47 protein-coding genes and 1 tRNA gene (1 of these 48 running past the window's edge) are annotated in these 57,671 nt (G+C 37.5%); 31 read left to right on the forward strand and 17 right to left on the reverse strand.

All coding sequences use genetic code 11. The features are described from left to right. Window positions 1-339 precede the first annotated feature (339 nt). Window positions 340-1,512, reverse strand: a complete 1,173-nt coding sequence (locus QM524_RS16415) for an acyltransferase family protein (RefSeq protein WP_283345408.1) — start codon at window positions 1,510-1,512, stop codon at window positions 340-342. Between the two features lie 190 nt (window positions 1,513-1,702). Here QM524_RS16415 and QM524_RS16420 point away from each other — a divergent pair, with 190 nt between their 5' ends. Further along, window positions 1,703-2,239 (forward strand): hypothetical protein, encoded by a 537-nt coding sequence (locus tag QM524_RS16420; RefSeq protein WP_283345409.1) that lies wholly within the window; start codon window positions 1,703-1,705, stop codon window positions 2,237-2,239. Between the two features lie 24 nt (window positions 2,240-2,263). Beyond that, window positions 2,264-3,223, forward strand: a complete 960-nt coding sequence (locus QM524_RS16425) for a hypothetical protein (protein WP_283345410.1) — start codon at window positions 2,264-2,266, stop codon at window positions 3,221-3,223. 60 nt (window positions 3,224-3,283) lie between these two features. Here QM524_RS16425 and QM524_RS16430 read toward each other — a convergent pair whose 3' ends face one another. Continuing rightward, window positions 3,284-4,516, reverse strand: coding sequence for an RsmB/NOP family class I SAM-dependent RNA methyltransferase (locus QM524_RS16430; RefSeq protein ID WP_166549727.1), 1,233 nt, complete (start codon window positions 4,514-4,516; stop codon window positions 3,284-3,286). A 227-nt stretch (window positions 4,517-4,743) separates the two neighbouring features. Here QM524_RS16430 and QM524_RS16435 point away from each other — a divergent pair, with 227 nt between their 5' ends. Continuing rightward, window positions 4,744-5,676, forward strand: a complete 933-nt coding sequence (locus QM524_RS16435) for a methylenetetrahydrofolate reductase (protein ID WP_283345411.1) — start codon at window positions 4,744-4,746, stop codon at window positions 5,674-5,676. A gap of 202 nt (window positions 5,677-5,878) precedes the next feature. Here QM524_RS16435 and cysM read toward each other — a convergent pair whose 3' ends face one another. Further along, window positions 5,879-6,763, reverse strand: a complete 885-nt coding sequence (gene cysM, locus QM524_RS16440) for a cysteine synthase CysM (RefSeq protein ID WP_283345412.1) — start codon at window positions 6,761-6,763, stop codon at window positions 5,879-5,881. A gap of 98 nt (window positions 6,764-6,861) precedes the next feature. After that, window positions 6,862-7,662 carry a serine O-acetyltransferase gene (locus tag QM524_RS16445; RefSeq protein ID WP_095160714.1) on the reverse strand — a complete coding sequence of 267 codons (801 nt, stop codon included), beginning with the start codon at window positions 7,660-7,662 and terminating at the stop codon, window positions 6,862-6,864. A gap of 541 nt (window positions 7,663-8,203) precedes the next feature. Here QM524_RS16445 and fbaA point away from each other — a divergent pair. Both fbaA and QM524_RS16455 read left to right on the forward strand, forming a co-directional pair. Beyond that, on the forward strand, window positions 8,204-9,286 hold the full coding sequence (gene fbaA / locus QM524_RS16450; RefSeq protein WP_283345413.1) for a class II fructose-bisphosphate aldolase: 1,083 nt from the start codon (window positions 8,204-8,206) through the stop codon (window positions 9,284-9,286). Between the two features lie 126 nt (window positions 9,287-9,412). Continuing rightward, complete coding sequence (locus tag QM524_RS16455; protein ID WP_283345414.1) at window positions 9,413-10,174, forward strand: LytR/AlgR family response regulator transcription factor; 762 nt, start codon at window positions 9,413-9,415, stop codon at window positions 10,172-10,174. 2 nt (window positions 10,175-10,176) lie between these two features. Here the strand turns inward: QM524_RS16455 and QM524_RS16460 are convergent, their stop codons facing one another. Then, on the reverse strand, window positions 10,177-10,761 hold the full coding sequence (locus QM524_RS16460) for a precorrin-2 dehydrogenase/sirohydrochlorin ferrochelatase family protein (RefSeq protein WP_095160711.1): 585 nt from the start codon (window positions 10,759-10,761) through the stop codon (window positions 10,177-10,179). A gap of 142 nt (window positions 10,762-10,903) precedes the next feature. Then, window positions 10,904-12,562 (reverse strand): fatty acid--CoA ligase, encoded by a 1,659-nt coding sequence (locus QM524_RS16465; RefSeq protein WP_283345415.1) that lies wholly within the window; start codon window positions 12,560-12,562, stop codon window positions 10,904-10,906. A 667-nt stretch (window positions 12,563-13,229) separates the two neighbouring features. On the opposite strand from QM524_RS16465, the gene QM524_RS16470 reads away from it, so the two are divergent. Both QM524_RS16470 and QM524_RS16475 read left to right on the forward strand, forming a co-directional pair. Beyond that, window positions 13,230-15,626 (forward strand): T9SS type A sorting domain-containing protein, encoded by a 2,397-nt coding sequence (locus QM524_RS16470; protein WP_283345416.1) that lies wholly within the window; start codon window positions 13,230-13,232, stop codon window positions 15,624-15,626. Window positions 15,627-15,711: 85 nt separating this feature from the next. After that, window positions 15,712-16,746: a WD40/YVTN/BNR-like repeat-containing protein gene (locus QM524_RS16475; RefSeq protein WP_283345417.1), complete on the forward strand. Its 1,035-nt coding sequence runs from the start codon at window positions 15,712-15,714 to the stop codon at window positions 16,744-16,746. A 95-nt stretch (window positions 16,747-16,841) separates the two neighbouring features. Here the strand turns inward: QM524_RS16475 and QM524_RS16480 are convergent, their stop codons facing one another. From QM524_RS16480 to QM524_RS16505, 6 genes are all read right to left on the reverse strand, one after another. Beyond that, window positions 16,842-17,759 carry a DMT family transporter gene (locus QM524_RS16480; protein ID WP_283345418.1) on the reverse strand — a complete coding sequence of 306 codons (918 nt, stop codon included), beginning with the start codon at window positions 17,757-17,759 and terminating at the stop codon, window positions 16,842-16,844. Between the two features lie 238 nt (window positions 17,760-17,997). Then, window positions 17,998-19,320, reverse strand: a complete 1,323-nt coding sequence (gene der, locus QM524_RS16485; RefSeq protein WP_095160706.1) for a ribosome biogenesis GTPase Der — start codon at window positions 19,318-19,320, stop codon at window positions 17,998-18,000. Window positions 19,321-19,529: 209 nt separating this feature from the next. Next, window positions 19,530-20,435 (reverse strand): GTPase Era, encoded by a 906-nt coding sequence (gene era / locus QM524_RS16490; RefSeq protein WP_095160705.1) that lies wholly within the window; start codon window positions 20,433-20,435, stop codon window positions 19,530-19,532. A 209-nt stretch (window positions 20,436-20,644) separates the two neighbouring features. Beyond that, window positions 20,645-20,717 (reverse strand) — tRNA-Met (locus QM524_RS16495). Window positions 20,718-20,978: 261 nt separating this feature from the next. Further along, window positions 20,979-21,689, reverse strand: coding sequence for an ABC transporter ATP-binding protein (locus QM524_RS16500; protein WP_166549750.1), 711 nt, complete (start codon window positions 21,687-21,689; stop codon window positions 20,979-20,981). An 89-nt stretch (window positions 21,690-21,778) separates the two neighbouring features. After that, window positions 21,779-24,223 carry a tetratricopeptide repeat protein gene (locus QM524_RS16505; RefSeq protein WP_283345419.1) on the reverse strand — a complete coding sequence of 815 codons (2,445 nt, stop codon included), beginning with the start codon at window positions 24,221-24,223 and terminating at the stop codon, window positions 21,779-21,781. Window positions 24,224-24,737: 514 nt separating this feature from the next. Between QM524_RS16505 and atpD the strand changes: the two genes are divergently transcribed. From atpD to QM524_RS16565, 12 genes are all read left to right on the forward strand, one after another. Next, entirely contained in the window at window positions 24,738-26,255 is a 1,518-nt protein-coding gene (atpD, locus tag QM524_RS16510; RefSeq protein WP_095160702.1) for a F0F1 ATP synthase subunit beta, read from the forward strand. 102 nt (window positions 26,256-26,357) lie between these two features. Beyond that, the gene (gene atpC / locus QM524_RS16515) at window positions 26,358-26,588 is read left to right on the forward strand and encodes an ATP synthase F1 subunit epsilon (protein ID WP_095160701.1); all 231 of its coding nucleotides are present in this window, start codon (window positions 26,358-26,360) and stop codon (window positions 26,586-26,588) included. 482 nt (window positions 26,589-27,070) lie between these two features. Further along, a complete protein-coding gene (locus QM524_RS16520) occupies window positions 27,071-28,102 on the forward strand; it encodes an SAM-dependent methyltransferase (RefSeq protein ID WP_283345420.1) in 1,032 nt (343 codons plus the stop codon). Further along, window positions 28,103-29,368, forward strand: a complete 1,266-nt coding sequence (locus tag QM524_RS16525; protein ID WP_283345421.1) for an NAD(P)/FAD-dependent oxidoreductase — start codon at window positions 28,103-28,105, stop codon at window positions 29,366-29,368. It abuts the gene before it with no gap. Further along, a complete protein-coding gene (locus QM524_RS16530; protein ID WP_283345422.1) occupies window positions 29,365-30,159 on the forward strand; it encodes a DUF1365 domain-containing protein in 795 nt (264 codons plus the stop codon). Before QM524_RS16525 ends, QM524_RS16530 begins: the two co-directional genes overlap by 4 nt. 20 nt (window positions 30,160-30,179) lie before the next feature. After that, window positions 30,180-31,424, forward strand: coding sequence for an SAM-dependent methyltransferase (locus QM524_RS16535; RefSeq protein ID WP_166578213.1), 1,245 nt, complete (start codon window positions 30,180-30,182; stop codon window positions 31,422-31,424). A 185-nt stretch (window positions 31,425-31,609) separates the two neighbouring features. After that, window positions 31,610-32,638, forward strand: a complete 1,029-nt coding sequence (locus tag QM524_RS16540; RefSeq protein WP_283345423.1) for a hypothetical protein — start codon at window positions 31,610-31,612, stop codon at window positions 32,636-32,638. Continuing rightward, entirely contained in the window at window positions 32,604-34,979 is a 2,376-nt protein-coding gene (locus tag QM524_RS16545) for a hypothetical protein (RefSeq protein WP_283345424.1), read from the forward strand. The genes QM524_RS16540 and QM524_RS16545 overlap by 35 nt, the downstream gene beginning before the upstream one ends. Before the next feature lie 103 nt (window positions 34,980-35,082). Continuing rightward, window positions 35,083-35,619, forward strand: a complete 537-nt coding sequence (locus QM524_RS16550; protein WP_095160694.1) for a hypothetical protein — start codon at window positions 35,083-35,085, stop codon at window positions 35,617-35,619. Window positions 35,620-35,814: 195 nt separating this feature from the next. Then, a complete protein-coding gene (locus QM524_RS16555; RefSeq protein WP_283345425.1) occupies window positions 35,815-36,555 on the forward strand; it encodes a hypothetical protein in 741 nt (246 codons plus the stop codon). 291 nt (window positions 36,556-36,846) lie between these two features. Next, entirely contained in the window at window positions 36,847-37,308 is a 462-nt protein-coding gene (locus QM524_RS16560; RefSeq protein ID WP_095160692.1) for a MarR family winged helix-turn-helix transcriptional regulator, read from the forward strand. Window positions 37,309-37,525: 217 nt separating this feature from the next. Next, the gene (locus QM524_RS16565; RefSeq protein ID WP_283345426.1) at window positions 37,526-39,328 is read left to right on the forward strand and encodes an acyl-CoA dehydrogenase family protein; all 1,803 of its coding nucleotides are present in this window, start codon (window positions 37,526-37,528) and stop codon (window positions 39,326-39,328) included. A 456-nt stretch (window positions 39,329-39,784) separates the two neighbouring features. Here QM524_RS16565 and rplS read toward each other — a convergent pair whose 3' ends face one another. Continuing rightward, complete coding sequence (gene rplS, locus QM524_RS16570) at window positions 39,785-40,141, reverse strand: 50S ribosomal protein L19 (protein ID WP_095160690.1); 357 nt, start codon at window positions 40,139-40,141, stop codon at window positions 39,785-39,787. A gap of 376 nt (window positions 40,142-40,517) precedes the next feature. Between rplS and QM524_RS16575 the strand changes: the two genes are divergently transcribed. Further along, window positions 40,518-41,987 (forward strand): NAD(P)H-hydrate dehydratase, encoded by a 1,470-nt coding sequence (locus tag QM524_RS16575; RefSeq protein ID WP_283345427.1) that lies wholly within the window; start codon window positions 40,518-40,520, stop codon window positions 41,985-41,987. A gap of 247 nt (window positions 41,988-42,234) precedes the next feature. Here QM524_RS16575 and feoB read toward each other — a convergent pair whose 3' ends face one another. Together feoB and QM524_RS16585 are read right to left on the reverse strand one after the other, a co-directional pair. Next, entirely contained in the window at window positions 42,235-44,355 is a 2,121-nt protein-coding gene (gene feoB / locus QM524_RS16580) for a ferrous iron transport protein B (protein WP_095160688.1), read from the reverse strand. A 126-nt stretch (window positions 44,356-44,481) separates the two neighbouring features. Beyond that, window positions 44,482-44,700 (reverse strand): FeoA family protein, encoded by a 219-nt coding sequence (locus QM524_RS16585; RefSeq protein ID WP_095160687.1) that lies wholly within the window; start codon window positions 44,698-44,700, stop codon window positions 44,482-44,484. 385 nt (window positions 44,701-45,085) lie between these two features. Here QM524_RS16585 and QM524_RS16590 point away from each other — a divergent pair, with 385 nt between their 5' ends. From QM524_RS16590 to QM524_RS16620, 7 genes are all read left to right on the forward strand, one after another. Continuing rightward, window positions 45,086-45,751 (forward strand): heme exporter protein CcmB, encoded by a 666-nt coding sequence (locus QM524_RS16590; RefSeq protein ID WP_095160686.1) that lies wholly within the window; start codon window positions 45,086-45,088, stop codon window positions 45,749-45,751. Between the two features lie 84 nt (window positions 45,752-45,835). After that, window positions 45,836-46,498, forward strand: a complete 663-nt coding sequence (gene ccsA / locus QM524_RS16595; RefSeq protein WP_095160685.1) for a cytochrome c biogenesis protein — start codon at window positions 45,836-45,838, stop codon at window positions 46,496-46,498. 160 nt (window positions 46,499-46,658) lie between these two features. After that, window positions 46,659-46,883 (forward strand): CcmD family protein, encoded by a 225-nt coding sequence (locus QM524_RS16600; protein WP_095160684.1) that lies wholly within the window; start codon window positions 46,659-46,661, stop codon window positions 46,881-46,883. A 31-nt stretch (window positions 46,884-46,914) separates the two neighbouring features. Then, the gene (locus QM524_RS16605; RefSeq protein WP_095160683.1) at window positions 46,915-47,355 is read left to right on the forward strand and encodes a cytochrome c maturation protein CcmE domain-containing protein; all 441 of its coding nucleotides are present in this window, start codon (window positions 46,915-46,917) and stop codon (window positions 47,353-47,355) included. A gap of 164 nt (window positions 47,356-47,519) precedes the next feature. Continuing rightward, the gene (gene ccsA, locus QM524_RS16610; RefSeq protein WP_283345428.1) at window positions 47,520-50,093 is read left to right on the forward strand and encodes a cytochrome c biogenesis protein CcsA; all 2,574 of its coding nucleotides are present in this window, start codon (window positions 47,520-47,522) and stop codon (window positions 50,091-50,093) included. A gap of 14 nt (window positions 50,094-50,107) precedes the next feature. Beyond that, window positions 50,108-50,395, forward strand: a complete 288-nt coding sequence (locus QM524_RS16615) for a hypothetical protein (RefSeq protein WP_095160681.1) — start codon at window positions 50,108-50,110, stop codon at window positions 50,393-50,395. 285 nt (window positions 50,396-50,680) lie between these two features. Next, window positions 50,681-51,988 carry a hemolysin family protein gene (locus QM524_RS16620; RefSeq protein WP_283345429.1) on the forward strand — a complete coding sequence of 436 codons (1,308 nt, stop codon included), beginning with the start codon at window positions 50,681-50,683 and terminating at the stop codon, window positions 51,986-51,988. Window positions 51,989-52,141: 153 nt separating this feature from the next. On the opposite strand, the gene QM524_RS16625 is transcribed toward QM524_RS16620, so the two are convergent. Further along, window positions 52,142-53,386: a chorismate-binding protein gene (locus QM524_RS16625; RefSeq protein ID WP_283345430.1), complete on the reverse strand. Its 1,245-nt coding sequence runs from the start codon at window positions 53,384-53,386 to the stop codon at window positions 52,142-52,144. Between the two features lie 166 nt (window positions 53,387-53,552). Then, complete coding sequence (locus QM524_RS16630) at window positions 53,553-53,975, reverse strand: hotdog fold thioesterase (protein ID WP_095160678.1); 423 nt, start codon at window positions 53,973-53,975, stop codon at window positions 53,553-53,555. Window positions 53,976-54,232: 257 nt separating this feature from the next. On the opposite strand from QM524_RS16630, the gene QM524_RS16635 reads away from it, so the two are divergent. From QM524_RS16635 to QM524_RS16650, 4 genes are all read left to right on the forward strand, one after another. Next, window positions 54,233-54,883: a histidine phosphatase family protein gene (locus QM524_RS16635; protein ID WP_095160677.1), complete on the forward strand. Its 651-nt coding sequence runs from the start codon at window positions 54,233-54,235 to the stop codon at window positions 54,881-54,883. Window positions 54,884-55,009: 126 nt separating this feature from the next. Further along, the gene (locus tag QM524_RS16640; protein WP_283345431.1) at window positions 55,010-55,822 is read left to right on the forward strand and encodes an Rpn family recombination-promoting nuclease/putative transposase; all 813 of its coding nucleotides are present in this window, start codon (window positions 55,010-55,012) and stop codon (window positions 55,820-55,822) included. Between the two features lie 347 nt (window positions 55,823-56,169). Further along, window positions 56,170-57,261 (forward strand): sensor histidine kinase, encoded by a 1,092-nt coding sequence (locus QM524_RS16645; RefSeq protein ID WP_283345432.1) that lies wholly within the window; start codon window positions 56,170-56,172, stop codon window positions 57,259-57,261. 64 nt (window positions 57,262-57,325) lie between these two features. Then, window positions 57,326-57,671, forward strand: partial view of a LytR/AlgR family response regulator transcription factor gene (locus QM524_RS16650; RefSeq protein WP_095160675.1) — the 5' portion only. The gene runs 392 nt beyond the window's last position; only the first 346 of its 738 coding nucleotides appear in the window; its start codon is at window positions 57,326-57,328; the stop codon falls past the right edge of the window.

Consider the following 57,671-nt stretch of genomic DNA (forward strand, 5'->3'; position numbering starts at 1 on the left):
GCGTCTAATTCTGTCGAAATGCGAACGTCTGTTTTGGGGCAATCATATTTGGTTTGTTTTACGTCGCTGAGACGTAATCATTACGTCTCTACAGTATGAATTGGTAGCACTGTAGAGACGCAATATTTGCGTCTAATTCTGTCGAAATGCGAACGTCTGTTTTGGGGCAATCATATTTGGTTTGTTTTACGTCGCTGAGACGTAATCATTACGTCTCTACAGTATGAATTGGTAGCACTGTAGAGACGCAATGCTTGCGTCTAATTCTGTCGAAATGCGAACGTTTGTTTTGGGGCAATCATATTTGGTTTGTTTTACGTCTTAGCGGTTAGGAATTTTCTATATCCTGATAAATATCTTCTTTTTGTATAACCAATTTAAAATCAGCCAATAAATTAATAACATCAATCCTCCATGAATTAGGGTCTGGTACGGATCTCCTAAAATACTGGCGTAATTTTCACCTAGATGAATCTTCAGTGATTTTGAGATATAAACGCCTAATCCATCAGCAATACAATAGGCTGCAATGGAATTCATACCAATAACTTTCAGAAAATAGGCATCCGTCGATTGTTTGATATCAATCACCCAGTAAAAAAATGCCAATAGTAAAAAACACCAACCACCACTAAATATCACCCAAGTCGGCGTCCAAATACGTTTTACGTTTGGACATATTCCTAAGGCATCAAGTGCTATTCCTAATACTAATCCTGATACGCCCAAAATCAAGAAACGTTTGAGCTTTTCTTGAGCTGATATAGTCGACTGAAAGATATTGCCAGCCAATAGACCCAAAATCATTGTGCCAAGTGTTGGAATAAAGCTTAAGGTTGAATATCCCCCTCCATTAAACAGAAAGGGTTTTTCTCTTGGAAAAAGATTGAGAAACCAACGGTCAAAAGCCCAAGCTAAATTGGTGTTTTTGTTCCAATGTGCTGCAAATCCTGATAGGTTATATTCCCAGTCTTTGGTAATACCTGCATGGGTGTAATTAAAGTTGGCGTCAGGTAATGGATAAAGAGCAAAAGCTAACCAATATCCTATCAGAATAGTAATGAGAGCTATTATTTGCACTTTCTGAGAACGAAAAGCGAGTAGAAATAGGACAGTATAGCCCAAACCAATTTGGCTTAGTGTATCTTCAAAAGTAAAATACGTTTGTGTTTTATACTGGGAACGTAAAAATATACCGAGCGCAATCAATATGAAGGATCGTTTGAGTGTATGCAAAAAAGCATGATTGAAACTACCTCCTTTATTGAGTCGACTCGCAACCGAATATGGTAACACAACGCCAACAAGAAATGAAAATGAAGGCTGGATCAAATCATGTAAGGCACAACCCACCCACTCGACATGGTCTTGGTGATGTCCCAGAAAAGCCCAGAAAGAGCTATTAGGAAGTGCTTTTGAAACGTCGCCGAAATGTAGTATTTCGGCCATCATGAGTAGCATGACAAATCCACGGTAGATGTCCGCGGAGGCAAGTCGATTTTGAGATGTCATTTGTTTAGGGATTATCTCTCAATATACCTAAATGCCAAGATATTTCTGATAGGTAATATGCTGAATCGTTAGTGCAAATACGAAGAAATTTTATTGGTGCCAAATCTTTTATGGTTGTAATAATTCAGACAAAGAATTATTACCTGAGAAGAAGGAACGACATAAAAGGCTTTTGTGTTAATTTTGTATCATGAAAAACATTCTAGCTAGTTTATTTTTAATGCTTTCTGTAATGGCTTGTAATCAGCAAGTAGAGCAAAGCAATCATAAATATTTTGACTTAAAAGGTACTTTCGAAACACAAATCAAAGAGCTTTCACAACGCAAACCTGCTGTGCAAAAAACAGTAAAGGTAGGTGCTACTGCCGATACACAAACAAAGGTGATTCAGGATTGGGAAAAAGAGTTGGACTTTTTTATTCAAGCAGATTTGAATAAGCCCGCTTTTTTGAATAGCTACCAAATTTCACAAAACGACTCTTTGGTAACTTATACGCTCAAATCTACCGAAACACAATTGGTGAAGGAAATAAAGCTAGTTTTGAAAAATGGAAAGCTTCAACAGGTATATGCATTGTTGTCGGATGAAAATTATTTATACAAAACCAGAAAGGAAATCAAAGCTGATTTTGAGCATAATCGATTGAAACATTATGAAATTGATGGATTTCAACAATTAGTTTTTGGTGAGAAAAAAGCCTACCAAATCAATGCAACTATTCAGTAAAGTCCAATCTTCAATTATCATAGTATGTTACAAAAGTTTTGGCTTAAGCTAGCGTTGATTATATCGGTTCCATTGCTAGCTTTGAGTCTTATGGCTTATATGGTCGATTCGGGACTACGAAAGTCAAACCATACCGTTTTAGCCGATTGGAATGCGCTTTTCAATGCCAAAATCAATGCTGATTTGTTGGTATTGGGTTCTTCACGAGCAGCTTTTCATATTTCACCTTATATTCTGGATAGCACTTTACACCTCAATTCTTATAATTTGGGTATGTCAGCATGGCGATTCGATATGCAGTGGACACGTTTTAAGCTGTATCTAGAACATAATAAAGCTCCCAAATATGTTGTTCACAATGTAGACTTGTATGGTTTTGCAAAACGTAAAAACTTGGTAGACTATCAACAGTTTTTGCCCTACCTCAACGAGCCACTTCTCATCAAAAATCTAACAGATATAAAAGGAGAGTTTAATCATTTTCAGAAATACATGCCTATGTATAAGTATGCCAATGATTTGGATTTGGCATGGGAAGGTTTCAAGTGCTATGCTGGGTCTAAAAATGTAGCACATACCGACAAATACAAAGGCTTTAAAGGAAATGATATTCCGTGGGATAATCAGTTTGAAAAGTTTAAGAAAAAATATCCTAAAGGCATCAATTATACCATCGAGAGCGATGTAAAGGCGAGTTTTGAAGAATATCTCCGTTTTTGTCAAAAGAAAGGAATAAAAGTTATTTTGGTATATGCCCCGGAATATTACGAAGTACAACCTTTTTATAAAAACAAAAAGGCGTTTAATACACTGTGTCAAAATGCTGTCAATAAATACGGATGTATTTTCTTAGATTACACCAACGATTCATTATGTTTTGAGAAGAAATGGTTTTATAATTCTCAACATCTCAATAAAAAGGGAGCGGAGGTTTTTTCCGCAAAGCTTGCAGAAGATTTAAAGAAGATAGGAGTAGGAAGATAAAATCAAAAAATAAACCCCGTCAATGTGTTATTCTGACGGGGTTGTTATTACAAATAGAGTTTACTTTCTCTGCAAACAAGCCATATAAAAACCATCGTATCCATCCTCAGCAGGAGAAGTACGACGTTCTTCTAATAATTCCCATTGCTCACCTTGTTCAGCCAAGAAACGACGTACATGGTCTTCACTTTCTGAAGGTAGTAAACTACATGTAGCAAAAACCATTTTCCCACCCTTTTTCAGCATAGACGAATACTGTGTCAGGATAGTATATTGAATCGTGCGGAGGTTTTCGATAAATTCTGGTGTAAGTTTCCACTTAGCATCTGGGTTACGACGAATTACCCCTAAGCCCGAACATGGAACATCAAGCAATAAACGGTCAGCACTTTCCTGTAAACGCTTGATTGTTTTAGGTTCAATCAAACGAGTTTCGAGATTCATGGCACCAGCACGACGAGCACGTTTTTGTAATTCTTGAAGCTTACGCTCTTCTACATCCATCGCAATAATGCGTCCTTTGTTTTCCATCAAAGCCGCGATGTGCAAGGTTTTACCACCTGCTCCAGCACATGCATCAATCACACGCATACCAGCTTTTACATCCAACATAGGTGCTACCAATTGTGAGGCAGCATCTTGTACTTCAAAAAAGCCATCCTTAAACATAGATGTTTTGAATACACTTGGGCGACCTTCAAGGATAAGTCCATCGGGTAATTCATTGTTGTAATCTGCATTAATATCTTCATCACCCAACAAATCCGCTACATGTTCACGGTTTGATTTAAGAGAGTTAACACGCAAAATAACAGGTGCTTGCTGATTTAGAGCATGAATTTCTTTATTCCATTTCTCTGTGCCTAGCTCTGCTTCTCCGAGGGCATCTAACCAATCTGGAACAGATTCGATTATTTTACGAATATTTTTGGCTTCTTCGTAACGACTAAAAATACGGTTGGTATTTACTTTCGAAAACTCAACCCAATCTGGTAAGCGAAAAAGTGCCTCGTCAGAATTGGCGTGCTTTGCTTTGAGTAATTGCCAAGCGCCAAATGCTTGCCAGAAATGATATTTATTGAGTGATTCGGGTGCTTCAATCACAAAATGGAGCATACGCCACCAGCGAACAATTTCGTAAGTGTTTTCAGCAATGAACCCACGATCACGGCTTCCCCATTTACGGTTTGATTTTAGTACATATTCTATAGCACGGTCTGCTTGACGTTTATTCAAAAAGATTTCTTGTAAAGTCCCAACAACGGCATCTGCCAAAGGGCGATGTATTCTCATGTGATTGTATTTTTGTATGAAACCACAAAGTTCCGAATTTTTTAGGAGTTTGGAAAGGATAAAGAATCATAGAGTGGATATTTCATTCATTATCAATTCTCAAGAAAACCTTTCATTTTGATTCTATAATCACAAATCTTCCTGCTACCTTTGTAGCCCAATAAGCTAAATGCTTATCTCTTACCACGTAATCCTGTTAACCGATTACACAATCTCGTAAATAATTTATGTTTTTAGATAAAATCAAATCAAAAGAGTCTGGTATCTTATTGTATGGAATTACGCCTCCTAAAGCACAGGTTGGTCCAGAAAAAGTAATAGAAATTGCAGAGAAAACATTAGCTCGTTTGCATAATCTTGACATTGATGCTTTAGTCGTGTATGATGTCCAAGACGAATCAGCTCGTACTAGCGAAGAGCGCCCGTTTCCATTTATTAGTGCTCATGACCCTTTTGAGTTTGCTAAAGATCACCTATCTTCTCTACAAGTACCCAAAATTATCTATCGTCCAGCAGGAAAGTTTACCCAAGAAGAATTAAATGCTTGGTTGAAAGAAGTGATAAATCATGGTTTTTCGCCTGTATTCGTGGGAGTGCCTTCTCCAGACTTTGTACCTGTTACCAGCTTACCAGAAGCTTATGGTGTTTGGAGACAATATCAAGATCAATCGGTAATTGGTGCTGTCACTATTCCCGAACGTCATGCTGTACTGAAGGATGAAGATCAACGTATTTTGGATAAAGTATCGTCGGGGGTAAGTTATTTTGTGTCGCAATGTGTTTTTAATGTCGATTATGCCAAAGCAATGTTAGATGCTTTGGTACAAGCTTGTCAAGCGAAAAATCAGGAAATTCCAACGATTATCTTTACGCTAACAGCTTGTGGATCATTGAAAACATTGCATTTTATGGAATGGTTAGGTATTCACATTCCAGAGGAGTTGAAAGAAGAGTTTAAGGCTTCAGAAAATATCTTGGATAGATCTGTAGAAGTATGTATCACGATTGCAGACGAGTTAATAAAATACTGCATTCAATTAGGAGTACCAGTAGGGTTTAATATCGAAAGTGTAGCGATTCGTAAAGAAGAAATCGAAGCGTCGATTGCGATGGTAAACCAGATAGGGGAGATGTTGAAAGCGGAAGGTTTAAGGAAATAATAGTTGGTGTCAACAGTAGAGACGTAATATTTTACGTCTCAAGCCAAGTTAGATCAAAAAAGCGGTCGGAAAACAATTTCCGACCGCTTTTTTGATACTATCCTACTGTATGACTCCACATTAGACGCAAAGTATTGCGTCTCTACAAATAAAACAATCACTCATTCGCTCAACCACTAAATCACTCAATTAAATTCGGGTTTTACGCGCCAAAAAGGTCGCTTGATAAATATCTGTCGCCACGATCACAGATAATACATACAATTATTCCGGATTCTAATTCTTGTGCTAAGCGTACAGCCGCCGATGCCGCGCCACCACTACTCATTCCTCCAAAAACACCTTCCACTTTTGCCAAGGTATTGGCCATGGCACGCGCTTCTTCTTCCGAAATATCCATTACTCTATCTACACGACTTGGGTCATAAATTTTAGGAAGATATTCTTCTGGCCAACGACGTATGCCAGGGATTTTTGAGCCTTCTGTTGGCTGACAACCTACAATTTGAATAGCTGGATTTACTTCCTTCAAAAATTTGGAAGTGCCCATAATCGTACCTGTTGTTCCCATTGAGCTTACAAAGTGCGTTACTGTTTGGTTGGTATCACGCCAGATTTCAGGACCAGTACTGTGATAATGCGCCATGTAATTGTCTGGGTTGGCAAATTGATTCAACATTAAATACCCACCCTCAGCAACTTTTGCCTCAGCATAATCTCTTGAGCCTTCTATACCTTCTGAAGCAGCTGTTAAAGTCACTTTTGCGCCAAATGCTTCCATCGTCAATACTCGCTCACGAGTAGAGTTTTCGGGCATTACCAATTCTATATCAATGTCAAAAAGACGAGCAATCATTGCCAAGGCGATACCTGTATTACCCGAAGTCGCTTCGATGAGTTTAATCCCAGGTGTGATTTCACCTCTCTCCAACGCTCCTTTAATCATGCCATAGGCGGCACGGTCTTTTACAGATCCCCCAGGGTTATTTCCTTCTAGTTTTCCTAAAATTTTTACATTAGGATTAGGGTTAATACGATTCAATTCAACAAGCGGGGTATTTCCCACTAAATCCAAAAGTGTTGCCATAATTTGTATTTTATATCAGCAAATTGCTAAATGATTCTAACAAGTGTACGATTTTCTGGATAACTCCTGCTCAAAGTCCATAGCCAGTCGCCCAATGCTTAATTTAATATCTTTACTTGTTCTTGATGGTAAATCTTGGTTTGAGGAGGCACACTTCTAGTTAGCCACACATTACCCCCAATAATTGAATGGGCTCCCACAACTGTTTCGCCACCTAAGATAGTTGCTCCCGAATAAATCACCACATGATCTTCGATGGTTGGATGACGTTTAAGTGAAGCCATTTCTTTACTGACCGATAGCGCTCCTAGAGTTACACCTTGGTACAGTTTCACATGTTTTCCAATGGTTGTTGTTTCTCCAACTACCACACCTGTGCCATGGTCTATCATGAAATACTCATCAATATCAGCGCCAGGGTGAATGTCAATACCTGTTTTTGAATGAGCATACTCCGTCAAAATACGAGGAAGCATTGGTACATTCATTTCGTAAAGTGCATGTGCTAAACGATAAAAAGCAATTGCGTAAAAGCCAGGATAAGCTCGTATTACTTCATATTCACTTTGAGCTGCTGGGTCACCAAGCAGTGTCGCTTGAACATCAGTCAATAGAACTCTGTAAATTTCGGGAAGTTTTTGAATATAGTTGGTCGCTAAAATACGAGCGTCTTCATCAAGATGCTTTTGCATAGAGCGCAATAGCCGTGTGAGTCTTAGCTCGATTTGGTCAAAAGCCTCTTGAAGTTCGTCCAAACAACCATAATGTCTTTGGGTCTGCTCTGGAAAGAGCGTGAGCATGATATCAGTAAACAACTCTTTGACCGCCGACGTAGAAGGGAAGGTATTGGACTTGGTATGTTTTTGGCTTAATGCCTCTAAAAAGTCTTTTGGTAACATGTAAGCTGAACGTTTGGTAAACGTCTATTAATCATTGAGAAATTATGAGACAAAATTAGGTAATTGCACCTAGACTAACGAATATCCTACTAATAAACTTGGTTATTGCTTTATACCTTCCAGACATTCCAACAATAAATCTTCCAGAGGTAATCATAAAATGTGTCAGGTCATTCAAATATCAATGTTATTTTAACGATAATAATGCCAAATAGATTCGTATTTTTGTGAAATAATCTCAAGAAGATAAGTTCCTAAATCTTCGATTGACGAATAAACGCTTGTTATAAAAAGCTTCCACATAGGTGACTAATATAGAATATGTTTGTTGTTGAAAAACAGCTAGTTATGGATTTTTATTGAAGGTAGTATTCGATTTCAAAAACACTCTAATAACTATATATTCAAATTAGCTACTTTATTGTTGTTGCCAAATTATATTTTGTGTTTTTGTCAAAAAGCAAGGAAAAATTATTAATTTTGACTACTATCTGATTGAAAAATTAGGTAAGGTACGTTTTTAACAAGAAAAAATTTCACTATGTCAAGTTTAGCTACTCAAAAAGGTGTATTGCATGGAGATGCAGTGCAAGAACTCTTCGAAGTTGCCAAAAAACATCAATTTGCATTACCAGCTGTTAACGTAACAGGTACAGACACGGTTAATGGTGTATTAGAAGCTGCAAAAGCTGTTAATTCTCCAGTAATCATCCAGTTCTCAAATGGTGGTGCTCAGTTCTATGCTGGTAAATCTTTACCAAATGGCAAACAAGAAGCATCTATTGCAGGTGCAATCTCTGGAGCTCATCACGTACACCAATTGGCCGAAGCGTATGGCGTGCAAGTAATCTTACACACAGACCACTGTGCAAAAAAATTGTTGCCTTGGTTAGACGGTCTTTTGGATGCAGGTGAAAAATTCTATGCACAATATGGTAAGCCACTTTTCTCTTCACACATGATTGACCTTTCTGAAGAGCCTTTGCACGAAAACATCGAAATCTGTGCAAAATATCTTGAAAGAATGGCTAAGTTAGGCATGACTCTTGAAATTGAGTTGGGTGTAACTGGTGGCGAAGAAGATGGCGTTGACAACTCAGACGTTGATTCATCTAAATTATATACCCAGCCTTCTGAAGTAGCGTATGCTTATGAAGAATTGAGCAAAATTTCTCACCGTTTCACTATCGCTGCTGCATTTGGTAACGTACATGGTGTATACAAGCCAGGTAACGTGAAGTTGCAACCAGTTATCTTGAAAAATTCTCAAGATTTTATCAAAGAGAAATACGGTTTGGAAGCTGAGAAGCCAATCAACTTCGTATTCCACGGTGGTTCTGGTTCGTCTCGCGAAGAAATCCGTGAAGCTATTTCTTACGGTGCTATCAAAATGAATATCGATACAGACTTGCAATGGGCATTCTGGGAAGGTATTTTAGGATACTACAAAGCAAAAGAAGGTTATTTGCAAGGACAAATCGGTAACCCTGAAGGGGAAGATTCTCCAAACAAGAAATACTATGACCCACGTGTTTGGTTGCGTAAAGGTGAAGAAACTTTCGTTAGCCGCTTGAAATTGGCATTCGAAGATCTTAACTCTGTAGATGTTAACAAATACTTGTAGTCATACAATATAACATAAGTTCGAAGCCGTTCAATAGGATTTATTGAACGGCTTTTGTTTTATCAATTAATGCAAACAATTTTGCTACCTACTAAACATACCGAAATACTATAGAAACTAAGAATTATGACCATTTTAATCGTAGAGGATGAAGCTATTGTAGGAATGGACCTCGTTGCCAGACTTGAAGCTGAAGGATATGATGTACTCGAGGTAGCTGATAACGGCAAAGACGCACTAGCTTTATTCAAAGCCAACGAAGTGGATTTAGTACTGCTTGATATTCAGTTGAAGGGTAGCTGGGATGGAATAGTGACAGCACAACACTTAAAACAAATAAAATCGGTGCCGATTGTGTACTTATCTGGTCAAACAGATGAGGAGACTCTCGAACGTGCCAAAGAAACTTCTCCCTCAGCCTATCTTACCAAACCCATCGGTGATGTAGCCTTAAGAATTTCTATCGATTTAGCTATCCATAATTTTGCCAAAGCCAAAGCTGAAACTTCAAGTACGAAGGCTCTCAATGTAGTGCCAAAGGAGCCTAATGCCACACGCGAGTCGATTTTACAAATCGATAACTTTATCTTTATCAAACAAAGCTATCAGTTTAATAAAGTCAAACTGAGTGAAATTCTTTACCTAGAATCTGATAACAACTATGTTCATATTATCACAAGCTCAAAGAAATTTACTTTGCGTTTGACTTTAAATGGTGTACTAGAGCGTATAAATTTCGATAAACTAGTTCGTACGCATCGCTCATTTGCCATCAATATCGACCAAATAGAGTCTTTTAATGACCATGAAATTATCATGGGAAAGCATATGATTCCTCTAGGACGAAATTATAAAGACGATTTTATGCGGTATTTTGATTTTCTCTAAAATTATTTTTTCTTTTCTACCAGCGACGCAGTCACTTCGTTGAGCACTCGGATTTTTTCCTGAAAATCTCCTTGTATTGATTTTCTTATTTCACGAAGATTATCGAGTAGATTTTGAATATTGTCTGGGATAATGTCATCCAAAAACTCCCGAATACGTTTGGCCATAGTTGGCGATTTTCCGTTGGTAGAAATAGCAATTTTTAAATCTCCTTTTTGAACAATAGACCCTAAATAAAAATCACATAAGTGTGGTGTATCGGCTACGTTACAAAGGATTCGTCTCTGCTTGGTAGTAGCTTTTATAGTGGCGTGTAACTGTGGGTTGTCGGTTGCTAGAATTACCAAGTCCCTATTATCTAGGTCTTGTTCTTGAAATTCTCTTTCAATAATTTGAACCTGTTCAAAATGGCGAATATACTCTCTCAGACTGTCTAATATCATAGGCGCCACAACGGTGATGCGTGCTTCGGGACTATTTTGTAACATAGCTGAAATCTTTTCGAGGCCAACATTGCCACCGCCAACCAATAGAACGTCGAGCGTATTAAGTTTTAAAAAAATAGGAAATAATTCGTTTTGTGCCATAATTTTGGAGTGATTGTCTCTTGGTAAGACGAAGTTCTATAAAAATGTTTGAAATCTTTCTGAAAACAAACAAAAAACCTCGTCGGGAAGCCCAACAAGGTTTACGTAATCAAGCATTTATATAAAACATTTTTGAACCAATTTAGGTCAAAATCGTATCCACCGTAGCACGAATGGCTTTTTTGTCGATTTTCCCTACAGAGGTTTTTGGAATCATTGTCGTAAAATTAATAGCGTCAGGAATCGTCCAAGGAGTTATTCTCCCTGCCTCAACAAATTGCTTCATGTGTGCTTTGAGCTCTTCTTTACTGAGACTTTTTCCTTCTTTAAGTACGATGAGAGCATAAGGTCTTTCGCCCCATTTTTCATCTGGAATACCCACCACAGCTACTTCTTGAACAGCCTCAAGCGTCCCAATCATATTTTCGAGCTCGATTGAGCTTACCCATTCACCACCAGATTTAATCACATCTTTGATACGATCACTGATTTTGAGTGAATAATTTTCATTAAGCGAAGCCACATCTCCCGTGTGTAACCAACCATCTCGCCAGAGTTCCTCTGATTTTTCAGCATCTTTAAAATAGCCTTGTGTCAGCCATGGCGTTCTTACGGTAATCTCTCCAATATCTTCCCCGTTTGATTCTATAATTTGCCCTTCTGAGTCTATAAGTCTTAAATCAACTAATACAGAAGGAGTACCAGTACGAGTACGTGCTTCTACCTGAAAATCTAAATCAGGGTTCATTTTATCCACTGCATTCAAGTAAACGGTAGACAAAATTGGACAAGTTTCAGACATTCCGTATCCTGTAATAACATCCACGCCCCGTTGAAGTGCTGCCTTTGCCAGTGCTTTCGGTAAAGCAGAACCCCCAATCACAACCTTCCATTTAGATAAGTCAATTTGCTGGGTGGCAGGGTGTGACACGAACATTTGTAATATCGTAGGCACACAATGCGAAAAAGTAGGTTGTTCTTTCACAAAGCATTTTAGTACAACCTCAGGTTCAAATTTACCGATATATACTTGTTTGGCTCCTGCCATAGTGGCCACATAAGGAAAACCCCATGCATGTACATGAAACATTGGGGTAAGTGGCATATAAACATCGGAGCTATTGAATCTACATGTGCCGTCTACTGTTCCAAAAGTAAAGCACAAAGCAAGTGTATGCAATACAAGTTGACGGTGAGTAAAAAATACACCTTTGGGATTACCTGTGGTACCAGTTGTGTAAAAAGTGGTAGCTACTGCATTTTCGTCAAAATCTTGAAATTGAAAATCAGAGGATACTTGCGATAACAAGGTTTCATATTCACCCAAAATAGGCAGCTTATCACTTTGTGGCAATACCTGACCATCAGTACATACAATTATGCCTTTCACAGTTGTAAGTTCAGAGGCTAGAGACTCTAATAAAGGTAAAAAGTCTAGATGACAAATAATAAGAGCATCTTCAGCATGATTGATGGTGTACAAAATTTGGGCTGCCGACAATCGCCAGTTGATGGTATGTAGGATATTTCCTGTCATGGGAATACCAAAAAAGCACTCCAAATACCGATGTGAGTCATAATCCAATACTGCAATGGTAGCAGCACCATCCATTCCGATGGAAGTAAGCACGTTTGCTAACTGTGCTACACGTTGATTGAGTGTAATATAATTATATCGAACAAGGTCGCGGTAGACTATTTCTCGATTAGGTTCAAGCTTTGTAGAGTAAGCTAAAATACTTTTAATCAACAGCGGATAGTCAAAAGCCTGAGAAGCAACAGGAAGTTTCTTAATTTTCATAATTTCATAGAATTAAGCATTTTTACTTAAAATATTTATAAAAAATATAAAATGGTTAATGTTTTTTCAAAGATACAAAACTATTTTAATTAACAAGTACAAAAAAAATGAATCCTTTGAAGAATAAATTAACTACGCAGAATTAAGTAATAGAAGAAATGAGTAAGAATGATATGAATCATTTTTGTCTTTGAAAAGGAGCTAATCGAAAAATTAAACTATTAAATGTTGATTATTTCTTATATGTTTGTCGAAAATTCGATATATTTCGAAAGCCAATCTAATGCATTGCGCCTAAGAGCTAAGTAAAAATCAAAAAAAGAAGCCGATTATTATTTCAATAAAATCTTAAATATTTCATAATCAACTTAAAAGCATTGTTTAAAGGGTTGAGATACTTTTTATGCAATAAGTTGATAATTTTGTAGTCTTAGACAATAGAGAAAGTTTGAAGGAAAACTTCTTGAAAAAGAAGAAAATAGGCATTATACCGTTTAAAAAGTTTACCCTTTTTTCTATGGTATATCATTAGTCATCCCTTAAATTTACTTAGTGTTTAACTATTTAATTGCAACTTTGCGAATATTCAAACACTACTCATTTGAATTTGATTCGCACGCAATGAGTAATCTTAACCTAATATCGTTTCTTAAATACTTGTTAACTTATGAGCACCCTTACTCGCAACAGTTTTTTAGCTTTAGCATTATTAGTGGTAGGTTCTGTGACCTCATGGGCTAAGCCATTGACAGAAGGCGGAGTCTTGTCCAATAAGAAGCCAAAAGCATTGGTGGAAGCAGCGCCTGTTGCTCCATATGCAACTTACAAGGTACTCAAATGTGGGTACGAGCTTAGTCCAAGTGATGAAGGTCTCTATGTAGGCTTAATTGCGGAGAACTGTAACTCAGGAACCGTTCACTGGTACAATAGCTCTAATAACTCAGAAATTGGTACAGGTGCATACCTTGAAAATCGTATTACTTCCAATACTAGTTATTATGCTAAGTGCGAAGAAAGTTCTGTTTACAGCTTACCTTCTGCTCCAGTAAATATTCCTTATGCTAAGATTCCTCCAAGACCACAAGTTTATTCTGTTAACACAGGAAGTTTCTCTTATTACGAAACATGCCAGAATCAGGCTAAGGAGCCAGTACGTTTAGCATCAACTGTAACAGACCCTAGTTTTGACTACGTTTGGGACAGAGACGGAATGAACGGGGTAACTTCAGCAAACACTAAAGGACAAGGTACTCCTAGATTGGAAATCGACTTAACTGGTAGATATTCCGTGAGGGCAATTTCAAGAAATTGTCCAACTCCTGCTGGTGTTCAATACTCAAGCAACAATATTTTTGTATTGTTTATCGAAATTCAAAAGCAACCAGTTATCACAGGGGACTCATTGTTCTGTCAGGGTAAAGTTGTGTCTCTGAAATCTGACAGTGCCACACACGTTGCTTACTACAAATGGTATGTAAACGGTGTTTACCAAGACTCGTTAGGAAATAAAAGCTCAATTAAATTTAATAAAACAGCGAAAATTCAAGTACAAACGATTGAAAATCGTCAGGCTTGTTATTCAAAGTTGTCAAATCCGATTAGCTTAAAAGCTCTAAACGTTCCTGCAAAACCTGTTATTACTCCTTCTAAGAAAAACGCAGGTATTTGTAATGGTGATACGTTGACTTTGACATCAAGCTTAGGCTTCAAGTACAAGTGGAACACAGGTGCAACAACTGCTAGCTTGAAAGGTATCAATGCTGTTGGTAAATATGCTGTTCAAGTAATCGATACAAGTGGTTGTGTATCTCCAACATCAGATACTACAATTGTTAAAGTATATGCTATTCCTGCAAAACCTACGATTTCTTCTGATGGTCCATTAGCGTTTTGTGATGGTTTTAGTGTGAATTTAACATCTTCAACTCAAAGCAAATATATTTGGAGTTCTGGTGAAGTAACTAAATCTATCAAGGTAACAAAGGCAGGTTCTTATACAGTGGCTGTTCGTGATACTAACAGTTGTTTGTCTCCAACTTCAGATGTAGTTCGTGTAACAGTATATGCTTTACCTGCTAAACCAACAATTACAGTTAAAGGTGATGGATTGGTTAAGGTTTGTGCTGATAGAAGTATTGTGCTAGAGTCATCAGTACTAGCTTCAGGTGAAACAACAAGATTCAGATGGACAACTAATGATACAACTCGCTCGGTGACTGTTAAAGTAACTACTAAAGCTGCTGTTAGAGTAGTTGATCCTAGAGGTTGTGTATCTCCATTATCAGATACTATAGCAGTGACAGTATTGCCACTTCCTCCAGCTCCAGTGGTTACAGCTGAGGGTGCAATTACTTTCTGCTCAAGAGACGTTACTGATTATACAAAAGAAAATAGCGTAAGATTAACAGCTTCTAGTTCAAACGACGTTACATGGAATACTGGTTTGGTTAGTAAAGTTCTTGACGCAGTAAAATTATCAGGACAGTATTCAGCAACAGCAAAAGATGCTAACGGTTGTGTATCTGCTCGCTCAAATGTAATTACTGTTACAGTTAAAGAAAGCCCTAGTGCTTCGGCTGCAAGTATTGTAAAAGATGGCGCGTTTACTGTGAAAGCTACTAACTTCCCAGATGGTACAGATTATCAGTGGAAATATGGTTCTGAAGTATTAACATTTACGACAGAAAGCATCAAAGCTAATCGTTATGGAGATTACTCAGCTCGTAGAAAGGTAGTTTACTCGGTGCCTGCTCCATTAAATACTTTGGTTTGTTATACTGATTACTCTAAAGCTTATACATTCAAAGAAGAGCCAGAGTTGAAAGGTCTAGCAATTTATCCAAACCCAAGTAATGGTCTTGTTACAGTAGAGACATTAGAAAACTATAATAAAGTAACTTTCTCTATCTATGATATGATTGGTCGTTTAATCTACACAGGCTCAATTCCAACAATTACTGGAAAAGCTGTAGTAGACCTTAGAAACCAACCTGAAGGACCTTATTTGTTCCGTTTCCAAGCAGATGGCTTCGAATTAACAAAACGTATTGTTATCAATAGATAATAAAAATATTTTCTGAAAAGCCCCGTCATTCTTACTATGATGGGGCTTTTCTTTTTATAAATGATTTCATTATTCAACAAGCTCTATGAAAAATTTATTCATTACTTTTCTATTATTTTCTTTTTTCAGCCTGTCATCAAAGGCACAATGGTTGCGCCAGAATATCAATACCACAGCGAGTTTTAGAACCGTTCATGCTCTTTCCGATAAAAATGTATGGATTAGTGGGAGTAAGGGTACTGTGCTAAGAACTATTGATGGAGGACAAAATTGGCAGGTAATTAATGTTCCTAATGCAGAGAAATTAGATTTTAGAGATATTTATGCATTTAATGAAAAAGAGGCAATTATTGTAAGTGCAGGAGAAGCCTCAGAAGGCGCTGCGAAGATTTATCGCACTGATGACGCAGGACAAACTTGGAATTTAGTCTTCCAAACAGAAGATAAGGGTGTTTTTTTTGATGGTATAGACTTTTGGGATAAAAATACGGGGCTAGTTTTTTCAGATCCCGTGGCAGGGCACTGGTTTTTACTCAAAACCAAGGATGCAGGCAAGACCTGGGAAAGATTAATTCCAACGGCTTTACCAGCCAATAAAGGTACAGAGGCAGCATTTGCAGCTTCGGGTACAAGTATGATTACTGTAGGTAAAAAACAGGCTTATATATGTACTGGAGGAGCTGAGTCTGCACGAGTATTTAGAACTTTAAACCAAGGACAAACATGGGAGGCAATTGATACTCCTGTGCCTGCAGGTAAAGCATCAGGTTTGTTCGGAATGAAATTTTGGGATAACCAGCATGGTGTGGCTGTAGGCGGCGACTATTTGGAAGTGGAAAAAGACTTACCCAATGTATTGGTTACTGCAGATGCTGGAAAAACCTGGCAATTGAAGGCTAATACCAATCCTGCTGGCTTGAAAGAAGGAGTCGGTATATGGCAAAAGAAAATCATTATTGCTGTTGGTCCATCAGGCACAAGCTATTCGAAAGACTTTGGGAAAAGTTGGATTATGATTGATAAAACTCCATTTCATGCTATCAGTATTGTTGGAAATAGCGTGTGGGCAGTAGGAGGAAAAGGGACAGTAGCGCGCTTGAATACAGATTTTTTAAAGTAGACTAGTAAAATTAGACAAGATAAAGGAACAAAGTAGAGAGCTTCAGCTTTGATAGATTTGAGCGCTGCTACTTTGTTCCTTTATTTTTTAAGTGCTTATTTTCCTTTTACAGAAATCATCAATACTCCTATTAAGACTATTATCGTGCCTCCTATTTGCCAAATACTAATCGGCTCGTTAAGAAATACATTTGCCATGATAATCGTGGCAACAGGGCCAATACTCCCAATAATAGAAGCATTTCCTGAGCCTATTTTCTTAATGCCATCCGAAATCATAAACGATGGAATCACGGTAGTGAACAAAGCCATCACAAAAGAAAGTAAATAAGCTTCTTTTGGATAGGAGAACAAACTTGCATGATTCGTTAAAAAGAAATGTCCCATCACAATCACTGTCGAAATCAACATGGCATAACAAGTGAATCGCAAAGAACCTATTTTGGGAATCATTTCGCCACTGCCAATTAAGTATAAAGCATAAGTAAAGGCACTCAGAAATACTAAAAATGAACCTAATAATAGATCCTTCTGCATCCCAATTTTGAGGTCAGGAATAAAGGAAAAAAATACTCCAAGATATGTCACAACTAGTGCTAAATATTGAATTTTAGTAATTTTCTTTTTCAAAAAAATCGCTGAAACAATAACGACAATAGTTGGATACAAGAACAGAATTAATCTCTCAACACTAGCTGTTACATAGTTTAGTCCCCAAAAATCGAATAGAGCTGCCAAATAATATCCAACAATACCAATCAAAACCATTGTTAGCCATTCTTTGTTACTGAGCGTTGGCTTTGTAGTATCTTTTATGTTTTTGAATACCAGAATACCTATATAAAATGGTGCCGAAAAAAGCATTCTTAGAGCAAGTAGTGAAATGGTATCTACATGATAATGTAGATAGTTATATCGTACCAACACGGCTTTTCCAGCGAAGGCTACTGCTCCTACAAAGACAAGAATAACTCCTGCAAAATAACTAGACTTGTGGATTGATTTTGTTTTCATCGAGTTTGAGGGCTTTGTGCGATAAGAGATTTGGTTAATTATGGAAGAAAGACTCTTACGCTTATCGCAAAACAAAAAAGAGCCTTCCTTATGCAGAAAGACTCTTTTGAGTAGTACCTTTTACCCATGACAAACCTTCCTACAACAGAAAACTGTTGAGCCAGAGTGTCGAGATAATAGTACGATTGATATTCATATTTATTAAAGGAGCAATCATTTTTAGCTGATTGGCAATTCCTTATTTTTTTCTAAAGAATAATTGAATTGGTACACCAGTGAAGTCAAAGTGCTCACGCATTTTGTTTTCTAAGTATCGTTCATAACTTTCTCTGATATACTGAGGCAAGTTACAAAATAATACAAAAGATGGTGCTTTTGTTGGTAATTGAGTCAAATATTTAATTTTGATATACTTCCCTTTCCATGCTGGAGGAGGGTAGTTTTCAATAACCTGCAACATCACTTCATTCAACTTAGAAGTAGGAATACGTTTTGTTTTGTTTTCGTAAACCTCCAATACCTTTTCAACCGCTTGGAAAATACGCACTTTATCTTTTACCGAAGTAAAAATCATTGGCATATAGTTGAGCGGAGCCATACGTTGACGGATTGCATCTTCAAGACGTTTTGAAGTCATTGAATCTTTTTCCACCAAATCCCACTTATTGATCATCAACACAATTCCTTTTTTCGCACGGTGTGCCATCGAAATAATGTTCATATCCTGCGCTTGTAAGCCAGTAAGAGGGTCGATTGTAGTAGCATCGATTACAACAACTGCAACATCACATTCTTCCATGGCTTTCAGTGAACGAAGAATAGAGTAGTATTCTAAGTTATCATCGATTTTTGCCTTACGACGAATACCTGCGGTATCTGTAATGATAAACTCTTTTCCGTATAAAGTATAGTGATTGTCGATGGCATCGCGTGTTGTACCTGCGATATCAGTTACAATACTTCTTTGCTTACCTAATAGAGCATTCAAGAAAGAAGATTTTCCTACGTTTGGTTTCCCTAAAATAGCGATCTTAGGAATATCTTGATGTGGGTTTTCGATACCTTCTTCTGGGAAATGACTTACAATCCCATCAAGCAAATCTCCTGTACCCGAACCGTTTTCTGCCGAGATAGCAAATGGTTCACCTAAACCTAATTCATAAAATTCAGCAGCCATTAGACCTTTTTCGAAGGTATCAGCTTTGTTGGCTGCAACATATACAGGCTTCTTTGAACGACGTAGGACATTAGCAAAGTCTTTGTCTAAGTCGGTAATACCTGTGTGACAATCTACCACAAATAATAACACATCTGCTTCGTCGATAGCCAATTCTACTTGTTCACGAATAGCACCCTCAAATGTGTCTTCTGACCCATGCACGTATCCACCTGTATCAATAACTGTGAAGTATTTACCTGTCCACTCGCCAAAGCCGTAGTGACGGTCACGAGTTACACCAGATACGTTGTCCATAATCGCCTTTTTTTGTTCGATAAGGCGGTTGAATAATGTAGATTTACCCACGTTTGGGCGACCTACAATCGCTAAAATATTTGACATTTTGTTGGTTGTTTGAGCTGTTTCTCCAATTCATCCTATCAAGCTTGTCATTGCAAGAAGGTGGTTAGAAATGGAGCACCTCTGGTTGATAATAAATGTATGACTCGACGGTCATTAAAACCCTATGTGATGAATAACTCTTGACAACACATGATTGATGGTCTCAAGTTGTTCTCATAATAGGAGAGTAGCACGACTGTTTCTACTCATTAATCTTGGCTATAGCCAAACTGCTTGAGTTTTTGTGCTTTCGAACGCCACTCTGGTTCGACTTTCACAAATTGTTCTAAGAACACTTTTTTACCAAAGAATTTCTCTAGTTCTTCACGAGCTTGAATTCCTACTTTTTTAATGGATTCGCCTTTGTGACCAATAATAATGGCACGTTGGGTTACACGCTCTACGTAGATTTCTGACGAAATTCTGATAATATTATCTTCCTCTTTGAAAGCTGTAATAGCTACCTCACAAGAATAGGGGATCTCTTTTTTGTAGTTTTTGAAAATTTTCTCACGAATAATTTCCGAAGCAAAGAAACGCTCAGGTTTGTCTGTCAGTTCATCCTTTTCAAAATACGGAGGATGATTTGGAAGACTGTTTACGATGGTGTCGAAAATAGAGCCAATATTCTTTTGTCCTAGTGCTGAGATTGGAATAATTGCCTGTGTTGGGAAACGTTCACGCCAGTGAGCGATTTTTTCTTGCACTTGTTCTTCTGTAGCTAAGTCAATTTTATTGATTAACAAAAGCACAGGAACATGATTGATGCGTGCTAATTTGTTGATTACATCATCTTCGTCATATTTTTCGAAAATATCCGTAACAAACAAAATAATGTCTGCATCTTCTAAAGAGCTATGCACAAAACTCATCATGGATTTGTGAAGCTCGTATTTAGGCAAAATAATGCCTGGAGTGTCAGAATAAACTAATTGAAAATCTACACCATTGTGTTGCCCATTCAAAATCCCCATAATACGATGGCGAGTAGTTTGAGCTTTGGAAGTGATGATAGATAGACGCTCACCTACCAAAACATTCATTAAGGTAGATTTTCCTACGTTGGGTTTGCCAATAATACTGACAAAGCCAGCTTTGTGATTGATTTGTTCCATGAACTAGTCCACGATTACCCTTGCCATGTTAATGGAGTCCCGTACAAGATAAGAAAACTCTATCTAGGATTCTTCTAGTATTCCCTAAAAATGAGTGTTTTGATGATGCTCGGGAGTTACCGTATCGGGCGATACAGCTCCCTTTGGAATGACAATGATAAATTATTAAAAAATAAAAAGACGAGCTATTTCAGCTCGTCTTTGCCTTGTAGCAGGAGCAGGACTCGAACCTGCGACCTTTGGGTTATGAGCCCAACGAGCTACCTACTGCTCCATCCTGCGGTGTTGTTGTGTTTGTTACTGGGTTGCAAAATTAGGGAGTTGGAATATGAAAAGCAAATTATTGAGAAAGAAATTTTTAAAATTTTTAAAAATAATTTTTAATTGCCTGTATTTCAGTGTGTTGAAAATGTAAAATTTTTTAAAGAATATGATATCCATATCTCTATATTTCATAAAAGTCAAAAAAGTAGGCTTCCTTGAAAACCTACTTTTTTAACTTTTATATAAATGTATATCATGAAAATGAGTAAAGATCAGTTTTTAGAACATCCCTTTTGCCTTGCGTACATCTGGGTTTATCTTGTCACTTTCTACTAAGCCATCTCTCAAACGCAAAATTCGGTGCGCGTATTGAGCAATATCATCTTCGTGAGTTACCATTACAATCGTATTGCCTTTTGAGTGTAATTGGTCAAACAAGTCCATGATTTCGTAAGAGGTTTTACTATCAAGGTTACCTGTTGGCTCATCGGCAAGTAGGATAGAAGGGTCGTTTACCAAGGCTCTGGCAATAGCCACACGCTGGCGCTGACCACCTGAAAGCTCATTAGGTTTGTGACCAGCACGGTTTTCTAAACCAACTCCTTTGAGAGCGAGCATGGCCTTTTCGATACGGTCGGCTTTGGAATAACCTGCATAAATTAATGGCAGAGCTACATTTTCCAATGAAGACTGACGAGGCAATAGGTTAAAGGTTTGAAATACGAAACCGATTTCTTTATTACGAACTGTTGCCAAAGCATCATCGCTCATTTTACTCACATCTTGTTCATTCAAAATATATTGTCCCGAAGTAGGTGTGTCCAAACAGCCAACAATGTTCATTAGGGTAGATTTACCCGAACCCGAAGGTCCCATAAATGCCACATATTCACCTTTGTTGACAGAAATAGAAATCGATTTGAGTGCGTCGATTACCTCTTCGCCCATGATATAGCGCTTTGAAATATTGGTAGTTTCAATAATTTTCATGAATGTTTGAATGGTTAAAGTGAAAGTAAACTTCCTCAGCAATAGGCAAAAGGAGACTTGAGCTTTTTTCCTAAAACAAACATACTTATTTATTGAAAACCTGCACTTTGTTTTTCGATAAGAGCGATTTTAGCTTGATATTGAGGCAGAAAACGCTGATAATCGGTAGGGAAGCGTTTTTGAAGATCTATCAAAGCATCTTTGGCATAAGGTTCCATTCCGATAGTAAGACATTGCAATATATACATTTGCCAAATGGCAGGATTATCTTTTCTCCATTTCAAGGCATTGTTTAGCATTCGGTGTGCTTCTTCTGGTTTTTTATTATTGTTATAAAAAGCACTTACTTTTTCCAAGACCTTTTCATTGAGAGGATGCTGATATATGGCCAATTGAGCTGCTTTAGCATCTACAATATTTTCGGAAAAATTGTCGCTGGTACTCTCTTTTTTAACCAATGTGTTTAACAACACTTGGTAGTATTGCGCTTTGTTAGAACTGGTATCTGAGCTTGCCCAAGCTTGTAATTGTTCAAAAGTAAGTTGCTTATCTCCCTTATAGAATTGTTGCATAGCATGGGCAAATTCTAAGTCTTCTGAATATTGGTCATTTTCGGCTTTTTGAGCGAAGTCACGTAAAGGAATTGCTGTACCTAGATTTTTCTGAAATAAAGCCGCATTATAAATCCATGCAAACGTAGATACATCTAAGGCTTTTTGTTGGTTTGCTGAAATCTCAACCACTTCAGACTGCGCTTGCGTACTAAGCTTTAGCGCAAGTGCATTTGCCTGATAACTTGGGTAATCAAGTGCTTTGAGCTGTTGAATATATTCTTTTTGAGTAGTCAGTTTTCCATTTTTTGCCCAAAATGCTACCAAATTACTGGCGGTAATGGGGGAGTTGCTCGAAAACTCTTGAGCTTTTTCTAAGTAAATTAAACTTGAATCTAGTTGCTTAGCTTTGTTGTAGAGATAGGCTAAATTAGTGAGAATTTCAGTGTTTTTAGGAAAATGCTTGCTGGCTTCTTTGAGGGTAAACAAAGCATCAAAAAAACGATCACGATCAGAGAATGAGCGCGCAAGACCTTCGTAGGCATATGGAGAAGGATTTTTAGCTAAAGCTCTTTTAAAATAGACTGCGGCAGTCTCATTATCGTTTTGTAAAAGTGCCAAACTGGCTAAAGCATAATTGGTTTTATGGTTACGAAATTCAGCTCCAATGGCTTGTTTATAGGCTACTTCGGCAAAACGATAATCGTGGTTTGCTACCTGATGGTCTCCCAATGAATTATAATACGAGGCCACTGCTTGATTGAGTGTGTAGAAGGATTTCATCGAAAATAATGCCACCAAGATAATCAACGCCATGATGCGAAATACGTAAATTGGTAGACTCAATGGCTTGTATAGTACCTTCGAAACAGATAGCCCTTGTTGAAATAATCCATAAAAATTGGAAAGTACATACAAGAAAAATAGGATCCCCATAACTAAGTTCGAGTATATGATAATATCTTCCCAAACCTCAATCATTGGGTCATTTGCGGTGGCAAAAGCATAAAAAATTCCCGATGTACTCAAAATTGCTAAACCAATATATATCAATGTTGTAGCGAACTCGTGGTTGAGTACTTTGGCGGCTAAAATCATACGGTCTGTGATACTCCAAATACCCAATATTATGGACAATCCGAATAACAAAAATGGATTAAGATAGAGCATATCCCAATCAATTACTTTGTTGTTATGTAGAAAAACCAGTAAGATATTAAACCAGTAAATCAGTGTTAGCACTACAAAATTGAGTAAATTTTGAGAGCCTTGAGCACGCGTACTGATAAATACAAACCATTTGGGTATTTCGTATGCCATCCCAAAGATAAAAAGTGCGCCTAGGATAAAAACTTGTGGAATGAGTTGAGTAGAAAAATGGGTAATTGCACTTAAGTAAGAAGACATCTTTATGGTAATACTTCCAACAATTAGCCAATAGACCAGAAAAGTCGAAAATCTTAATACCGTAGACGTATCACGTTTGAAGGCATGAAAAAAGTAGCTCAAGCCTGCAAAACCAATAATTATACAGAATCCTACCCAATTTCCTGTACGGTTGAGAAACAAATCCCATTGCAAGGTCATAAGTAAAAAGACACTTATACCTGTAAAAATGAGATACCAAGTACGAGAAATGAAGGTAATTCCGGTATAAATGAGCGACAATGCGATAATAGCTAAAATAGTAAAAATCCAAGAAGCTTCGATGTTGATACGCATCGTTGAAGCCAGAAATTGTTCACGAATTATATATGCTTTGCTTGGAATATGCAACATTCCATCAGCACTTTGGGCAGGATCAAGACTGATGGTGATGTCGTCGAGTTCGCTTAGAATATCCCAATGAATGACATTTTCTAGATAATTGACATAGTAATAGCCCAAACCGACCAAGCTAGTTAGTAGGAGAACGAGTGCAGAAAGAAAAAGCCACTGTGTATTTTTTTGCCAATGTTTCCAAAAAGCGAAAGAATGATTCATGAATTTGAGGGAATAAGATGATACTAAACCACTACTGGTCGAATTTGTAGCGCAATAATACAACGAAATCTTTAGAACGTATACCTGAAAAATTAAGCTATTTAGTCAAATTCAATAAACGAGTAAGTTGAATTTGAATTGTTTGTTGAATTTTTTTTTGGGAAAATTTCGAAAAAAAATCTCATTTCGAAAAGATGAAAATTTGCACTAATTTTTTTTGTCAAATTCTGAAAAAAACGGATAATCTAAAACAAATAGATTTTTTTTGGAACATTGAAAAGGAAAAATATGGCAAAATCAAGAGTGTGCTGTGAAAAAAGCAGGATGGCCAAAAGAGCCAAACTAAATAAGATTCAACAAAACCTATACCTTTTCAGCAAAAAAACTGGTAAAAATCCAAAAACAACAATTGGTTATCTGAGATTTACAGAGTAATTTTGCGCTCCGAAACGGTATAGCAAATTCACACTTTGCTTAATCACTTGATAATCAGATAACAAAATCACAATACAAAATGGCAAATGCAGTCAATAAAGGAAAGGTTACGCAAGTAATCGGTCCGGTTGTAGACGTAAGCTTCGAAGGCGAAGGCTCTAAGCTTCCTGCAATCTTGAATGCCTTGGAGGTTCAGAAAGCCAACGGCACAAAAGTTATCCTTGAAGTACAACAACACTTAGGTGAAGACCGTGTACGTACAATCGCAATGGAAGGTACAGATGGTCTTCAGAGAGGTCAAGAAGTATTTGACTTAGGTCAAGCTATTTCTGTTCCTACGGGCGATGCTATCAAAGGACGTTTGTTTAACGTAGTAGGTGAAGCAATCGATGGTATTGCTCAACCAGTATCTGCTACAAGATTGCCTATCCACCGTCATGCTCCTAAGTTTGAAGAATTAGCAACTTCTACTGAGGTTTTATTTACAGGTATCAAGGTAATTGACTTGCTTGCTCCTTATGTAAAAGGTGGTAAAATCGGTTTGTTCGGTGGTGCAGGTGTAGGTAAAACTGTATTGATCCAAGAACTTATCAACAACATCGCAAAAGCTTACGAAGGTCTTTCTGTATTTGCTGGTGTAGGTGAGCGTACTCGTGAGGGTAACGACTTGTTGCGTGAGATGATTGAATCAGGTATCGTGAAATACGGTGAAGCATTCAAACACTCTATGGAAGAAGGCGGATGGGATTTGAGCAAAGTAGATGAAGATGCTTTGAAAGAATCACAAGCTACCTTTATCTTCGGTCAAATGAACGAGCCTCCAGGTGCACGTGCACGTGTTGCTTTGTCAGGTTTGACAGTTGCTGAATACTTCCGTGATGGTGATGGCGAAGGCAAAGGACGTGATATCCTTTTCTTTATCGACAACATCTTCCGTTTTACTCAGGCGGGTTCTGAGGTATCTGCCCTTTTGGGTCGTATGCCTTCAGCCGTAGGTTACCAACCAACATTGGCAACTGAAATGGGTGCGATGCAAGAGCGTATTGCTTCAACAAAACGTGGTTCAATTACTTCAGTACAAGCGGTATATGTACCTGCCGATGACTTAACTGACCCTGCTCCTGCAACAACATTTACCCACTTAGATGCTACTACGGTATTGTCTCGTAAAATCGCTGAGTTAGGTATCTATCCTGCAGTAGACCCGTTGGATTCTACTTCTCGTATTCTTTCTGCTGACGTATTGGGTGACAAACACTACAATACTGCTCAACGTGTGAAAGAAATCTTACAACGTTACAAAGAATTACAAGATATCATCGCTATCCTTGGTTTGGACGAATTGTCTGAAGAAGATAGATTGGTTGTATCTCGTGCTCGTCGTGTACAACGTTTCTTGTCTCAACCATTCTTCGTAGCTGAACAATTTACAGGCTTGAAAGGTGCGTTGGTAGACATCAACGATACGATCAAAGGTTTCAACGAAATCATTGATGGTTTGTATGACCACTTGCCAGAAGCTGCATTCAACTTGGTAGGTACTATCGAAGATGCAGTTGCTAAAGGTGAGAAATTGTTGGCAGACGCAGCTAAATAATTTGGAAATTTGAAAATGTGTCAGTTTGAACAGAATTGACACATTTTTGATTTGAATTCTTTTCAAATTTTCAGGTTCTCAAATTTTCAAATTCTTATAGAAATGAACTTACAAATTATTACTCCGGATAAGACGGTTTTCTCTGGTGAAGTATCAGTGGTAACCTTGCCTGGAACTAATGGTTCTTTCCAAATTTTGAAAGACCACGCCCCAATCGTTTCTACGTTGGGTAAAGGCACTTTGATGGCTGATAAGCAAGAATTTACAATCGACGGCGGAGTGGTTGAAGTAGTTAACAACAAAGTGCTAGTTTTGGCCGAAGCTGTTTTGTAATTTGCTTTACAATGCCTTCTTCAAAAGCGATACAGTCTGACTGTGTCGCTTTTTGTTTTTATATGTTTCTACAGTTATTTATTCCTTCATAAATCTAAACTCACTTTTTCTTCGTAGATATTTTCAGAACACTTCAGATAAGTAAAAAGAAGTTAGCAGTTGTTAGTGTATTAGTTATTTTAGAATGCTTTCATAATCATCCGAAGAATACTACCAAAATATGCCGCAGATATACTGTTAATTTAATCTTTTTTGTTAAATGGAAGAAGCCAAGCCGTGGATAAATGATTACTATATACCCAACTGTTAGGTGATTTTTTATCTGAAATCGTAGCACTGTTGCTGCATTGGGGCTTTTAATCCTGTTTAGAAAGCTATTCTTAGTTCTTAAATTTTGAATCCTTTATTGTACAAATATTGGTGATGCCTTAGCATTCACCCTGATACTTTATTGTCCTTATTCACTAACCTTATTTTGTTTTATGTGGTATAATTCATTGCTCGAAAAAGATTTATTGCCTGATTTTTTAATTCGCTACGGCATCCGACAATTGGTCGAACAACGCTTGAAAGATGAAAATAAAGGCGAAACAGAATTACAGCATCAACATTTTCTGAATCTCCTTGAGGAGCTTCGCAATTCGCCTATTGCAATCAATACGGCAGAAGCAAACGAGCAACATTATGAAGTGCCAACCCAATTCTATCAATATTGCTTAGGTAAGCACCTGAAATATTCTTGTGGCTATTGGAAAGAAGGAGTAAGCGATTTGGATACTTCCGAAGCTGATATGCTTGAACTAACTTGTCAACGTGCCGAATTAGCCAATGGACAGGACGTGCTAGAACTGGGATGTGGATGGGGCTCACTGTCATTGTACATGGCTGCTAAATATCCTGCAAGCCGTTTTACAGTTGTGTCAAACTCAAAAACACAAAAGGCTCATATCGACGAACAAGCGCGTCAAAGAGGTATTGTAAACCTTCAAGTAGTAACCTCAGATATCAATGTGTTTGATACTCACAAAGATCATTATGACCGTGTAGTATCTGTCGAAATGTTTGAACACATGCGTAACTACAGGCTTTTATTACAGAAAATATCTTCATTCTTAAAGCCTTCAGGAAAGCTCTTTGTTCACATTTTTACACACAAAGAATATGCTTATAAGTTTGAAGTAATTGACGAGTCCGACTGGATGAGTAAATACTTCTTCACAGGAGGTATCATGCCTAGTGACCATTTGTTATTTTACTTTAACGACCACCTTTCGGTAGATAAGCATTGGCATGTGAATGGTACGCATTACGGCAAAACATCAGAAGCGTGGTTACAAAAAATGGATGCTCATAAAGCACAAATTATGCCTTTATTTGAGCAAACCTACGGAAAAGAGCAAGCTGTGAAGTGGTGGGTGTATTGGCGTTTGTTTTATTTGGCTTGTGCCGAATTATTTGCCTACAACGGTGGTAATGAGTGGATGATTAGTCATTATTTATTTAAGAAAAACTAGATGGAAAAGATAGCAATCATAGGGACTGGCATTGCTGGGATGGGATGCGGTCATTTTCTTCATCAGGATTATGATATTTCTCTTTTTGAACAAAATAACTATATCGGCGGGCATACCAATACCGTGACCGTCGATGAGGAAGGTACGCCTGTACATATCGACACAGGATTTATGGTCTTTAATTTTCAGACCTATCCAAATTTGTGTAAACTTTTTGATGAAATAAAAGCTCCTATCAAAAAGACGGATATGTCCTTTAGTGTACAACACGTACCCTCTAAGCTCGAATATTGTGGCTCGGGATTCAATGGCTTATTTGCACAGAGAAAACAGCTTTTTTCATTGAAACACTGGAAAATGCTCTTGCAAATCGGTCGTTTTAATGAGCAATCTATCAAAATTTTGGACGATCCCAAATATCAAAATCATACCCTAGGGGAATATATCCGTGAGTTTGGTTTTGGTGAGGACATGCTCTGGAAATACCTTGTGCCTATGAGCTCGGCAGTGTGGTCGACCCCTATGGAATTGATGCTTGATTTTCCTGCTGTTTCCTTGATACGATTCTTTTACAACCATGGTTTTCTGGGACTCAATACCCAACATCAGTGGTACACGCTTGATGGCGGAAGCCGTATGTATCGAGATATTTTGATAAAACCTTTTCAAGAAAAAATACAGGTAGGCCGTGCTGCGGTGAGTGTAAAGAAAGAAGCAAATGGCGTGAGCGTATTGCTTAGTGATGGTACCACTGAACTTTTTGATAAAGTCATTATCGCTACGCATGGCGACCAAGCGTTAGGCTTGCTCGAAGAGCCCTCTGTTTTGCAAGATAAATTGTTATCCAAATTTAAGTACCAGAAAAATATTGCAACGCTACATACCGACGAGTCTATAATGCCTCAAAATCGCTTGACTTGGAGTAGCTGGAATTACCGAATCGAGGCAACCGAAAATGGTTTGCAGCCTTCTATTATTTATTGGATGAATCAGTTGCAGGGCGTTTCAAAGAAGAAAAACTATTTCGTTTCGATTAATGCCCAGCCTAATATCGACCCTTCCAAGATATTGAAAGTAATTGAATATGAGCACCCGCTGTTTGATGTTCCAGCTATGCAAGCACAGCAACAATTGCATCTGCTGAATACCGAAGGTGGCATTTATTTCTGTGGAAGTTATTTCAAATATGGTTTCCACGAAGATGCTTTTACTTCAGCAGTGAACTTATGTAGAACGCTCACGGGCAAAAATATTTATGGCTCATGAAATCCTGTATCTATGAATGTAAGGTAATGCACCAGCGAAGCGAGCCCATCAAACATGGATTCACTTACAAGCTATTTATGTTTTACCTTGATTTAGATGAACTTGATATCATTCCAAAACATGTAAAATGGATTAGTCGAAATAGTTGGAATGTGTTTAGTTTTTTTGATAAAAACCATTTGCAATATCCTAAAGAAAAGCCTGAAACAAATAAAGATGTCAAGGAGCAAATCTTGACGTATTTGCATGCTAAAGGAATAGATTTGAAAGGTGGAAAAATTATGCTTTTGACCCACCTCACTACATGGGGATATCAATTCAATCCAGTATCATTTTATTACTGTTTTGATGAAAAAAAACAACCTGTATGTGTTGTTGCGGAGGTGAGTAATACATTCAGAGAAATGAAACCCTACTTGATTCAGTCTTTTTTGGAAAAGGAAGAACGCTTCGAGCATCGAGAAATTAAGCATTTTTATGTGTCGCCTTTCATTGATATGGACGCCGAGTTTGACTTCAAACTTCGTATACCCAATGAGTCGTTGCATATCAAAATCGATGATTTCAAAGCTGATAAATCCTTTTTCAAAAGTACGCTTTGGGGTAAAAGGAAGCCACTAACCAATGCCAAAGTAGCTTGGTATGCCATTCGATTTCCAATGATTACCCTTCGAATTATGTGGCTCATTCATTGGAATGCTTTTGTATTGTGGCTAAAACGGATTCCATTTTATGCCAAAAAATCGCATCCAGAGCTTCAACGAGACATATATAGACCCCTTTCTCACTAACCATAAATCCTTATTTTGTTATGACAACAACTTTGAAAAATACACAGCGTACCAAACCTAGCTTTTATCAAAAAGCGATTTTGGATGTTTTGCAAAAAATGACCTTGGGTAAATTACAAGTGACATTACCTAGTGGAGAAGTGTTGTTTTTTGGAAACACGCAGGTCTTTCCAACAGCTAAAATTGAAATTAAAGACGAACGATTTTTTAAGCATATTATGCTTTATGGAGATATTGGTTTTGGCGAAGCATACGTAATGGGCTTTTGGGATACCGATAATATTACAAATGTAATTCGTTGGTTTTTGGATAACCTCGAAAATGTCCCTGTTATTTCTGGAAATAAAACCCAAAACTGGCTTTTGAACTTACTCAAACTGAGTAATAAAATCTATCATTTAGGGCGTGCCAATAGCTTGGATGGTTCAAGAAAAAATATCTCCGAACATTATGATTTGAATAATGATTTTTTTGCGCTGTTTCTTGACCCTTCCATGACCTATTCAAGTGCGTATTTTAAAGAAAAAGGTTTGTCATTGGAAGAAGCTCAACTCGAAAAGTATGAACGTTTGTGCCGTCAGTTGCATCTCAAATCTACCGACCACGTACTCGAAATTGGGAGTGGTTGGGGGGCTAATGCTATCTACATGGCCAAAAACTATGGTTGTAAAGTGACTTCTGTAACTATCTCGGAAGAGCAACACAAGCTTGCAACTGAGCGAGTAAAAGCCGAAGGCTTGAGCGATAGAGTCGAGATTTTGTTGAAAGATTACCGTCTGATCACAGGAAAATTCGACAAGATTGTTTCCATCGAAATGCTAGAAGCGGTAGGTCATGAATTTCTGCCAGTATATTTTGCCAAATGCAACGAACTTCTCAAAAAAGATGGTATTCTGGCTTTTCAAGTAATTACTAGTCCTGATTCTCGCTATAGTTCTCTAAGAAAAGGTGTGGATTGGATTCAAAAATATATTTTTCCTGGCTCGTTATTACCATCGGTAGGTGCTATTAACGAGGCTATCAACAAAACTAGTGATTTTACGATGGTCAACCTCAAAGATATGGGCTTAGATTATGCCTATACATTGAAGTTATGGTATGACCAATTTCATCAAAATATTCAACAAGTCAAGGCGCTAGGCTTTGATGATACGTTTATTCGTAAGTGGAGTTATTACCTGAATTATTGCGAGGCAGCCTTTGCTAGTCGTAATATTCATGTGATGCAATTGACCTATACACGACCGAATAATACCACTCGATAAGTTTTTCGTACCTATATCGTTAACTCTCAAAACAAGCCTGTATTTTTGGCGAAGTATTCTTTGGGTAAAAGTAATTGAAATCGTATTAATACGAAGTCTGTTGCTTTTACTCAAAGATTTTTTGCTATTACACTATCATAAAACAGGAATAGGTATAAAATAGAAATACCTGAGTTTTGAGAAAAATGAAATTTCCTTTCTATTGCTTTTTGTTATTAATGACATTTGTTTGGGCTTGTAACTCTTCGGAGATTCCCAAGGATGTCACCCCAGCTTTTTATTATTGGAAAACTGTTTTTCAGTTGTCCGAAAACGAAGTACAAATCCTTACCGATAATCGTATTCAAAAGCTATACGTCAAGTATTTTGATGTAGATTTAGACGAGCGTACCGCAAAGCCAACTTTCAAAGCTTTGCTGATACCAAAGCAAAAAGTACCCCAACAAATGAGTATAGTGCCCGTGGTATATCTGACCAATCAGACCTTGAAATGGCTTGAGCCTCGCTATTTGGAAGATTTTGCGGGTAAAATAGTAGATAAAATAGACATTGTTCATAAGAATTGGATAGGCGAGCCGATAGGGAATAATGAAATTCAGATAGATTGTGACTGGACTTTATCTACGAAGAAAAAATATTTTACCTTACTAACGATTCTTCGTAAGAAGTACCCTCATATCAGCGTTACGATTAGGCTACATCAAATAAAATTTCCTGACAAGACAGGTGTGCCTCCTGTCGAAAGAGGTATGCTGATGTGCTATAATATGGCAGATTGGAAAAACGAAAAAACGACAAACTCGATTTTTACACCCGATGTCCTAAGCCAATATATCGGTGAATTGTCAGAGTATCCTTTGCCCTTGGATTTGGTGATGCCAGCCTTTCATTGGACAGTAGGGTATCGCAATCATCAATTTCAGTATTTTTTGAATGCTGTTAGCTCGAAGGATTTTAGCAATATCTCTTTGTTTGTGCGAGATAAAAATCGATTTGTTGCACAGCGAGATACCACTTTATGGGGGATTGGAATTCGTAAAGGAGACGTGTTTCGAACCGAGGAAGTTGCTTTTGATGACCTCTCAAAAGGTTGTAGATTGATAAAGAAGAAAATATCAAATCAAAAACTTACATTTGCCCTATATCATTTAGATTCCGAAAGTCTCAAAACTTACACACATGAACAAATTGAAGAACTATATCAACCTGAGTAGAAAGTCTGTTGCCTCGCTTGTGATTTTTACCATTTTGGCCTGTGGTCCTGGCATGGTAGATTATGATGAATTTATGAGTTTTTTCATGCCTGAATCCGCAACTGTAAAAGGGGGTGATTTAAAATATGCGTATTCGTCACAGTTTTTTTATAATGATTATGACGATTATAACCTGACAAATGGTGATACTACTGACCACGAAAAACCACTCAATATTTCAGCTTGGAGCAAATATGTTGGAGGGAAGGTATCTAAAAAACAAATAGAACAATCGCTTTACGGAACGTCTTCAGCACTGCAAGATTGGTTGACTAGTCATCAAAAAACTGAGGCCGCCGATTATATTACATTTGTTCGTGGTATCGACCAAGCGTATAAGCGTGAAACGGTTGATTATTTTACAGAAACTAAAGTTGATACAGTTGCTTTGGTTGAGTTATTTACAAATGCTAAAGCCGCATTGCCCCAGCTGAAAGATGAGTTTGTGAAGGAACGTTATGCCTTCCAAACAATCAAGTTGGCGATGATGAACGACCAACCGCAAGAGGCCTTACAAGTATATGATGCAGCGATAAAACCGTTGAAAAAGAAGACCTATATCTCTGACTGGGCATTGTCTCGCAAAGCGGGGGCGCTAATTGCCTTGGGCGATTCGGTACAGGCTTACTACGATTTTGCTCAAGTATTTGACCGTTGTCCAAGTCGTCGCCATGCGGCAGACTTGAGTATTCGCTCAAGAGGAATTGGGTTTCAAGAAGGCGCCATTGCTTTATGTAAAAATAGCCATGAAAAAGCAGCAGTGTATGCCTTTGCTGCTATCAAACCTAGCGAAGAAGGGTTGAAGTTTTTGGAGAAAATGGTTGATTTAGATCCAACACATCCTTTGATAGAATTAGTGATGTCGAGAGAAATCAATAAGAATGAAGCGCTTTATTACAAACAAGTAGATTATTGGATGGGCGAATCCGATGCTGCAAAAGAGAAAGAAAATCATGATAAAGCGGTTCCGTACTGGCAAAAACTAAAAGACTTTGCTATTGCTTGTTCGGCAAATCCACAAGTTCCCAAAACAGGTTTTTGGTTAGGAGCGCTATCTTATTTGGAATACATAGAAAAGAACTTTGATAAATCGGCTGAATATTTGGCTGAAGCAAAATTGGTGGTTAAGCCAAATACTGGTTTGAGCAAACAATTAGAAATTCAAGAATTACTATTGCTAAGTAACAAATCACCGAAAATTACACCAGAATTAGAAGACGAAATTACACCTGTATTGGCATCATTCGGTAAACCAAAGGATTTTCGCATGAGTAATGCTTTGGCTGAGGCTTCAAAGCAATTGATAGCACGCTATTATGGCCGTTTGCCACACGAGAAGGAAGAAAAGCAAGGATGGTTAGCTAGCTGTATGAATAAGAAAAACGAACCCGAAAAGGTTACGATTCCTTATCCTAAAGCTAAGGCTTATTTGTTGGCTGCATTGACTAGCTACCAAACAAATGCGGGTTCTGAGTATGGAGGGTATATGTCACAAACCGATATGTATGCCATAGAAGATACCACCGAATCCAAAACTATTGAACAAGTGATTGCTTACTATCAAGAATCTAAAAAAACAGCGTATGATTCTTTGTTACAATCGATGACAGGCTTTAGTCAAGATCATTTGTATGTATTGTTAGGTCGTCGTGCTTTGTCGGAGCATGATTATGCTAAGGCTGCCAAAGCTTTCGAAAAAGTAGCTCCAGAAGTCTGGCGTCAGGAGCCTTGGAAGAGCTATCTCAACGAGGATCCTTTCTTTATGACTACGACTAATAAAGAAAAACGTAGTACTTACACTCCAGTAACTTTTGCACAAAAAATGCAAGAGTTAGCTAGTCGTTTGGCAGATAACCCTAACGATTTTGAAGCGGCTTATTTATTGGGTTGTGGAGCATACAGTATGTCATATCAAGGTAACTCGTGGGTGCTATTACGTCGCGAATGGAGTACAGGCGAGGTCAATGGTTATGTTCAGAAAGACTATGAAACGGACTATTATTTGGCTACTAAAGCAAAGAGTTATTTTGAAACAGCCCTAAAAAGTCCTGATGCCGAGCTTGCAGCTAAGGCTGCATTTGGAGCTGCCAAATGTGAAAATGCTGCCTTCTTTGTACATGCCAATAGCCAGTCTGGCGAAGAAGATTACACCGTATTTGAAGCACGAATCGCTAAAGATAAAGTTCGCGATTATGAGCACTACTTTACCCTTCTAAGAGAAAAATATAAAAATACTAAGTTTCAGAAATCCTTAATTCGTGAGTGCTCAGATTATAGCACTTTTGTGAAAGTCAAGAAGTAATAATTCTTTAAACGTCGGCTAGTCAAATAGATAGAATACCTATTCAATTTGATAAACAGGCACTTTTTTGTATTTTTACCATCAAGAATTAACATACAAAACAATGAAAAAAATATTTCTCTTCGTAGTACTGGTACTTTCTTTAACTAGTTGTCAAAAGACTGTTTATTTGACAGGAAGCTTGATGCACAACTTACAAGAAAACGAGCTAGATTTGACAAGAATACAATTCTACAATGACAATCCGCTCGTTTTGGAAAGAGAAGTTCCATCTTCAAATGCTAATATTAAATCAGGTAAAGTGTTTTTCAAAAATGGACGATATATCAACCGTATATCTTTGGATAAAAATACACCAGGAATGGTGCAGCGTGAAGAAAATGGTTCTTTGCTAATTACCTTTGAACAGTCTTCAGATGGAGAAAACTGGTTGCGTTTTGGAGCTGTTCCAGGAGAAAAAGGAGAATACTTTTATCAGTTGATTGATCAGAAGGGAAGTCCCAGTTTTTCAAGAATTGATTATGAAGGAAATATGTACTTAGTGATATATCCAACTAGAGTGAGATTGCTACTTGCAAAAAGTGTCTTAACGAATTTGAAGGTAAAAGAAAGACACATGAAAGGTGTTCGTGTAAAATAAATTGTGATTTCAGTTCACGAAAAAAGAGGCTTCGAAAGAGCCTCTTTTTTTTATCCATTGAAATAGAGCACTTAACCATTGAAAGACTCAGTAATGTAAAATATAGTATTTTTTTGATTTTCAGGAGGTAAGTGGCGTGAAATTTGATTCAAATAGGGTATCCGCCGTAAACCAACTAATCATTTATAAACTTGTATGAAATATACATTTTGGCTTAAGCTTTGCGTTTTGACAAGCGCATTCGCGAATCTTTCCTTTGTTGCTCCATTACCTTACAATAACAAAAACAAACTGAAGCAACTGACCTATAACAAAGATATAATCGCGACTTTAAAATCAGAAGATGACAATAGCGCTCCCAAGTCCTCATTAAGAGGTAGAGCAGTGGGACTTTCAAATGATCTTCTGAATCTTCAAACAATCGTTGAGCATGATCAAGTAAAGTTTGTATGGACATCAAGAGCAAATGATGTCAAAAAATACATCCTTCAAGCAAGCTCCGATTTAGAATACTATTCGGATGTTGCCGAAATAAAAGCTGGGAAAAATAACGAAGTGCTCAGCTACACAGATGAGATTCAATCGCAAGATGCTGCAAAGTTCTATAGAATTCTTGCCGTGAAGTCAGACAAAAATATTCAGGCTTTTGCTCCACTGGCAGTTTATAGACCCGATTATAAAGGGGTAACTATTCATAGTGACGACGAATTGGATATGATTCGAGTACGTCAGGATGATGTTGAGTCAGCTGAAATTTTAGTAAGTACAGCATCAGGAATGGGTGTTCCATGTCAAGTAACGAAGAAAAGTGCTACAGAGGCAATCGTTTGGCCTAGCTATGAGCTATCAAATGGAGAATATAGCGTCCGTTTGCGTACCAGTAAAGGAGAACGTAAATTTAGACTACTCGTAGCAAAACCAGAAAAGATGTTTTAATATCATCAGACCACTAAATTACAGTCTTCAAAAAAGGATAGTCTTAACGATTATCCTTTTTTTTATAAATAAATACAATGTTATGCTTGCATAATAATTTATTCTTGTACAAATTTACATATAATTTAGTATGCTTAGCATACCTTTTACTAACTGTAGCAATAGCCTAGGATATTCAAACCACTTAAACTCTTTTCAATCGTATCCGCGACAATTTTACAGTTATATTCTTGCCTCTCCTCAGAATTACACAGATGATTTATGTCCCAATAATGAAAATCTTGAAGAAATATGAAAGCAGACAAAACCGTAGATTATCATATCAAGGCAGGATGGCATGCAATTAGTAGAATGTATAATTCTTATGCAGCACAGTTTGATATGACCATGGCCATTGGATATGTTTTGTTGAATATCGACAAAAATGGAACTCCTGCCACCAAAATAGCTCCCGCACTAGGACTTGAGCCTCGCAGCTTGACTCGTATGCTCAAATCACTTGAAGATAAAAAGTGGATTCGTCGCGAAACCGACGAGGATGATCGCCGTGTCGTAAAGGTGTACTTGACAGAAGAGGGTAAACGTAAACGAGATAAAGCTCGCAATGGTGTGATTATGTTCAATAATTTAATTTATGAAAAAATTGGAGAAGAAAAACTACAGACTTTTTTTGAGGTAATGGAACAAATCAGTGAGGTAGTAGACTCTGAGGCTGCCAATTATAAGGCTGAGAATATCGAAGAGTTTCTGTAATAAAGAAGTCTTCGATAAGGGTACGAGCCAAAGGATAGTTTAGCGTTCTTTACTCTTTTGTTTCTCGAAAAAATACTATTTTTACTTTTTTTGAAAATATTTTAAATGTTATGCTTGCATAACATTTTTTTTATTTATTATATTTACAAAAAAATAGTATGCTTGCATACGATAGTTTAGCTTTTAGAAAATTTTCGAATCGTAAAATATTCAAAATATGGTACTTACAGATAGCAAATCATCCATCAAAGGAGGAGAGTTCTTGATAAAAGATATTGATGCTTCTCAAATTTTCATTCCTGAAGAATTCAATGAAGAGCAACAAATGATTGCTCAGACCTGTTTAGATTTTTTGCGTACAGAAGTACATCCAAGACTCGACGCTATTGATTATGCAAAAGATACTAGTCTTATGGTTGAGCTTTTGGATAAAGCAGGAGAGTTAGGTTTGTTAGGAACTGCTATCCCTGAAGAGTTTGGCGGTTTTGGCATGAACTTCAATACTTCAATGTTGGTAACAGAAGCTTGCGGTGGAGGACACTCGTTTTCGGTAGCACTTTCGGCTCATACTGGCATTGGTACCTTGCCTATTTTGTATTACGGAACAGAAGAACAAAAAGCCAAATATTTACCAAAATTAGCCACAGGCGAATGGAAAGCGGCATACTGTTTGACAGAGCCAGATTCGGGGTCGGATGCTAACTCAGGAAAAACCAAAGCGGTGTTATCTGAGGATGGCAAACACTATATTATCAATGGACAAAAAATGTGGATCACCAATGGTGGTTTTGCAGATTTGTTTATTGTTTTTGCCAAAATTGATAATGATAAGTCATTGACGGCATTTATCGTGGAAAAATCGTTTGGTGGTATTACCATGAACGAAGAAGAGCGTAAAATGGGTATCAAGGGTTCTTCAACACGTCAGGTATTCTTTAATGATTGTAAAGTGCCAGTCGAAAACCAATTGTACACTCGTGAGGGAGGTTTTAAGATTGCTGTAAATATTCTGAATATTGGTCGTATCAAACTAGCTGCGGCAGTAGTAGGAGCAAGTAAAGGAGTTATTTCGACTGCTGTAAACTATGCTAACGAACGTAAGCAGTTTGGCACAAGTATCTCTAGCTTTGGTGCAATCAAGCACAAAATTGGCGATATGATTGCTAAAGTTTTTGCTTCTGAGTCGGCTTGCTATCGTGCAGGACAAAATATCGACGATGCTATTGATACTCTGCTAGCATCGGGTATGGAGAGTGGACAGGCAAAGCTCAAAGGCGTAGAGCAGTTTGCGATTGAATGTGCTATGCTAAAAGTACACGGCTCGGAGGTATTGGATTTTGTGGTGGATGAAGGCGTACAGATTTACGGAGGCATGGGCTTTTCGGCTGAAGCACCAATGGATCGTGCATATCGTGACTCAAGAATCAACAGAATCTTTGAAGGTACCAATGAAATCAACCGTTTGTTGTCTGTAGGTACCATCGTAAAACGTGCCATGAAAGGTGAATTGAATTTGATGCCAGCGGCAATGGCAGTTGGTAAAGAAATTCTATCAATTCCTGATTTTGGTGCAGAGGAGGAAGATGGCTTATTTATTCCTGAGAAAAAAGCTCTCAAAAATATGAAAAAAGCCATTTTGATGATTGCTGGTGCATCGCTTCAGAAGTTTATGATGAAGTTTGAGGAAGAGCAGGAAATCATTATGAATCTGGCTGATATGTTGATTGAAACCTACGTGGCTGAATCGGCCTTGTTACGTGTAGAGAAACTGATTACACTTCGTGGCGAAGAGGCTTGTGCTTTGGAAAAAGATGCTGCTTTAGTGTATTTACACTCAGCTATTGACAAGTTGAATTCTGCAGGAAAAGTAGCAATTACCTCATTTGCTGAGGGCGACGAATTACGAGTAATGTTGATGGGTTTGAAACGTTTTACGAAAATCGAACCAATTAATTTGAAGGATGCAAGAAGAAGATTAGCTGATGCCGCTATCCAAAAGAACGGATATATTTTTATATAAGGATCAGTACTGTACGAAGGAATTCTAACTATTGCGGATTTGGGATTTCTGATTTCGGAAATAAAGAAAAATACCTTTATTTTTTACAAAATATAGAAGTTTACACTTCCGAAATCCAACATCCGATATCCGAAATAAATGGTTTTTATAATCTTTCGTACAACCCTATATAAGGATTTAAAATCCATAGCAGGCAAAATTGTATTTGTAATATTATTAGAGACACTTTTTAACTTTAAGCTTACGGCATAAAGCCTAGCGCTTAAAGCGGGTAAAATGCCCACTAACTTAATTCGCTTAAAGCTATTAGATTAAAATTTATGAAGGGGATTTTTAGGTAAATAAAAAGGAGGCGATATTTTTCGCCTCTTTTTTTGTGTCATAGCTTGGGTATTGAGCATAAAAAAAGTCACTCCGTAAAGAGTGACTTTTTTATATATTGCTTTTGTCAAGAGACTATTTCTTTTTAGCTTCTTTAACTTTTGCAGCTCTACCGTGTTTGCCACGAAGATAGAACAATCTTGCACGACGTACTCTACCTTTACGCAATACTTCGATTTTGTCGATGTTTGGTGACAACAAAGGGAAAATTCTTTCAACACCTACACCGTTAGAAATTTTACGAACTGTGAAAGTCTCACCAGCACCGCTGTTACGACGTTGAATCACAGTACCTTGGAATACCTGAATACGTTCTTTGTTACCTTCACGGATTTTAACGTGTACGTTCAAAGTATCACCTGCTGAGAACTCGGGCAATTCTGCACGGCGTGCAGCGTTTTCAGCTTCTACCAATTTGATTAAATCGTTCATCTTGAATGATTTTTATTGTTTAAGTCCTAAATTTTTTGACTTGATTAATAACTAGCGGTGATATTAAAGGTCTGAAAAACAATACATTATTGTAGTTTGACTGCCCAATCACGTAATTACTAAATCTTTGGGGGTGCAAAGTTCCGAAAAAAAATATGTAAAACCAATAAATTGCTTAAGGATTTTAGAAAAAACTTGAAAGCCGTATGATGCATTTGGCTGTAAGCTACTATCATTAGGAACAAAATCTTCAATTTTTCATCAGAAATACCATCTAACTTTTAGCCTACAGCATAAAGCCTAGAGCTAAAAGCAGATAAAACTATTTTACTTTTGCCACTAACTTACTTTTGCACACATATTTAGCTTTAAAACAATGAGAAAGATATTTGATGCCCAGCAGATTCGTAACTGGGATGCTTACACCATTGCACAGGAACCTATTGCTTCCATTGACTTGATGGAGCGCGCTTCTATAGCATTTACTGATAGGCTATTGTCTCTTTTTTCGGACAAAGATTTTACGATTTTCTGTGGAAAAGGTAATAATGGAGGCGATGGACTCGCTATTGCTCGAATGCTTGTGGCAATGAATAGGAAAGTTGAAGTTTATGTCGTAGACTATAGTGCTCAGGCTAGTCCTGATTTTGTGGTAAACTACGACCGACTGACTTCACTAACCACTATTCATTCCATTAAGACCTTGAAGGATTTTCCCGTTATCGGACAAAACTGTGTTGTAGTTGATGCAATCCTTGGGTCTGGTACAAATAGACCCGTAGAGGGTATTTTGAAAGATGTTATTCAGGAAATAAATCAGAGTAAGCTTCCTGTTATTTCAGTAGATATTGCCTCAGGACTATATGTTTCTCAGCCAATTGCTAGAGGAAATACCATTATTCAACCTGATTATACCCTAACATTTGAAGCTCCCAAGCTGGCTTTTTTGATGCCGCAAAACCAATTATATGTGGGTGAGTGGGAGTGTTTGCCTATTGGACTTTCAAGAGAATATGTCCAAAATACCTCAACATCCTTCTTTTGGACGGATATGGTGTCGCTTAAAAAAAGGGCAAAATTTTCACATAAAGGTACATTTGGGCACGCTTTACTGGCTGTCGGAAGTTATGGCTCGATAGGAGCGGCGGTACTTTCAGCAAAAGCTTGCTTACGTTCGGGAGTAGGCTTACTTACTACCTATATACCCGCATGTGGTTATGAAATCATGCAATCTTCCGTGCCTGAAGCTATGTGCCAAACAGACCCAGCAGAAAAAGAATTGAGTGTTTGTCCCGACCTTGAGAAATACACTGTAATTGGTATAGGATGTGGCTTGGGGAAAAGTGAGAAAACAAAAGCTTTTTTGAACGTACTTTTAAGACAAGTAAAAAGTCCTTTAGTTCTCGATGCAGACGCATTAAATATCATGGCCGAAGAGGCAGATATGCTTGCTTTGATTCCTGCAAAATCCGTTTTGACACCGCATCCTAAAGAGTTACAGCGACTGATTGGAACTTGGGAAAATGATTTTGAAAAACTCGAAAAAGTAAAAGTATTTTCTCAAAAATATAATTGTATAGTTTTGGTAAAAGGAATGCATACTGCAGTTGTTTTACCAAATCAAGAAGTACACTTTAATTCGACAGGTAATCCAGGGATGGCAACGGGTGGTAGTGGTGATGTATTGACAGGCATAATTACAGCACTAATAGCTCAAGGATATTCGTCGGAGGAGGCTGCGATTATCGGCGTATTTAAGCATGGTGAGGCTGGAGATATAGCGTCACAGGAAAGAGGACAAATGGCCATGCTCCCAAGTGATATTATTGATAAATTGAGATGGTAAACACGTAAGTCATTTCAAATTTAGTGATTTAGGGAATTGCGAATGAGTGATTATTTTTATTAGGAATTTTACTAGTAGAGACGCAATGATTACGTCTAAAGCCAAGTCATGTCTAGCATGGTATTAGTATCAAAAAAGCGGTCGGAAAATATTTTCCGACCGCTTTTTTGATGAAAACCTGGAGAATAATCTCAATCCTAAAATTCGATATGACTCATGTTTTTATTTAACCAAAAGAATGAGTTTCTTATTTCAACAATTGATAAACAATAAATGCCGATAAGTACGCTAGTGTAGTCATATAAACCAACTGAATAGCAGGATAGCGCCATGATTTTGTTTCTCGGTATGTTGTAGCCAAAGTACTCATACATTGCATCGCAAAGGCATAAAATATCATGAGCGAAAAGCCTAATGCTGCATCGTACATTGGTTTGCCAGTTTCGGGATTGATTTCGGCACGCATACGATTCATAACGGTTGTGTTTTCGTCGTCTACTTCGCCTCCTAAACTATAAATTGTGGACATAGTTCCTACAAACACCTCACGTGCTGCAAAAGAAGTTAACAAGGCAATACCGATTTTCCAGTCATATCCTAAAGGCTTAATAGCTGGTTCGAGAACCTTACCAAAATGACCCGCATACGATGATTCCAGTTTTTGAGCAGCAATTTTATTTTCTAAATCCGCTCCTGTTAAAGTTGGATTTTCAGTTTTCACTTTTTGTTCTGCTTCTTGCATCGCATTGCCTGGGCCATAGCTAGCCATTACCCAAAGTACAATCGAAATAGCAACGATAATTTTACCAGCTTCAAATACGAAAGCTTTGGTAGAATTAAGCAAGGAAATCATAATGTGTTTGAAACGAGGACCTTTGTATGAAGGAAGCTCCATGATAAAATAGCTTCTTTCTTTAGCTTTTAATACCACTTTCAAAATCCATGCTGAAAGAATCGCCATCCCAAAACCTAGTAAATACAAACCAAATAAGGCAACTCCTTGTAAGCTGAAAATACCAAAAAGTGTACTTTTCTCAGGAACAACCAAGGCAATTAATACCGTATAAATTGGCAAACGTGCTGAGCATGACATTAATGGCGTTACCATAATGGTAATTAGGCGGTCTTTCCATGAGCCAATGCTTCGCGTACTCATAATGGCAGGTACAGCACATGCTACACCCGAGATAAGTGGAACGACAGACTTTCCATTTAAGCCAAACCTACGCATTAATTTGTCCATAATAAACATTACTCTGGACATATATCCTGTTTCTTCCAATAATGAAATAAACAAGAAAAGGAATACGATTTGAGGCACAAATACTACCACACCACCGATACCAGCAATGAGTCCGTCTGTTAACAAATTGACTAGTTGACTTTCAGGAAGGGTGTCTTTGAGGTATTGATTGAGCCACGCTACTCCATTATCAATCAAATCTTGTGGATAAGCAGCCCAAGTAAATACAGCTTGAAACATCAAAAACAAAATACCCAAGAAAACAAAGTAACCCCAAAACTGATGAAGGAAAACCTTATCTAATCGGTCAGTCCAAGTTTTTACTGGCTCGTCCTCAACAGGTATTTGGTGCAAACAACCATCTACGATTTCGTTGAGCACTGCATAGCGAGAAACTGTCTCTTGAGCTTGGAATTTTTTGGAATTCCAACCATATTTTTCTTGAAGTTTATCAAAACCTACTCTTTGTTCGGTATCAAATTGCTTCAGGTTGTCATGCTCCGAAAGCCATAACAATGCGTGGTAATCGTCGGTATCGCCATATTTCTCTTTGATTTCATCAATCAATTCGGGCGAATATTCTACTGGCAGCGAGTCGTTAGAATTGAATCTTTGCTCAAGCGTCTTGTTTACGGCAAGGCGTAAACCATTAAGTCCAATCCCTTTTTTAGCATTGACTTCAGCTACTTCAACATTAAGTTCTTTGGCGAGCTTGAAAGAATTGATTACGATACCTGAGTTTTCGGCAACGTCAATCATATTGAGTGCCAACACGGTAGGAATACCAAGGTCACGAACTTGGCTAAATAGTAGCAAATTGCGTTTAAGATTAGACGCATCCGCTACGACTATGGCCATGTCTGGATAGTCGGGATGTTGTGGATTGGCAAGAATGTTAATAACAACCTGCTCATCGACTGATTTTGGATATATACTGTAAATCCCCGGTAAATCTAGAATTTCGGCTTCGGTGCCTGTCTCCAAATTCCATTTCCCAATCAACTTGTCCATAGTTACGCCAGGGAAGTTTCCCGTTTTTTGGCGTAGCCCCGTAAGGCTATTGAACAAAGAAGATTTTCCAGCGTTGGGATTACCGATTAATGCTATTTTGGGTGATTTCTTCAAGGCTATTAGCAATTTTTGGCTTCAAACTAATAACGTAAATACGTAAAGTTTGTTCCTATCTATTCACTTTGTTATTGATTAGTACTTCACGTTTTTACGAATAGAAACTAACCAAAGTGGTATTATTTAAGCAACAACAATGGTTGAGGCTTCATCTTTTCGCATTGACAAAACATAGCCAGAAACCTTTACGGCGATAGGGTCACCAAAGGGGGCAATATGTGTCATTGTTACTTGAGTACCGGGCAAGCAGCCCATTTCTAACAATTTGAGTGATAGAAGTTCGTCGCTAAAGCTCACAATCACGCCCTTTTCCCCGATTTTCAAATCCGCAACTGTTCTCATGATTACGCTTTCGATTAATAGTAGTTGTAATATAAAGTACAAATTTCTAAAGACTTAACAAATTACGAATTTGCACTTTATTTAGACTTATTCAAAACAAGTGCAAATAAACAAAGAGTTCCTTGTTTAAAGAAATATTTGCGAACTAAACCTCAAATTTTCTTTTTGATTATGATTTTAATCATTTCCAAACATTAGTTTTTGCATTCTATTTGTCCTCTAAAAATCTCCCTACAAAGTTGTTGGGCGAATGTCTCAAAATATTACTTCCTTTTTGAGTTTGCAGTTTGTTTGTGTCGTAACTTTGCGGAAAATTTTGAAAAAGGGCTATCCAAATTTGATTCATCAACATTATGCCAAATATAGCCTCAGAGAGTTATTCGATATGGTAAACGAAATAAAAGCATTAATTGATAAAGAGATACGATTAGAGTTGAGGCAAAAATATGCCATCAATGGAATGCTTTTATACATTGTAAGTACAGTTTATGTGTGCTATTTGTCGTTTCGATTGAAGACGAACCATATCGATAAAATTACTTGGAACACGCTTTTTTGGATTATAATTCTCTTCACAGCCGTTAATGCTATTGCCAAAAGCTTCACTCAGGAGCGTTACGGACGTCTTCTTTACTATTATACCTTAGCTAATCCAGTCGGAATTATTGTTTCGAAAATTATCTACAACTCTATCCTGATGCTGGTATTGTCATTGGTAGGATTTGGGGTGTATGGTTTGGTGATGGGTAATCCAGTAGGTGATGTAGGGTTGTATTTGGTGGCACTTATTCTGGGAGCCATTGGTTTTGCAAGTACGCTGACAATGATTGCGGGTATTGCTTCAAAAGCCGAAAACAGTGCAACGTTGATGGCAGTATTGAGTTTTCCTGTGATTATTCCAATGTTGTTGATGTTGATTAAAATATCAAAAAATGCACTCGATGGACTAGATAGAGGTGAAAGCTTAGACGAAGTAATGATTCTGTTGGCTATTGATGCCATTGTATTAGTGCTTTCGGTAATTCTTTTTCCGTTTTTGTGGAGAAGTTAGAGAACTGAGTGAATGAGTAATTTATAGCAGTTGTAAAAAAATTAAAAAACTCAATGATTAAACATAGAGTTAATAAGTGATAAAATGAAACAGAATTGGTATAAGTATTTGGCAGTATTGATGCTGTCTTATGTAATGGTTTGGGGCTTTTTGGGACATATACCTCGTCAGCCTGTATTGCACGAAACGGCTCGTAATTTGTATTTCCACGTGCCAATGTGGTTTTCGATGTTTGTAATGTTGACGATTTCGGTTATCAACTCCATCAAATATTTAAGAAACCCTTTGACTTCTATCGACGACAAAGCGGAGTCTTATGCCTATACTGGGATTTTGTTTGGCATTGTAGGTTGTGCAACAGGAAGTATCTGGGCACGTTATACATGGGGCACTTGGTGGACCAACGATGTAAAACTCAATGGCGCAGCTATCGGTTTATTAATCTACTTTGCTTATGCTATTTTGAGAGGATCGTTTGAAGACGAACAACAAAAAGCACGTATTTCGGCGATTTATAACATATTTGCTATAGCATTATTGATTCCTTTATTAATCATTTTGCCACGTATGACCGATTCGTTGCATCCAGGTAATGGTGGTAACCCAGGTTTTAAACCAATGGATACACAAGGTGCTATGCGTATTGTCTTTTATCCCGCTGTAATTGGATGGATTAGTTTGGGTTATTGGATTACCAATCTTCGTTTACGTATTCGTAAAATCGAAAGACAAGCGAATGAAGCCTAGATAAGTTTTGGATGGAGAGTTGAGCATAAGGAGTTTTGCTGGATTCATCATTTGTTACTTACCATTCCGCACTAAATAAGAGTTTACTTATTTCTCATTAATAAAAGTCTTTTACTAAATAAAAAGCCCCAAGTTTATCACTAAAGGCTCGATAGATAAAATGAAAAAGTTATTATCATTTTTAACATTAATGCTAGTTTCGCTAGCTTCTTTTGCTCAAGATAACGCTGCTGGTGAGCCAGAAATGGCTGATAAGTTATACGCTGATGGTCGCATTTATGTGGTTGTTGCGGTGGTGGTTACCATCTTTTTGGGCGTAGTAATTTATCTGGTAACATTGGATAAGAAAATTTCAAAAATCGAAAAAACTCTCAATTCGAAATAAGCGAAATCTCAAAAAAGACGCATCAATAATCATGAAAAAAACACACATCTTCGGACTAATTATCATTGCCATTGCAGTGGTGATTTTGGTGTCAACGGGTACCGACGCTAGTACTTATGTTGACTTTGGTGTAGCCGAAAATATGGCTAAAGACGGTAGTGCAGAGAAGGTACACGTAGTGGGTAAACTCAAAAAAGATGCTGGAGGTAATGTTACAGGAATGAGTTACAATCCTGCACTTGATGCTAATCACTTTGAGTTTACATTGGTTGATAACAAAGGACGTGAACAGAAAGTTGTATATGATGCTCCAAAACCTCAAGATATGGATCGTTCTGAGCAAGTCGTGATTATTGGTAACATGGAGGGTCAGGTTTTTAAATGTGAAAAAATCTTATTGAAATGTCCTTCTAAATACCAAGATGGAAATGTGGATTTCAAAGAAGTAGAAAAACCTGCTTCTAAATCATAATTCGGCAGTTGGCTGTTGCCAAATAGTTTATCAAAACTTGCTGCTTACTTCAACAGATACGACTTCCAAACTCTTTTACTGAGCGCAGGAGTCGTATTTGTCTTAAAAATGCCTCAATGGTATTCAAAAATTAGGGTCTATCTCCCCAAACCCATTTTATCAAGATGTTACATACAACTATCGGAAATGTGGGTCATTTGTGTATTATTATCTCGTTTGTGACGTCGGTAATATCTGCATTTGGCTATTTCAAATCACTACAAATTAAAAATCTCGAAGAGCAAGAATCTTGGAAGAAGTTTTCTCGCTATTCGTTTTATCTGCATGGACTTTCGATTATAGGTGTTATTGTTGCGCTTTACACAATCATTTATAACCATTATTTTGAGTATCAATACGCTTGGTCTCACTCGTCGATTGCTCTTCCTGTATACTATATTGTTTCATGCTTTTGGGAAGGTCAAGAAGGAAGTTTCTTGCTATGGATTTTCTGGCATGCACTTTTAGGCTTGATTCTTATTAAGACCAATCGCAAATGGGAAGCGCCTCTGATGGTAGTTTTTGCTGCTGTTCAAGCCTTTTTGTGCTCGATGATTTTAGGGATTGTATTACCAATTATTGATTTCAAAATTGGTTCATCTCCATTCTTGTTGATGCGTGAAGCTATGCCTGATTTACCAGTTTGGAAAATGAACGCCAACTTTGTTCCAGAGGATGGCCGTGGCTTGAACCCATTGCTCCAAAACTATTGGATGGTGATTCACCCGCCAACCTTATTCTTAGGCTTTGCTACAACCTTGATTCCATTTGCTTATGCGATTGCTGGTTTGTGGCGTGGAGAGTACAAAGAATGGATTCGTCCAGCGTTGCCTTGGTCATTGTTTTCAGCGGCAGTACTTGGCATAGGTATTATCATGGGTGCTTATTGGGCTTATGAAACGCTCAACTTTGGAGGCTATTGGAACTGGGACCCTGTAGAAAATGCTTCTTTTGTTCCTTGGTTGGTGTTAATTGCGGCAATTCACTGCATGATTATTTACAAAACCAATGAGTCGGCATTGCGTATCTCATTCATTTTGGTAATTACCACTTTTATTTTGGTTTTATACTCTACATTCTTGAACCGCAGTGGTGTATTGGGTGAGGCATCTGTTCACTCATTTACCGATTTGGGTCTTTCAGGACAGTTATTGTTATATCTATTGTTTTTCTTAGTAGGTGCAGTAGGTTTGTTGATTTATCGTTGGAAAAACATTCCAACAGAAGAACAAGAGGCATCAGTATATAGCCGTGAATTTTGGATTTTTATTGGCGCAACAGCTTTGTGTTTGTCGTCTTTCCAAATCATAGCGGCAACCTCTTTGCCTGTATATAACAAAATTGTGGAAGCCTTGGGCTTTGTGTCCAAACTAGCACCTCCTGCTGATGCGCCTACTTATTACTCAAAATTCCAGTTGTGGTTTGCCGCAGCGGTGGCTATTTTGACAGGTACTGGACAATATTTTTGGTGGAGAAAAATCAAGAAAGAAAACATAGCTCAACACTTCTTAACACCAGCATTGGTATCATTGATTTTGACATCTTTGGGAATATTAGCAACGACCAAATTAGAGTTAGGAGATTTTTTCAGTAACCCAACTTATATCGCTTTGCTTTTTGCGTGTATCTATGCTTTTGTCACTAATGGTACTATTTTGTTTAATATCGCTCGTGGCAACTACAAGCTATCGGGTGGTGCTGTAACGCATATTGGTTTTGCGATGATGCTATTCGGTATTTTGTATTCGTCGGGTTATTCTAAAGTAGTTTCGATTAATACATCGGGTTTTGCTATTTCGAATAAAGACGAAGCTTTTACCAAAAATAACGATAAAGAAAACAAAGAAAACGTAGTATTGTGGTTGAATACGCCTTTAGAGATGGGCAAGTATACGCTCACTTACAAAGGTGTTAGAGTAGAAGGTCGTGAGTTACCTGAATATGTTCGTCCTGAACAGGTGGAATTAATTGAGAATGATTTCCATGCGGTGGCGCTTCAAGATATTGAGCAACAAGGTAAAAAGTATTATGCCAAGGGTGACACTCTTCCTGTTTTTCCAGAAAACAAATATTACGAAATTGATTTCCGTGATAAAGATGGCAAAGTGACAACTTTATATCCACGTGCTCAAATCAACAAGAAAATGGGGAATGCTTTCTCGCCAGACTTGAAACATTCGGCCTTGGGTGATTTGTACACTTATGTAGCTTTGGCGCCAAATTTGGACGAGAAGGAGTGGAGTAAAACAGAGAAATTTACGGTTGCGGTAAAAGATACCTTTTTCTTGAATGATTATGTAGCTGTTTTGGATGAAGTAAAACGTGTTACAGAATTTGAAGGTAAACCTCTTGGTCCACAAGACGCTGCTGTTCAAGCACGTATTTTGATTTCTGGGAAAGAAGCTATTCCACATGAAATAAAACCCGTTTTTGTGATTCGTGATGGTATGGTAGCTATGCCTCCAGTGGAAAATGCAGAGGCAGGTGTACGAGCAAGATTTGTGAGTGTAGACCCTCAAACAGGTAAATTTACCTTTGATATTAATACAACCCAAAGAGACTTTATCATCTTGAAGGCTATCGAAAAACCTTTGGTAAATATCTTGTGGATAGGTACAATTATCTTGTCGATTGGCTTCGTGATGGCAACAATCCGCCGTTATCGTGAATTCAAATTGATGCGAGATAAAGGATTTTAATTAAGCACAAACTCATGAGCAGAAAAGAAATATTATTGCTGTCAGCAGCTTTAGGTTTTTTAATCATTTGGGTTCTTGACCTTCGCGCAGGAACACCGCCAGAGGTAAATACCTTTTGGACAAAGATTTTTTACCACTATAGCTGGTTGATGATGTGTGTGGGTTGCTTGTTTTACTTTCAGTATTCAAAACAAATTCGTTTGAAAAAGGAAGAACAATCAAGCAAAAGTGATAAAAAAGAACCTGCTGTAGATCCTAAAAAGCTGCAACGTCAGGCTTTATCAAAAGGTAAGAAAAAGTAAAACGAAGCTGTCGGGCGTAGTATTTAAACATTAAGATTTTGTAAAAAAGCCCACAGATGTCAAATTTTTAGGGAGAGCGGTTTGATAAATCGCTCTTTCTTTTTGAAATTTGACCAAAAATATGCAATTTGATGTTTAGAGAATGTGAGTTTTTCTAAACCATACCTTCGTATTGTGTTCCTAATCAAATCACATACGTTTGTCTAACTCACAGATATAGATGTATTTAACCAATCAAGCATTCGACATCTATGTCTTCTAATTCAAAATTGAAACCAACCCCAGATGGACTCCCAACAAGCAATAGGTGTTATATTATCAATGGTTTTTTCAGCATTCTTTTCAGGTGTTGAAATGGCATTTGTTTCGGCTAACAAGTTATATTTTGAACTACAAGCCAAACAAGGTGTAATCACTGGACAAATTATTTCAAGATTTATCAAAAATCCTTCTAAGTTTATCGGCACGCTACTTATTGGCAATACCTTGTCGTTGGTAGCTTATGGTATATTTATGGAGGGATATCTGCATCATCAGATTGAACACTATTTCCCTGTTTTTGGTACGGGGCTTGTACCTGGACTTATCGCTTCAATCTTAGGAACTGTTATTATTTTGGGTACTTCTGAATTTACCCCCAAAAGTGTGTTTTTACTTAATCCTGATGGCTTTTTAGAGGTTTTATCTATTCCGATCTGGATTATTTATACACTTATGTATCCATTGGTTTGGGCAATCGTAGGACTTTCAAGTTGGTTTATCAAAAATGTACTTCGTTTAGAATATTCGGAGGAAAAACCTGCTTTTGGTTTGACAGATTTGAACCACTATATGCAAAATCTTAACCGTAAAATTTCTACTGAGGAGGAGGCAGAAGTGGATACCAAAATCTTTAATAATGCTTTAGAATTTAAGCAGGTAAAGGTGAGAGATTGTATGATTCCACGTACCGAAATTGTAGCGATAGACTTCGAAGATGGCATAGAAGAACTAAAGAAAACATTTGTAGAAAGTGGTCACTCAAAGGTATTGGTTTATAAAGATACCTTAGAAGATGTCATCGGTTATTGTCACTCGGTAGCTTTGTTTAAGAAACCTAAAGACATTCAGAGTATTTTGAAGCCAATTTTGATTGTGCCAGAGGCAATGCCTGCCAAAGATTTAATGCTCCGTTTTTCTAAAGAACGTAAATCATTAGCCTTAATCGTAGACGAATTTGGAAGTACTTCGGGTTTGGTGAGTATGGAAGATGTAATGGAGCAGATTTTTGGAGATATCGAGGACGAATATGATGATAACGAAGATTTGATAGAGAAACGCTTGGAAGATAAAGTCTATTTGTTATCAGCTCGTTTGGAAATTGACTATCTCAACGAAAAATATGAGTGGAATCTCCAAGAAGGCGATTATGATACCTTAGGAGGTATGATTATTAGTATTAATGAAGATATTCCAGAGGTAAACGAAACGATTATTGCACATCCTTTCAACTTTCAAATTATCTCCATGATGGACGCTCGTATCGATACCGTGAAGTTGACTATCATAGGTGAGATTGAGAAAAAGACTGAAAGCTTTTCGATGAAACACTGAAGTTGAGTAATGTCTTTACCAAGAATAGGTTGCCTTCAAAAAGTAACAAACGTTGGTTAATGCTACATTTAATCCTGAAAAATAAACGAAAAGGGGATAGTAAGCTGCTTATGCTACTATCCCCTTTTCGTTTATCTAACATGAAAAAATATCCTATAAAATAACTCTCAAAAGCGTTTGGCTTTTCATCTCCGTCTCATACCATTCTTTTACTGGATTAGAATCCTCGGTAATACCACCACCTGCAAAAAGTGTAGCTTGATTTCCTTGAATTTTCATGGTACGAAGGTTGACAAATAAATGGCTTTCGTCATGAATATTTACAGGGCCTAAAAAACCACTATAATATTCTCTAGAGTGCAATTCATTTTCGGCAATATAGCGTAAGGCTGGCTCTTTGGGCATACCACATACCGCTGAAGTTGGATGCAAAAGGTCTATCATAACAGTGCCCAATTGCGGGAAATTCACCTCATGGGTATTGACACTATAATCAGTGCGGAGGTGCATCAAATTTCCTGCCTGAACGGTTTTAGGCCCTACTTCATAATATTCGCGAAGACGAATTTTCTTAAAGCATTCAATAATATATCTACTTACAAAAGCTTGCTCTTCGATTTCTTTGGATGCCCAGCGAATTTCAGCAGGATGATATTTTTCTCCGTTTGGTCCTATGGCTGATTGCGTACCCGCCAAAGACATAGTTCTAAAAATACCTTCTTTGTCCATGCTAATAAGCGTTTCAGGCGTAGCACCTAGCCATAACGCTTTTTCTTGTGGCAAATATACCAACGACACAAAGGCATTTGGATATGCCACACAAAGCTTATTGAATGCCTCAACTACCTCAAAATTTTCTGGCAAAGTAATTTGCTTAGTTCTCGAAAGCACTACCTTTTGCATGTCACCACGCTGAATAGCATCGATGGCATCCGACACCATTTCGGCATAGGTAATCTCGTTGTAAAGAGATGACTCAGTAGGCGATTCGAAGTTTTTGGTATAGTTTACGGTAAAATTAGCTGATGAAATGTGAGTGTCCTCATGTTGTTCGTCGTAGGTGAGCTGAACTTTTCTGAAAAACTCTTGGGCTTGTTCCGAGCTAGGTTGAATGTTGTTTTCTATCAATTGATTGTCTTGGTCAAAATGATAGTACAAATCTCCTTTTAGAAACAAAGATTCGCCAATAAAAGGACTCATAGCAAAGCCCGAAGGGAGCTCCTCTAAGTCGATTTTAGTTTGGCGAGTACGTCCAGATAAATCTATAAGTAATTGTTTTTCAGTGGATTTAGGTAATCTCCAAAGGGCAACAGGTAGCCCTTCTGAAATAGCAGTTTTCCAGAAAAATTCTAGTTGTGGCACTTGCGTCGAAATATGAGTTTCCGAAGTTGGAGTCATATTTTTGAAATGTTTATATACGTTTTAAAAATATGCTAACTATTTGTTTTGTAGATAGTTAGGTAAAAACAGTCCATAGGGTGTTTTTACATTTTCAAATATAACATAATTTAGAATTTACTTGTTTCAAAAAAATAGAAAATTCTATCGACTCATTAGTGTTTCTTTATTTTATATCAATTACCATAGTGGTTAATCGGCTTACACAAATCAGGTCGCCAGCTTCGTTGGTAATTTGAGTTTCCCATACCTGAATATTACGTCCTATTTTGATAGGAGTACATTTACCATAGACAAAACCCGATTTGGCAGATTTGAGGTGATTTGCATTTATTTCTACACCAACTGCTGTTTGTTTGGTAGGGTCGGGAAGGCTTAAAAATGATGCAACGCTACCCATCGACTCAGCCAAAACCACCGAAGCACCTCCGTGGAGAAGTCCCATAGGTTGTTTGGTACGATGGTCTACGGGCATTTTGGCCACAAGGTAATCGGCAGTAAGTTCTACAAATTCGATGCCCAGATGATTAAGCATATTGTTTTGTCCCATGGCATTTAATTGCTCAAGGCTGTAAGAAGTATTAAACATAGCGAAGTGAATTAAATTTTTCTAAAGATAGAAAACCTTAGTTAGAGATTTGACCTATTTTTCATTTATTGAACCAAATCTAATTATCAAAAATCCATTATTAAGATAGTTAGCTATATTATCATTTTTTTAACAAAAGCTTACTTTTCTGTCAAAAATCATCTCTTTTTTAGTCATGAGATAGCATAATCACCTAAAAAATGTATTTTTGTGACAATTTTTCATAGCTCTATATTACTCCATATCAACTAAATAGCATGTCTAATACCCAAAGCAATATTCCTACTAAAAAAACAATTTACCTGATACGTCATGGTGAAACAGACTTCAACCGCCAAGGTATCGTGCAAGGAAGTGGTGTAGATTCGGATTTGAATGAGCTGGGACGTGCGCAGGCAGAGGCATTTTTCCAAAGTTATCAAAATGTCAATTTTGACAAAGTCTATACATCTGCTCTTAAGAGAACACATCAATCTGTTCATAAATTTATTGAAGCTGGTATTCCTTGGGAACAGCATTCAGGCTTAAATGAGATAAGTTGGGGTATCAGAGAAGGACGTGTTCCGAATGATATCGACAACGAATACTATAAAGTTCTTATCGAAAGTTGGGTTACAGGAGGCGTAGATATGGCCGCAGAAGGAGGCGAAAGTCCTTTGCAGGTATTGGAAAGACAAAAGCCAGCAATTGAGACAATCTTATCTCGCCCACATGAAGAAACCGTTTTGGTAGCCATGCATGGTCGTGCTATGAGAATTATCCTGACCATGTTGCTCGACAAGCCTCTACATGAAATGGATACATTTGAGCACTCGAACTTGTGTCTGTACAAATTGATTTACGATTACGAAACTAAATCATTTTTTGCCGAACTAGAATGTGATACAACACACTTGTTTGGTCTATAGTTTTGTAAAGTCTATATCTTAAGAAGCCCATCGCCATGGGCTTCTTTTTTATTATTAATCATATAAATAAGGATTTATTTTACTAGTAAAAAATCAGTAAATTGCTGTAAATTATATCTCAATAGGATGTCAAGATATATTAATCCATATACCGACTTTGGTTTTAAAAAGCTTTTTGGCGAGGAAGCTAACAAAGAATTGTTGATTGATTTTCTGAATCAACTGTTACCACCTCGGCACCAAATTACGGAATTAGACTTTCGTAATGTAGAGAGCTTTGCTGAACTCTCGCATGAGCGAAAAGCAATTTTTGATATACATTGCCAAACTCAGAGCGGAGAGCGAATTATTGTTGAGATGCAGAAGGCAAAGGTTAATTACTTCAAAGATCGCTCTCTTTTTTATGCAACTTTTCCTATAAGAGAGCAATCTAAACGTGGAGAATGGGATTTCAGATTAAATCCTATTTACATGATTGCTATTTTGGATTTTCAGTATGATGAAAAAGAGGAGAAGCAAAAGTTTTTGAGAAGTATAAAATTGAAAGACCAAGACGGAGAGATATTTTACGATAAGCTCAACTTTAAGTTTTTACAAATGCCTCTTTTTGATAAGCAAGAAAACGAATTAGAGAGCCATTTCGACAAATGGGTGTACTTCTTGAAAAGATTAGAAAGCTTTGATGAAATACCAGCGATTTTGAAAGAACCTATTTTTGAAAAAGCCTTTGGTGTTGCAGAGATTGCCAATATGACTTCAGAGCAGTACGCCGAATATCAAGAAAGTTTACTTACCTACATTGAGGTAAAAGAAGTAGTTAAAACGGCTAAAGATGATGGGAAAAGAGAGGTTGCAAGTGAATTAAAAAAGCTTGGAGTCGCATTGGAAATTATCGCTCAATCCACAGGATTATCGATACAAGAAATTTTAGCGCTTTAAAAGTAAATATAAAAAAGAAGCCCATCGCCATGGGCTTCTTTTTTTGTGCCTGATTATGGGAGGTAACTATTTAAAAATGCATTTACTAATATTTTTCTACCCTAAATCCAAACCTTTTATCATCTCCTGATGCCATTCAATGATTTTGTGGGATAAATGTGCTTATTTTAACTGTAATTTTAAAAGAATCCTCCTGAGCAAAGCAGACATGAGTTATTACTCTAAATAAAGTTTTGAAGGTAATGAAAAATTGTTGCTAACTCATTTTAGCATGATTCAAAAACGATTATTTGCTTGTTGATACGAGCATAAATTTTTATTAATACAGACGAATTAGATAAGAAATAATGCCAAGAATCAAATTATATTGGACTCTACAGATTGTTGGTTGGTTAGCTTGGCTAGCCAATGAAGCCTTGATTTATGTAAACTCTTTTGGATGGTCGATTGACTGGTTTATTTCGGCAGACTTGAATATTGCTTTTGCGATTTTTCTGACACATAATTTTAGAAAAGTAATCAAAAAATATGGTTGGGTCGAAATGCCTATTCGTCAGGTGGTACCTCGTATTTTGGGCTCGGTGGTGTTGATGTCGATGATGATGGCGAGTATCAATATTCCGCTAGATGGCTACATTTTGCGCGAACGTGAGCATGCTGATTTTTGGTCGATATTTTTCTTCATCCAGTTCAGTTTCAGCTTTATGAAGCCATTGATGATTTGGACTTTGTTTTATTATGCGTCTCATTATTTTGAAAGAAAATCAGAAATTGAGGTCGAAAAAGTTCGTTTGGAATCTTCTATTCGCGAAACTGAATCAAAGGTTTTGCGGGCTCAAATGAACCCGCATTTTATGTTCAATGCTCTGAATAGTATTCGTGCTTTGATTTTGGAAGAACCCGAAAAAGCACAAAAGGCAGTGACGCAGCTATCCAATATTTTGAGAAGTTCGTTGCTGGCCGACCGACGTAAGACCGTTTCACTCTCAGAGGAATTAAGAACAGTAGAGGACTATTTAGCGCTCGAAAAAATCCGCTACGAAGACCGTTTACAGATTCGTAAGAATGTTTATCCCGAAACACTTACTTGTCAAGTTCCACCTATGTTGTTACAAACTTTGGTTGAAAATGCCATCAAACATGGAGTATCAAAGCCAGTGAAGGGAGGATTTGTGAGTATCGAAACCAAATTGGTTGATAGCAAAGTAGTGATCGAAATTAGTAATACAGGCGTTTTAGAGACTACAGAATCGGGAGGTTTTGGGCTCGAAAATACAGCACATCGTTTGGAGTTGTTATTTGGTGCTGATGCCAAATTTAAGATTTACCAAGCATCCAAAGACGTAGTAACGGCAGAAATTACCGTACCTATACCAAGTCAAGTGGTAGAAAATAAAGACAATCCTTTTGCTAAAATCACACATATCGTGCGAGGTTAAACTATAGGTATTAGTCTTCAGTAATATACTTTTTAAATATCCAACGCTATTACTCCAAAACCGAATGAAAGCAATTATAGTTGATGACGAAAGGTTAGCACGTAATGAATTGAAACGTTTGCTAGAAAATTTTCCTAAAATCAATATTGTAGGCGAAGCACCCAATGCCGACGAAGCGATTCAATTAATTGATGAACTTCATCCAGACCTTCTATTTTTGGATATTCAAATGCCTGGCAAAACAGGGTTCGACTTATTGGCTGAGTTGGACGGCAATGTTCCAGAAGTAATTTTTACGACAGCTTACGACGAATATGCCATTAAAGCATTCGAATTTAATGCGCTTGATTATCTTCTCAAACCAATAGAACTACATCGTTTAAGTGAGGCTATCCAAAAGGTTGAGGAGG

Source organism: Flectobacillus roseus, from assembly GCF_030056595.1.
GTDB lineage: Bacteria > Bacteroidota > Bacteroidia > Cytophagales > Spirosomataceae > Flectobacillus > Flectobacillus roseus.

What these genes read in the sequence shown, in the direction of transcription:
- QM524_RS16425 (WP_283345410.1), top strand. Translation starts at nt 2,264, where the DNA reads ATGTTACAAAAGTTTTGGCTTAAGCTAGCGTTGATTATATCGGTTCCA.
- QM524_RS16585 (WP_095160687.1), bottom strand. Translation starts at nt 44,700, where the DNA reads ATGAGAACAGTTGCGGATTTGAAAATCGGGGAAAAGGGCGTGATTGTG.
- atpD (WP_095160702.1), top strand. Translation starts at nt 24,738, where the DNA reads ATGGCAAATGCAGTCAATAAAGGAAAGGTTACGCAAGTAATCGGTCCG.
- QM524_RS16430 (WP_166549727.1), bottom strand. Translation starts at nt 4,516, where the DNA reads ATGAGAATACATCGCCCTTTGGCAGATGCCGTTGTTGGGACTTTACAA.
- QM524_RS16520 (WP_283345420.1), top strand. Translation starts at nt 27,071, where the DNA reads ATGTGGTATAATTCATTGCTCGAAAAAGATTTATTGCCTGATTTTTTA.
- QM524_RS16470 (WP_283345416.1), top strand. Translation starts at nt 13,230, where the DNA reads ATGAGCACCCTTACTCGCAACAGTTTTTTAGCTTTAGCATTATTAGTG.
- QM524_RS16575 (WP_283345427.1), top strand. Translation starts at nt 40,518, where the DNA reads ATGAGAAAGATATTTGATGCCCAGCAGATTCGTAACTGGGATGCTTAC.
- ccsA (WP_095160685.1), top strand. Translation starts at nt 45,836, where the DNA reads ATGAAACAGAATTGGTATAAGTATTTGGCAGTATTGATGCTGTCTTAT.
- der (WP_095160706.1), bottom strand. Translation starts at nt 19,320, where the DNA reads ATGTCAAATATTTTAGCGATTGTAGGTCGCCCAAACGTGGGTAAATCT.
- QM524_RS16545 (WP_283345424.1), top strand. Translation starts at nt 32,604, where the DNA reads ATGAACAAATTGAAGAACTATATCAACCTGAGTAGAAAGTCTGTTGCC.
- rplS (WP_095160690.1), bottom strand. Translation starts at nt 40,141, where the DNA reads ATGAACGATTTAATCAAATTGGTAGAAGCTGAAAACGCTGCACGCCGT.
- QM524_RS16620 (WP_283345429.1), top strand. Translation starts at nt 50,681, where the DNA reads ATGGACTCCCAACAAGCAATAGGTGTTATATTATCAATGGTTTTTTCA.
- QM524_RS16455 (WP_283345414.1), top strand. Translation starts at nt 9,413, where the DNA reads ATGACCATTTTAATCGTAGAGGATGAAGCTATTGTAGGAATGGACCTC.
- QM524_RS16630 (WP_095160678.1), bottom strand. Translation starts at nt 53,975, where the DNA reads ATGTTTAATACTTCTTACAGCCTTGAGCAATTAAATGCCATGGGACAA.
- QM524_RS16500 (WP_166549750.1), bottom strand. Translation starts at nt 21,689, where the DNA reads ATGAAAATTATTGAAACTACCAATATTTCAAAGCGCTATATCATGGGC.
- QM524_RS16555 (WP_283345425.1), top strand. Translation starts at nt 35,815, where the DNA reads ATGAAATATACATTTTGGCTTAAGCTTTGCGTTTTGACAAGCGCATTC.
- QM524_RS16415 (WP_283345408.1), bottom strand. Translation starts at nt 1,512, where the DNA reads ATGACATCTCAAAATCGACTTGCCTCCGCGGACATCTACCGTGGATTT.
- era (WP_095160705.1), bottom strand. Translation starts at nt 20,435, where the DNA reads ATGGAACAAATCAATCACAAAGCTGGCTTTGTCAGTATTATTGGCAAA.
- fbaA (WP_283345413.1), top strand. Translation starts at nt 8,204, where the DNA reads ATGTCAAGTTTAGCTACTCAAAAAGGTGTATTGCATGGAGATGCAGTG.
- QM524_RS16645 (WP_283345432.1), top strand. Translation starts at nt 56,170, where the DNA reads ATGCCAAGAATCAAATTATATTGGACTCTACAGATTGTTGGTTGGTTA.
- cysM (WP_283345412.1), bottom strand. Translation starts at nt 6,763, where the DNA reads ATGGCAACACTTTTGGATTTAGTGGGAAATACCCCGCTTGTTGAATTG.
- ccsA (WP_283345428.1), top strand. Translation starts at nt 47,520, where the DNA reads ATGTTACATACAACTATCGGAAATGTGGGTCATTTGTGTATTATTATC.
- QM524_RS16540 (WP_283345423.1), top strand. Translation starts at nt 31,610, where the DNA reads ATGAAATTTCCTTTCTATTGCTTTTTGTTATTAATGACATTTGTTTGG.
- QM524_RS16600 (WP_095160684.1), top strand. Translation starts at nt 46,659, where the DNA reads ATGAAAAAGTTATTATCATTTTTAACATTAATGCTAGTTTCGCTAGCT.
- QM524_RS16525 (WP_283345421.1), top strand. Translation starts at nt 28,103, where the DNA reads ATGGAAAAGATAGCAATCATAGGGACTGGCATTGCTGGGATGGGATGC.
- QM524_RS16535 (WP_166578213.1), top strand. Translation starts at nt 30,180, where the DNA reads ATGACAACAACTTTGAAAAATACACAGCGTACCAAACCTAGCTTTTAT.
- QM524_RS16615 (WP_095160681.1), top strand. Translation starts at nt 50,108, where the DNA reads ATGAGCAGAAAAGAAATATTATTGCTGTCAGCAGCTTTAGGTTTTTTA.
- QM524_RS16530 (WP_283345422.1), top strand. Translation starts at nt 29,365, where the DNA reads ATGAAATCCTGTATCTATGAATGTAAGGTAATGCACCAGCGAAGCGAG.
- QM524_RS16460 (WP_095160711.1), bottom strand. Translation starts at nt 10,761, where the DNA reads ATGGCACAAAACGAATTATTTCCTATTTTTTTAAAACTTAATACGCTC.
- QM524_RS16465 (WP_283345415.1), bottom strand. Translation starts at nt 12,562, where the DNA reads ATGAAAATTAAGAAACTTCCTGTTGCTTCTCAGGCTTTTGACTATCCG.
- QM524_RS16475 (WP_283345417.1), top strand. Translation starts at nt 15,712, where the DNA reads ATGAAAAATTTATTCATTACTTTTCTATTATTTTCTTTTTTCAGCCTG.
- QM524_RS16565 (WP_283345426.1), top strand. Translation starts at nt 37,526, where the DNA reads ATGGTACTTACAGATAGCAAATCATCCATCAAAGGAGGAGAGTTCTTG.
- QM524_RS16445 (WP_095160714.1), bottom strand. Translation starts at nt 7,662, where the DNA reads ATGTTACCAAAAGACTTTTTAGAGGCATTAAGCCAAAAACATACCAAG.
- QM524_RS16480 (WP_283345418.1), bottom strand. Translation starts at nt 17,759, where the DNA reads ATGAAAACAAAATCAATCCACAAGTCTAGTTATTTTGCAGGAGTTATT.
- QM524_RS16420 (WP_283345409.1), top strand. Translation starts at nt 1,703, where the DNA reads ATGAAAAACATTCTAGCTAGTTTATTTTTAATGCTTTCTGTAATGGCT.
- QM524_RS16560 (WP_095160692.1), top strand. Translation starts at nt 36,847, where the DNA reads ATGAAAGCAGACAAAACCGTAGATTATCATATCAAGGCAGGATGGCAT.
- QM524_RS16635 (WP_095160677.1), top strand. Translation starts at nt 54,233, where the DNA reads ATGTCTAATACCCAAAGCAATATTCCTACTAAAAAAACAATTTACCTG.
- QM524_RS16605 (WP_095160683.1), top strand. Translation starts at nt 46,915, where the DNA reads ATGAAAAAAACACACATCTTCGGACTAATTATCATTGCCATTGCAGTG.
- atpC (WP_095160701.1), top strand. Translation starts at nt 26,358, where the DNA reads ATGAACTTACAAATTATTACTCCGGATAAGACGGTTTTCTCTGGTGAA.
- QM524_RS16550 (WP_095160694.1), top strand. Translation starts at nt 35,083, where the DNA reads ATGAAAAAAATATTTCTCTTCGTAGTACTGGTACTTTCTTTAACTAGT.
- QM524_RS16625 (WP_283345430.1), bottom strand. Translation starts at nt 53,386, where the DNA reads ATGACTCCAACTTCGGAAACTCATATTTCGACGCAAGTGCCACAACTA.
- QM524_RS16590 (WP_095160686.1), top strand. Translation starts at nt 45,086, where the DNA reads ATGGTAAACGAAATAAAAGCATTAATTGATAAAGAGATACGATTAGAG.
- QM524_RS16435 (WP_283345411.1), top strand. Translation starts at nt 4,744, where the DNA reads ATGTTTTTAGATAAAATCAAATCAAAAGAGTCTGGTATCTTATTGTAT.
- QM524_RS16640 (WP_283345431.1), top strand. Translation starts at nt 55,010, where the DNA reads ATGTCAAGATATATTAATCCATATACCGACTTTGGTTTTAAAAAGCTT.
- QM524_RS16505 (WP_283345419.1), bottom strand. Translation starts at nt 24,223, where the DNA reads ATGAATCATTCTTTCGCTTTTTGGAAACATTGGCAAAAAAATACACAG.